The organism is Anaerococcus ihuae (assembly GCF_928368155.1).
Classification (GTDB): Bacteria; Bacillota; Clostridia; order Tissierellales; family Peptoniphilaceae; genus Anaerococcus; species Anaerococcus ihuae.
The window spans coordinates 115,343-173,013 of the sequence record NZ_CAKMRU010000002.1; the positions used below are offsets into that span (position 1 = coordinate 115,343).

General features: G+C 30.5%; 53 protein-coding genes (1 of these 53 cut by a window edge). 38 read left to right on the forward strand and 15 right to left on the reverse strand.

Going from position 1 to position 57,671, the window contains the following annotated elements; translation table 11 throughout:
- Positions 1-456: 456 nt before the first annotated feature.
- From L6653_RS05840 to dnaA, 9 genes are all read right to left on the reverse strand, one after another.
- Complete coding sequence (locus tag L6653_RS05840) at positions 457-1,227, reverse strand: SigB/SigF/SigG family RNA polymerase sigma factor (RefSeq protein WP_058991255.1); 771 nt, start codon at positions 1,225-1,227, stop codon at positions 457-459.
- A gap of 2 nt (positions 1,228-1,229) precedes the next feature.
- A complete protein-coding gene (locus tag L6653_RS05845) occupies positions 1,230-1,562 on the reverse strand; it encodes an ATP-binding protein (protein ID WP_236785930.1) in 333 nt (110 codons plus the stop codon).
- Positions 1,562-1,870, reverse strand: a complete 309-nt coding sequence (locus L6653_RS05850) for an STAS domain-containing protein (protein WP_049690386.1) — start codon at positions 1,868-1,870, stop codon at positions 1,562-1,564. The genes L6653_RS05845 and L6653_RS05850 overlap by 1 nt, the downstream gene beginning before the upstream one ends.
- Before the next feature lies 1 nt (position 1,871).
- Entirely contained in the window at positions 1,872-4,313 is a 2,442-nt protein-coding gene (gene gyrA / locus L6653_RS05855) for a DNA gyrase subunit A (RefSeq protein ID WP_236785931.1), read from the reverse strand.
- An 8-nt stretch (positions 4,314-4,321) separates the two neighbouring features.
- Positions 4,322-6,226, reverse strand: a complete 1,905-nt coding sequence (gyrB, locus tag L6653_RS05860; RefSeq protein WP_236785932.1) for a DNA topoisomerase (ATP-hydrolyzing) subunit B — start codon at positions 6,224-6,226, stop codon at positions 4,322-4,324.
- A gap of 14 nt (positions 6,227-6,240) precedes the next feature.
- Positions 6,241-7,314, reverse strand: coding sequence for a DNA replication/repair protein RecF (gene recF / locus L6653_RS05865; protein WP_236785933.1), 1,074 nt, complete (start codon positions 7,312-7,314; stop codon positions 6,241-6,243).
- Positions 7,314-7,523, reverse strand: coding sequence for an RNA-binding S4 domain-containing protein (locus L6653_RS05870; protein ID WP_236785934.1), 210 nt, complete (start codon positions 7,521-7,523; stop codon positions 7,314-7,316). Before L6653_RS05870 ends, recF begins: the two co-directional genes overlap by 1 nt.
- Before the next feature lie 8 nt (positions 7,524-7,531).
- Positions 7,532-8,644, reverse strand: coding sequence for a DNA polymerase III subunit beta (gene dnaN / locus L6653_RS05875; protein WP_236785935.1), 1,113 nt, complete (start codon positions 8,642-8,644; stop codon positions 7,532-7,534).
- 232 nt (positions 8,645-8,876) lie between these two features.
- Positions 8,877-10,253: a chromosomal replication initiator protein DnaA gene (dnaA, locus tag L6653_RS05880; RefSeq protein WP_236785936.1), complete on the reverse strand. Its 1,377-nt coding sequence runs from the start codon at positions 10,251-10,253 to the stop codon at positions 8,877-8,879.
- Positions 10,254-11,015: 762 nt separating this feature from the next.
- Here dnaA and rpmH point away from each other — a divergent pair.
- From rpmH to L6653_RS06015, 27 genes are all read left to right on the forward strand, one after another.
- A complete protein-coding gene (gene rpmH, locus L6653_RS05885; RefSeq protein ID WP_004815746.1) occupies positions 11,016-11,150 on the forward strand; it encodes a 50S ribosomal protein L34 in 135 nt (44 codons plus the stop codon).
- Between the two features lie 56 nt (positions 11,151-11,206).
- Positions 11,207-11,557, forward strand: coding sequence for a ribonuclease P protein component (gene rnpA / locus L6653_RS05890; protein WP_236785937.1), 351 nt, complete (start codon positions 11,207-11,209; stop codon positions 11,555-11,557).
- Entirely contained in the window at positions 11,547-11,759 is a 213-nt protein-coding gene (gene yidD, locus L6653_RS05895; RefSeq protein ID WP_049690378.1) for a membrane protein insertion efficiency factor YidD, read from the forward strand. Before rnpA ends, yidD begins: the two co-directional genes overlap by 11 nt.
- 41 nt (positions 11,760-11,800) lie before the next feature.
- Positions 11,801-12,559: a YidC/Oxa1 family membrane protein insertase gene (locus tag L6653_RS05900; RefSeq protein WP_236785938.1), complete on the forward strand. Its 759-nt coding sequence runs from the start codon at positions 11,801-11,803 to the stop codon at positions 12,557-12,559.
- Positions 12,525-13,415: an RNA-binding cell elongation regulator Jag/EloR gene (jag, locus tag L6653_RS05905; RefSeq protein ID WP_236785939.1), complete on the forward strand. Its 891-nt coding sequence runs from the start codon at positions 12,525-12,527 to the stop codon at positions 13,413-13,415. The genes L6653_RS05900 and jag overlap by 35 nt, the downstream gene beginning before the upstream one ends.
- Positions 13,416-13,524: 109 nt before the next feature.
- A complete protein-coding gene (mnmE, locus tag L6653_RS05910) occupies positions 13,525-14,889 on the forward strand; it encodes a tRNA uridine-5-carboxymethylaminomethyl(34) synthesis GTPase MnmE (protein ID WP_236785940.1) in 1,365 nt (454 codons plus the stop codon).
- Positions 14,879-16,789, forward strand: coding sequence for a tRNA uridine-5-carboxymethylaminomethyl(34) synthesis enzyme MnmG (gene mnmG / locus L6653_RS05915; protein WP_236785941.1), 1,911 nt, complete (start codon positions 14,879-14,881; stop codon positions 16,787-16,789). Before mnmE ends, mnmG begins: the two co-directional genes overlap by 11 nt.
- Positions 16,782-17,411, forward strand: a complete 630-nt coding sequence (gene rsmG, locus L6653_RS05920) for a 16S rRNA (guanine(527)-N(7))-methyltransferase RsmG (RefSeq protein ID WP_236785942.1) — start codon at positions 16,782-16,784, stop codon at positions 17,409-17,411. Before mnmG ends, rsmG begins: the two co-directional genes overlap by 8 nt.
- 74 nt (positions 17,412-17,485) lie before the next feature.
- Positions 17,486-18,700, forward strand: a complete 1,215-nt coding sequence (locus tag L6653_RS05925) for a CinA family nicotinamide mononucleotide deamidase-related protein (protein ID WP_236785943.1) — start codon at positions 17,486-17,488, stop codon at positions 18,698-18,700.
- Positions 18,678-19,691 carry a ParA family protein gene (locus tag L6653_RS05930; protein WP_236785944.1) on the forward strand — a complete coding sequence of 338 codons (1,014 nt, stop codon included), beginning with the start codon at positions 18,678-18,680 and terminating at the stop codon, positions 19,689-19,691. The genes L6653_RS05925 and L6653_RS05930 overlap by 23 nt, the downstream gene beginning before the upstream one ends.
- A gap of 2 nt (positions 19,692-19,693) precedes the next feature.
- Entirely contained in the window at positions 19,694-20,533 is an 840-nt protein-coding gene (locus L6653_RS05935) for a ParB/RepB/Spo0J family partition protein (protein WP_236785945.1), read from the forward strand.
- Positions 20,520-21,125, forward strand: coding sequence for a cyclodeaminase/cyclohydrolase family protein (locus tag L6653_RS05940; RefSeq protein ID WP_236785946.1), 606 nt, complete (start codon positions 20,520-20,522; stop codon positions 21,123-21,125). Before L6653_RS05935 ends, L6653_RS05940 begins: the two co-directional genes overlap by 14 nt.
- A complete protein-coding gene (locus L6653_RS05945; RefSeq protein ID WP_236785947.1) occupies positions 21,113-21,583 on the forward strand; it encodes a DUF4446 family protein in 471 nt (156 codons plus the stop codon). Before L6653_RS05940 ends, L6653_RS05945 begins: the two co-directional genes overlap by 13 nt.
- A 65-nt stretch (positions 21,584-21,648) precedes the next feature.
- Positions 21,649-22,635: a phosphate acetyltransferase gene (gene pta / locus L6653_RS05950; RefSeq protein WP_236785948.1), complete on the forward strand. Its 987-nt coding sequence runs from the start codon at positions 21,649-21,651 to the stop codon at positions 22,633-22,635.
- A gap of 96 nt (positions 22,636-22,731) precedes the next feature.
- Positions 22,732-24,126, forward strand: a complete 1,395-nt coding sequence (locus L6653_RS05955; protein ID WP_236785949.1) for a DUF1538 domain-containing protein — start codon at positions 22,732-22,734, stop codon at positions 24,124-24,126.
- Positions 24,126-24,722 carry a P-II family nitrogen regulator gene (locus L6653_RS05960; protein ID WP_236785950.1) on the forward strand — a complete coding sequence of 199 codons (597 nt, stop codon included), beginning with the start codon at positions 24,126-24,128 and terminating at the stop codon, positions 24,720-24,722. The genes L6653_RS05955 and L6653_RS05960 overlap by 1 nt, the downstream gene beginning before the upstream one ends.
- A gap of 36 nt (positions 24,723-24,758) precedes the next feature.
- Positions 24,759-25,067: a thioredoxin family protein gene (locus L6653_RS05965; RefSeq protein ID WP_236785951.1), complete on the forward strand. Its 309-nt coding sequence runs from the start codon at positions 24,759-24,761 to the stop codon at positions 25,065-25,067.
- Complete coding sequence (locus L6653_RS05970; RefSeq protein ID WP_236785952.1) at positions 25,067-25,918, forward strand: NAD(P)/FAD-dependent oxidoreductase; 852 nt, start codon at positions 25,067-25,069, stop codon at positions 25,916-25,918. The genes L6653_RS05965 and L6653_RS05970 overlap by 1 nt, the downstream gene beginning before the upstream one ends.
- 239 nt (positions 25,919-26,157) lie before the next feature.
- On the forward strand, positions 26,158-26,628 hold the full coding sequence (locus L6653_RS05975; protein WP_058991232.1) for a MarR family winged helix-turn-helix transcriptional regulator: 471 nt from the start codon (positions 26,158-26,160) through the stop codon (positions 26,626-26,628).
- The gene (gene ftsH, locus L6653_RS05980) at positions 26,629-28,716 is read left to right on the forward strand and encodes an ATP-dependent zinc metalloprotease FtsH (protein ID WP_236785953.1); all 2,088 of its coding nucleotides are present in this window, start codon (positions 26,629-26,631) and stop codon (positions 28,714-28,716) included. It begins immediately after the preceding gene.
- Positions 28,717-28,758: 42 nt separating this feature from the next.
- The gene (locus tag L6653_RS05985; RefSeq protein WP_236785954.1) at positions 28,759-29,067 is read left to right on the forward strand and encodes a hypothetical protein; all 309 of its coding nucleotides are present in this window, start codon (positions 28,759-28,761) and stop codon (positions 29,065-29,067) included.
- Between the two features lie 314 nt (positions 29,068-29,381).
- Positions 29,382-30,383 (forward strand): signal peptide peptidase SppA, encoded by a 1,002-nt coding sequence (gene sppA, locus L6653_RS05990; protein WP_236785955.1) that lies wholly within the window; start codon positions 29,382-29,384, stop codon positions 30,381-30,383.
- An 8-nt stretch (positions 30,384-30,391) separates the two neighbouring features.
- On the forward strand, positions 30,392-30,886 hold the full coding sequence (locus L6653_RS05995; protein ID WP_236785956.1) for an RDD family protein: 495 nt from the start codon (positions 30,392-30,394) through the stop codon (positions 30,884-30,886).
- 492 nt (positions 30,887-31,378) lie between these two features.
- A complete protein-coding gene (locus tag L6653_RS06000; protein WP_236785957.1) occupies positions 31,379-33,907 on the forward strand; it encodes a ribonucleoside-diphosphate reductase subunit alpha in 2,529 nt (842 codons plus the stop codon).
- A gap of 639 nt (positions 33,908-34,546) precedes the next feature.
- Positions 34,547-35,605, forward strand: coding sequence for a ribonucleotide-diphosphate reductase subunit beta (locus L6653_RS06005; RefSeq protein ID WP_236785958.1), 1,059 nt, complete (start codon positions 34,547-34,549; stop codon positions 35,603-35,605).
- Positions 35,606-36,497: 892 nt separating this feature from the next.
- Positions 36,498-40,802 (forward strand): FMN-binding protein, encoded by a 4,305-nt coding sequence (locus L6653_RS06010; protein WP_236785959.1) that lies wholly within the window; start codon positions 36,498-36,500, stop codon positions 40,800-40,802.
- Between the two features lie 27 nt (positions 40,803-40,829).
- The gene (locus tag L6653_RS06015) at positions 40,830-41,516 is read left to right on the forward strand and encodes a ferric reductase-like transmembrane domain-containing protein (RefSeq protein WP_070605852.1); all 687 of its coding nucleotides are present in this window, start codon (positions 40,830-40,832) and stop codon (positions 41,514-41,516) included.
- A 57-nt stretch (positions 41,517-41,573) separates the two neighbouring features.
- Here the strand turns inward: L6653_RS06015 and L6653_RS06020 are convergent, their stop codons facing one another.
- From L6653_RS06020 to L6653_RS06045, 6 genes are all read right to left on the reverse strand, one after another.
- Positions 41,574-42,563 carry a hypothetical protein gene (locus L6653_RS06020; RefSeq protein WP_236785960.1) on the reverse strand — a complete coding sequence of 330 codons (990 nt, stop codon included), beginning with the start codon at positions 42,561-42,563 and terminating at the stop codon, positions 41,574-41,576.
- Positions 42,560-43,066 (reverse strand): sigma-70 family RNA polymerase sigma factor, encoded by a 507-nt coding sequence (locus L6653_RS06025; protein WP_236785961.1) that lies wholly within the window; start codon positions 43,064-43,066, stop codon positions 42,560-42,562. The genes L6653_RS06020 and L6653_RS06025 overlap by 4 nt, the downstream gene beginning before the upstream one ends.
- 127 nt (positions 43,067-43,193) lie before the next feature.
- Positions 43,194-44,192: an ABC transporter substrate-binding protein gene (locus tag L6653_RS06030; RefSeq protein WP_236785962.1), complete on the reverse strand. Its 999-nt coding sequence runs from the start codon at positions 44,190-44,192 to the stop codon at positions 43,194-43,196.
- Positions 44,182-44,868 (reverse strand): ABC transporter ATP-binding protein, encoded by a 687-nt coding sequence (locus L6653_RS06035; RefSeq protein ID WP_236785963.1) that lies wholly within the window; start codon positions 44,866-44,868, stop codon positions 44,182-44,184. Before L6653_RS06035 ends, L6653_RS06030 begins: the two co-directional genes overlap by 11 nt.
- A complete protein-coding gene (locus L6653_RS06040; RefSeq protein WP_236785964.1) occupies positions 44,846-45,631 on the reverse strand; it encodes an ABC transporter permease in 786 nt (261 codons plus the stop codon). Before L6653_RS06040 ends, L6653_RS06035 begins: the two co-directional genes overlap by 23 nt.
- 312 nt (positions 45,632-45,943) lie before the next feature.
- Complete coding sequence (locus L6653_RS06045) at positions 45,944-47,164, reverse strand: hypothetical protein (protein WP_236785965.1); 1,221 nt, start codon at positions 47,162-47,164, stop codon at positions 45,944-45,946.
- A 186-nt stretch (positions 47,165-47,350) separates the two neighbouring features.
- Here L6653_RS06045 and glpX point away from each other — a divergent pair, with 186 nt between their 5' ends.
- The 11 genes from glpX to L6653_RS06100 form a co-directional block, all read left to right on the forward strand.
- Positions 47,351-48,313: a class II fructose-bisphosphatase gene (gene glpX, locus L6653_RS06050; RefSeq protein WP_236785966.1), complete on the forward strand. Its 963-nt coding sequence runs from the start codon at positions 47,351-47,353 to the stop codon at positions 48,311-48,313.
- Between the two features lie 594 nt (positions 48,314-48,907).
- Positions 48,908-49,231 (forward strand): V-type ATP synthase subunit H, encoded by a 324-nt coding sequence (locus L6653_RS06055; RefSeq protein ID WP_236785967.1) that lies wholly within the window; start codon positions 48,908-48,910, stop codon positions 49,229-49,231.
- A complete protein-coding gene (locus tag L6653_RS06060; protein WP_236785968.1) occupies positions 49,218-51,158 on the forward strand; it encodes a V-type ATP synthase subunit I in 1,941 nt (646 codons plus the stop codon). The genes L6653_RS06055 and L6653_RS06060 overlap by 14 nt, the downstream gene beginning before the upstream one ends.
- The gene (locus L6653_RS06065) at positions 51,151-51,618 is read left to right on the forward strand and encodes a V-type ATP synthase subunit K (RefSeq protein ID WP_236785969.1); all 468 of its coding nucleotides are present in this window, start codon (positions 51,151-51,153) and stop codon (positions 51,616-51,618) included. The genes L6653_RS06060 and L6653_RS06065 overlap by 8 nt, the downstream gene beginning before the upstream one ends.
- Before the next feature lie 9 nt (positions 51,619-51,627).
- A complete protein-coding gene (locus L6653_RS06070; RefSeq protein ID WP_236785970.1) occupies positions 51,628-52,179 on the forward strand; it encodes a V-type ATP synthase subunit E in 552 nt (183 codons plus the stop codon).
- Between the two features lie 10 nt (positions 52,180-52,189).
- Positions 52,190-53,185, forward strand: a complete 996-nt coding sequence (locus tag L6653_RS06075) for a V-type ATP synthase subunit C (RefSeq protein ID WP_236785971.1) — start codon at positions 52,190-52,192, stop codon at positions 53,183-53,185.
- Entirely contained in the window at positions 53,178-53,489 is a 312-nt protein-coding gene (locus L6653_RS06080) for a V-type ATP synthase subunit F (RefSeq protein WP_049690341.1), read from the forward strand. The genes L6653_RS06075 and L6653_RS06080 overlap by 8 nt, the downstream gene beginning before the upstream one ends.
- 13 nt (positions 53,490-53,502) lie before the next feature.
- A complete protein-coding gene (locus L6653_RS06085; RefSeq protein WP_236785972.1) occupies positions 53,503-55,266 on the forward strand; it encodes a V-type ATP synthase subunit A in 1,764 nt (587 codons plus the stop codon).
- Positions 55,266-56,657 carry a V-type ATP synthase subunit B gene (locus tag L6653_RS06090; RefSeq protein WP_019118813.1) on the forward strand — a complete coding sequence of 464 codons (1,392 nt, stop codon included), beginning with the start codon at positions 55,266-55,268 and terminating at the stop codon, positions 56,655-56,657. Before L6653_RS06085 ends, L6653_RS06090 begins: the two co-directional genes overlap by 1 nt.
- Positions 56,658-56,660: 3 nt before the next feature.
- Positions 56,661-57,305 carry a V-type ATP synthase subunit D gene (locus L6653_RS06095; RefSeq protein WP_236785973.1) on the forward strand — a complete coding sequence of 215 codons (645 nt, stop codon included), beginning with the start codon at positions 56,661-56,663 and terminating at the stop codon, positions 57,303-57,305.
- Positions 57,306-57,398: 93 nt separating this feature from the next.
- Positions 57,399-57,671 carry the 5' end (the start) of a hemolysin family protein gene (locus L6653_RS06100; RefSeq protein ID WP_236785974.1) on the forward strand. Its footprint extends 1,095 nt past the window's final position, so the window shows 273 of its 1,368 coding nt (coding positions 1-273); the start codon lies at positions 57,399-57,401; its stop codon lies off the right edge, out of view.

Sequence of the window (57,671 nt, forward strand, 5' to 3'; positions counted from 1 at the left end):
AAGTTTGATTTTTTAACATTTTTAATTTATTTAATTTATTATAATATTTAATCAGTCAAATGTTATTATTTTTGTAAATTTTTAGCTTAGAAATCTCATAAATTTACTTAATTATAATCAAATCTAATAAATGAAATCTCTCGACAAGATTAAGATGGGCTTTTTGAGCTTAGTTTTTAGATAAAGTTTAAAGTTTTTATTAATTATTTTAGCTATTAAATTGTTTATCAGATTTATTTGCAATAAAAAAACTAGCAGAAAACCTGCTAGTTCAGAGCGTATACAAAGTCTAATTATTAAGAATTATTAGTAATTTAGAATTTAACCCATCTCGACTAAGTGAGTGAAACGAACGCACGGAGAGATCTCATGAGATTTCTCCGCTCGTTGCACTCGGTCGAAATGAGCGAATTTTTAGTTTGTCTACAGCCTGACTAGCAGAAAACCTGCTAGTTTTTATTGCATTTTTTGCATTTCTATTGTAAATTTTTGTAGAATTTTTTTCTCTATTCTTGATACTGTCATTTGGGATATGGATAGTTTATTTGCTATGTCTACTTGGGTTCTTCCCTCATAGTATCTTAATTCTAGGATTTGTTTTTCTAGATCATTTAGTCTTTCGGTTGACTTATCTATCAAATCTTTTAATTCTACTGAATCAAAATTTTTGTCGTCTTCTCCTATCATGTCGGATAAATCTACGGAATTTTCTCCTTTTTGGACTTGGTATTTCATATCCAAACTTTGAGGAGTATAGACCTTGCTTGCTTCGATTGTTTCAAGAATAGTTTCTTCATCTTCTCCAAGATAGGCTGCAATATCCTTTATGGTTGGGGTTCTTTGAAGTTCTTGGGGAAGAATTTTTTTGGCTACATTTATTTTTTTGTAGAGATTTTGTATTCTTCTTGGAACTCTTATAACCCAGCCCTTGTCCCTGAAATATCTTTTTAGCTCTCCCATTATTGTTGGGGTTGCAAAGGATGAAAATTCGTATCCTTTTGATGGATCATACCTATCAATGGCATAGATTAGGCCAAGAGATGCCACTTGATAAAGGTCATCTTTTTCGATTCCCTTTCCTACGTATTTGTTGGAAAGTATGTCGACTATATACATATGATCTTCAATAAGTTCATTTCTTAAGTCCTTGTCCCTTGTTTTATAAAATTGTTCAAATTTTTCTTTGATCTCTTTTTTTCTTTCAAGAGAAGCTTTTGTGTCTGCCATAATTATTTCTCTTTTGTTAGTATAATCTTATCTTCAACAACCTCTACCTTGTCTGCTAATTGTTCAAGGATGATTTGTTTGATTTTTAGATTTTCCTCTTCAATTTCCCTATCTTTTCCTATAACTTCTACTTTCATTAAATTTTCTTTTATATAGAAATTTATTTTTATGTCCCTATCGCTCATTTTATAATTTATTGCTTCTGATACAACAACTCTTATATCTTCGACTTCTTCAATATCAAAGCCCATGTCGCTTGCAAGACTTGCTGCCAAAAGCCTCATTGATTTTAGATAGATAGTTTTTGGTGGAATTGTTAAACTTATGGTATCCATTATTCCTCCATCTCAAATAAATCACTTATATCGGTAATTTTAAATAATTTTTTTATGTTTTCTTTTGGATTAATTATTTTTACACTTTTATCTTTTTCTTTTTGGTCCTTGTAAATATTTATAAACATACCAAGGCCTGTTGAATCTATATAATCTAATTTTTCAAGGTCAATTATAAAATCTGTATTAGTATTTTTTAAAGATTCTTCGCAAAATTTTGAAAAATCTTCTTTTGAATAAACATCCAAATCTCCAACAAGCCCTACCAATATGTGATCATTTTTTTCTTCAATATTTGCCTTAAACATTTTAGTCCTCGCTGTTTTCTTCATAATACTTGGTTACAGAAACAATAAAGTCTTCAGTGTTTTCTAAATTCTTTAATTTTACACCAAGGGTATTTCTTCCTGTAGTTGAAATATCTCTTGCTGATATCCTAATCATATCACCTTTTAAGGAAACCATCATTATGTCATCGTCTAAATTAGCAGGAAGGGTCGCTACCAAATCTCCAGTTTTTTCTGTAATTTTGTGACATCTTACTCCCTTTCCTCCCCTATTTTGATTGTTGAAATTATTGAAGGATGTTTTTTTACCAAAACCATTTGCAGTTACAACTACCAAATATACTTCATCTTCAACTATATTCATTGACACAACCTTGTCATCTTTAGAAAGCCTAATTGCCCTTACTCCACGAGCATTTCTTCCCATAGATCTGATGTCTGATGAGGCAAATTTTATTGCCATTCCTTTTTTGGTTGTAACAATTATATCACAAGGATGATCTATTTGCCTAATTGAAACAAGCCTATCATCATCTTCAAGTGAAATTGCTATAATTCCATTTCTTTGAATATTTGTAAATAATTCTGCGTCAGTTTTTTTGATTTTTCCATTTTCTGTTTGGAAAACCAATTGGCTATTTTCATTTAATTCTGACAATTCCATAATATCTGTTATTTTTTCATCGCTTGCAAGAGAAATTAAATTTATTATGGCCTGTCCTCTTGATTGCCTGCTTGCTTCTGGAATTTCGTAGCATTTAAGTGAATAAACCCTACCAAAATTTGTAAAGCAAAGGAGAGATTCGTGGGTATTGGTTGTAAGAATTTTTTGAATAAAGTCATTTTCTTTTGTATTTCCAGCAGAAATTCCCTTTCCTCCCCTATTTTGAACCTTGTAGGTGTTTATAGGTAGTCTTTTTATATAACCATCATGAGTTAAGGAAATTAATACATCTTCTTTTTCAATTAATTCCTCAATATCAAATTCTCCCTCATCTGGAACAATTTTTGTTCTCCTATCATCGGCAAATTTTTCTTTTATTTCTAAAATTTCTTCTTCAATTACGCCAATTAATTTTTCTTCATCATTTAAAATTGATGTGAAATATTCAATTTTTTCAGCTAGTTCCTTATCTTCAGCTTGCAATTTTTCAATTTCAAGACCTGATAGTCTTTTTAATTGCATATCAAGGATAGCTTGAGATTGAGGATCTGTTAGGCCAAATCTTTCATTAAATATTTTTTTGATTTGATCATTATCATAGGATGATCTGATGATTTTTATAATTTCATCGATATTATCAATGGCAATAATCAAACCTTCAACTATGTGTTTTCTCTTTTGTGCCTTGTCAAGATCAAAGATTGTCCTTCTTCTTACTACATCTTTTTGGTGTTTTACATAATATTTTATAAGTTCTTTTAAATCAAGAATTTTTGGAACACCGTCAACAAGGGCAAGATTTATAATTCCGAAAGTTGTTTCAAGTTGAGTTTGTTTGTAGAGATTATTTAGGACTATATTTGCATTTGCATCCCTTTTTACCTCAATTACAATCCTCATTCCTTTTCTGTCGGATTCGTCCCTAATATCTGAAATTCCTTCGAGTTTTTTATCTTTAACATATTCAGCAATTTTTTTAATTAAATTTGCCTTGTTTACTTGGTAAGGAATTTCTGTAACAATTATTCTTTCCCTATTTTTTTTGAAAGGTTCAATTCTTGCAACTGCACGAAGTTTTAATTTTCCACGTCCAGTTTTGTAGGCTTTTTTGATTCCAGCTTTTCCTAGAATTTGTGCTCCTGTAGGAAAATCTGGTCCTTTTAATATATCTGCCAATTCTTTTACAGTAATTTCTGGATTATTCATGTAAGCAATACAAGCGTCAATTGAATCTCCCAAATTATGAGGAGCCATATTTGTTGCCATTCCTACTGCTATACCATTTGATCCGTTTACCAAAAGATTTGGAAATCTTGATGGAAGAACTGTTGGTTCTTTTTCTTCTTCATCAAAGTTTGGCATAAAATCAACTGTATCTTTGTTGATATCTCTAAGCATTTCCTTAGCAATCTTACTCATTTTAACTTCTGTATAACGCATAGCAGCTGCGTCATCTCCATCAACAGAACCAAAGTTTCCTTGGCCGTTTGCCAAAGGATATCTGGTTGAAAAATCTTGGGCAAGTCTTACAAGGGCATCGTAGATTGCTGAGTCTCCATGAGGGTGAAATTTACCCATAACCTCACCGACAACTCTGGCAGATTTTCTGGTTGGTTTATTTGGATCAAGTCCAAGTCCTTCCATTCCGTATAAAATTCTTCTATGAACTGGTTTTAATCCATCACGTACATCAGGTAGGGCTCTTGAAACAATTACCGACATGGAATATTCCAAGTAGGCACTTTTCATTTGATTTTCAAGATCTACCTCTATGACGTTTCTATAGCTTTCTTCTGTCATTTATCCTCCTAGACATCTAAGTTTTCAACATATTGGGCGTTTTCTTCTATAAATTCTCTTCTAGGTTCTACCTTCTCACCCATTAGCATTGAAAATGTTGCGTCTGTTGACATTTGTGAATCTTCTTTTTCATATACTTGAAGCAAAACCCTATTTTCTGGATCCATGGTTGTCTCCCACAATTGTTCTGCGTTCATCTCACCAAGACCCTTATATCTAGAAATTTTATAATTGTCAGTTTCCCATGATTTTATAATTTCATCTAATTCTTTATCTGTATAACAATATCTTTCTTTTTTACCGCTTGATAATTTATAAAGTGGTGGTTGAGCTATATAAATATGACCATTATCTACGAGTGGTTTCATATACCTGTAGAAAAATGTTAAAAGCAAGGTTCTAATATGAGCTCCGTCGACATCGGCATCGGTCATGATTATTATTTTTCCATAGCGAAGTTTGCTAATATCAAATTCTTGACCAATTCCTGTACCAAAGGCTGTAATCATTGATTTTATTTCTTCATAATTTAAAATCCTATCAAGATTTGCCTTTTCTACATTCATTATTTTTCCTCTCAAAGGAAGAATTGCTTGAATCCTATTATCACGTCCGCCTTTTGCAGATCCACCAGCTGAATTACCCTCGACTATAAAAATTTCATTTTCTCCTATATCTTGGGATTGGCAATCAGCAAGTTTTCCAGGAAGAGTTGTTGAATCAAGAATTGATCTTTTTCTTGTTAAATCTCTTGCCTTTCTTGCAGCCTCTCTTGCCCTTCTAGATGCTAGGGCTTTTTGGATTATAGTTTTGGCGATTTTAGGATTTTCTTCCAAGAAATTTCCCATATGTTCTGAGAAAAATGCATCTACCGCTCCTCTTACCTCGCTATTTCCAAGTTTTCCCTTTGTTTGTCCTTCAAATTGAGGATTTGAAATTTTTACTGAAATAATTGCAGTAATTCCTTCTCTGGCATCATCACCTTGGAGGTTATCTTCGTTTTCTTTTAATAAATTATATTTTCTTGCATAATCATTTACACTTCTGGTTAAGGCTGACCTAAATCCTGAAAGATGGGTTCCTCCTTCTACTGTGTAAATATTATTTGCAAATGTTAGGATATTTTCGCTGTAAGAATCTGTGTATTGGAAAGAAACTTCAACTTCTGTAGATTCTTGACGGCCTTCAAAATATGGAATTTCTTTAAATAATGGACTTTTATTTCTATTTAAATATTTTACAAATTCTTTTATTCCACCATCATATTTAAATTCAACTTCTGACCCATCTCTTTTATCTTCAAAAATAAGTCTTACGCCCTTATTTAAAAAGGCCATTTCCCTAAACCTATTTTCCAAAGTGTGTTTATCATAAACTGTCACATCAAAAATTTCAGGATCTGCCTTAAAAATAATCTTTGTTCCAGTTTCATTGGTATCTCCAATAATTTCAAGATTTGTTGTAGGTTTTCCTCTTTCAAAGGTCATTCTGTGAATATGACCTTCTCTTTTTACTTCTGCAATCAAATATTCACTAAGGGCGTTTACAACTGAAACTCCTACTCCGTGAAGACCTCCTGAAACCTTGTAGGCCTTATCGTCAAATTTTCCCCCAGCATGCAAAACAGTAAGAACTGTCTCTAAAGTTGATTTTCCTGTTTGGGGATGTTTTTCAATAGGGATTCCAGACCCATCATCTTCTACTGTTACTATATTATTTTCATCTATACTTATTTTTATGTAGTCACAACGACCTGCAAGAGCCTCATCTACTGAGTTATCTACAACTTCGTAAACTAGGTGGTGAAGTCCCCTTTCGCTTGTTGATCCTATATACATACCAGGTCTAAGTCTTACTGGTTCTAGTCCTTTTAAGACCCTAATGTTCGATGCATTATATTGTGTATTTGCCATAAGCTTCCTTTCTATTATTTAATGTGACCATCTTTTATTTTTCTAATCTTACTCCTACTAACCTTATCCAAACTTTTTGTATTGGTTGCAGTTATAATTGTTTGAAATTTTCCTAAATTTTCCAACAAAAAATTAGATCTTTTTTCATCAAGTTCTGAAAAAACATCGTCAAATAAGATTATAGCCTTATCTTGGCTGGTATTTTCAATTAAATTTACATTGGCAAGTTTTATATTTAAAATAGCAGATCTTTGTTGACCTTGAGATCCAAATTTTTTTGTATCCTTGCCATTTATTATTATATCAATTTCATCTCTTTGGCTGCCTGATGTAGTCCTAAAATATTTTAAATCATCAAAAATATTTTCAGAAAATTTTTCCCCATATTCTTCCATAGAATTTGCTTTTATATTTGGTTTATAGATTATAGTTAAATTTTCCTTATTTTCTGTAAGATTTAAATGATTTTTTTTGGCATAGGTATTTATTAGGGAAATATATTTTTCCCTAAACCTATAAATTTTGTAATTTAGCCTAATTATTTGCTGGTCAAAGGCCATTAGTTCAGTTTTAAAGTATTTTGACTTTTGATTTTTTAATAATTTATTTCTTTGACTAAGAATTTTTTCAAAATCTTTTTTCAAAGACTTGTAGCTAAAATTAACACTAATTATTATATCATCAATTAAGTCTCTCCTAAAATTTGGCCCATCTTTTATTATATTTAAATCTTCCGGTGTAAATAGAACCAACTTAAAAAGAGATTTTAAGTCCTTATTCTTGTCATATTTTATTTCATTTACAAAGATATCTTTTTTATTTTCATTTACATTTATTTGGACATTTTTGAAAGATTCTCCCTTTCTAATAGTACCTTCAAGAGACATTTCTTTTTCATTAAACATGATAAGGTCCTTGTCCCTAAAAGATTTAAAACTTTTTGCATTTGCCAAATAATATATACTTTCAAGTAAATTTGTTTTTCCCTGGGCATTATCCCCCAAAAATATATTTATATTTTTATTAAATTCTATATTTTGAAAAAGATAATTCCTAAACTTATTAAGTTTTAAATTTTGAATCCACATTATACAAGACTAATCAAAAACCTATGGTCAAATTCTACCTTATCGCCCCTATAAAGTTTTTTGCCTGCTTGGAAAAATTCTTCCCCATTTACCAAAATTCCATATTCTTTTATAAGATGTTTGGCTTCTCCTCCACTTTGGGCTATATCTGTTGCTTTTAGAAGATCTTTGGCTAAAATCATTTCACATTCAAATTCTATTTTTTCCATAAAAACTCCTATTCTGCAAGTCTAACTGGAAGGGCAAGATAAGTAAATTCTTCATCTTCATATTTTGATTCATTTGGATAAATTAGGCATGGATTTAGGGATGATTTTAAATTCATTCTTATAGTTTGCGTATCACAAGCCTTGACCCCTTCTATTAAATATCTTGCATTAAAGGCAATTTTTACATCATCGCCTTCTTTTTTAATTTGTAAAACTTCTTTCAAATCTCCAATTTCAGAATTTGATTCAATTATGCACTTATCATCTTCTATATTTATTTTTATAAGATTTGCCCTTTGAGTGTTGTTTAATAATTGGGCTCTTTCCAAAGAATTTATAAGCTCTTGCCTATCAACAAAAAGACTTGTTGTAGAAATATCTGAAATTATATTTGTGTAATCTATATAATTTTTATCAATTACCTTGCAATACATGGTAGTATCTCCAGATTCAAAAATTATATCCTTGTCGTCCTTATAAATTTTTGTAATTTTTTCATCATCAATTATTCTTGTCCATTCAGAAATAGATTTTCTAGGAATAATAAGTCTAGCCTTATCCATAGATGTTGGATATGACAATTTCAATTTTTTAAGGGCAACCCTGTAACCATCAAGAGCTACAAAATTTAAATATCCATCTTTTAATTCAAACAAAATTCCTGTAAGGGCAAGTTTTGTTTCATCTAAACTTGTTGCAAATTCTGTTTGAGAGATTGATCTTTTTAATTTATCATTTTGAATTTCTAAATAATCAACACTTGGTATCTTCAAATTTTTCTTTTCATAATAATCAAAAGCTAGGATATTAAAGTTTGACCCATTGCATTTTATTTTTATTTTTGAATCACAAAGCTCAATTTTTATCATCTCATCTGGAAGTTTTCTTACAATATTTGCAATTATATTTGCATTTATTGCCATTTCACCTTCTTCTATAACTTTACAAGCTGATTTTGTTACAATAGATATTTCTCCATCAGATGATGTAAGAGTTAATATATCATTTTTTACTTCAAAGTATATTAATTCATGAATTTGTATATTGGTTTTTCTCGAAACAGCTTTCATAGCTATGGAGATTTTATTTGATAAATCTTTTTGTTGAATTTCTATTTTCATGTTTGCTCCTAAAATATTATATAAACTTAGTAGTATTAGTAATAGGTAGTGTATATATGTGGATAAGTCTTATAAAGCTTTATTTATAAAGCATAAACTTAAATAATAAGTTTTGGATAAGTTTTTATAAGTAATCCACTTTTCCACACAATCCACAGACCCAAATTTTATTTTTTTAAAGTTAAGCTTATAAACAAGCTTATCCTCAGACTTATACACAATTTGTGGATAACTAGGATTTTATTTCCTTAATTATATCTTCAATTTCTTGTCTAAAATCTTGGTCTTCTTCCATCATATCTTTTATTTTATCATGGCCGTGCATAATTGTTGTATGGTCCCTGTTAAATTCATTGGCAAGACTTACCAAAGAAATTGACAAGAGATCTCTACAAAGATACATGGCGATTTGTCTTGGCATTACAATTTCTTTTTTTCTAGATTTTCCCCTAAGATCAGACAATTTAACATGGTATCTTTCAGCAACTTTTTTTTGTATATCTTCTGCATCTATTTTTTTGCTATCCTTGTGAACTCTTGAACTAACTCCAAGTCTTGCATCATCAAGGCTTACATAAGACCTATTATTTGATTTTGCACAGGCAATTGAAGTTGCCAAAGCTCCCTCAAGATCTCTAATATTTGTTTCGATATTTTCTGCAATATATTCCAAAATTTTATAATCTACAACAGCTCCAAGCTCATCTTGTTTTTTTTGTAAAATTGCAACCCTAGTTTCAAAATCAGGCTTTGAAATATCAACAATAATACCCCAACCAAATCGTGAAACAAGCCTATCTTCCAGGTGTTTAATTTCCTTTGGAGGCCTATCAGAAGAAATTACAATTTGTTTTCCTTGATTGTAAAGGTCCTCGAAAGTGTGGAAAAACTCCTCTTGGGTTCCGGTTTTATTGGCAATAAATTGAATATCATCAATCAAAAGCATATCAACCGAACGGTATTTTTTCCTAAATTCTTCATTTGTATTATTCCTAACAGCAGAAATCATTTCATTTGTAAATTTCTCGCTAGAAAGATACATCACATAGCAATCATCTCTTTTTTCAAGAATTTCATGGGCCATTGCCTGCATAAGGTGGGTTTTTCCAAGTCCACTTGCTCCATATATAAAAAGAGGATTATAAACTCTCGAAACCTTATAATTAGCCAAATTCTCAGCAACTGATTGACTTGCTGCAAGGGCTAGTTGGTTGGATTTTCCCTGAACAAAATTTTCAAAAACATTATTTTTTTCAAGAAGTGGTTTTGGATATTTGTTTACATTATTAAGCCTAAGCTGGCCGTTTTCATCAACATTTTTGCCAAGACTTAAAATCTCATCATAATTTGGTCCGTCTTTTGCAATAATTTCAAGCTTATAAGCCTTGTTTTCTCTTTTATTAATATCATTTAATATAGATTGCAGTTGAGGAACCCAAATTTGGTCAAAAATAAATTTTGTATCATTTTTAGGAATTTCCAAATAAATAGTATCTTCATACTTATTTAAGGGTTTTAAAATTCCAATCCAAGTTTCATATTGTTGAAGATCTGGAACATTCATTTTCATTTTTTCTTTTAATTCATTAGTTATGTATTCTAGATTCATCGTACAAGCTCTCTTTCATAAAATATTATCCACATAAAACAAAGTTTCAAATTTAAATGAGTTAAGTATATTTTTTGATTTATCCACAAATTTTGGATAAGTTGTGGATAAGTTTGATGTGGATAAGATAAATCCCTATTTTTACAAATAATACTAGAGTAAAAATTTTTAAATAATAGATTTATAGAAATTTATCCACAAAAAAAATCTATAAATCAATAAAAAATTGAATTATCATCATCTTTTACACAAGAGATTATACACTAATATAGCCGTTTTGTAAAGTTATCCACAAATTGTTGATAAGTTTTGGATAAGATAAAAAAAATTAAATTTAGGAATATTAAAACTATGTGGATATTGTGGATATCTTGATAAAATATGTAAATTTGTAAATACTTTTATGTATAAATCATTATTTTAATTGATTTGTAAAAAATTTTTTTCAAAAAAGTAAAAATTTATGCATATAAAAACCTATAAAAAGTCATTGTGGATAAAATATAATTAAAAATACTTATCCACAAAGAAATAAAAATTTAAATTTGGTGGATATTTGTATAAGTTTGTTTTTTATTTTTATAATTAATCAATTGATGATTTTAGAAAATTTAGAAAATCTTACTTGTTTATTTTTTGATTTTTCTTTATTTCTGATAGTAAAATCTTATTTTAAATTTTGCATTTTTTCTTTAAAACCTTGACTTTATACCATTATTTAAATATAATAAAAGACAGCGTAAAATAATAGGAGGTGATAATATGAAGAGAACTTATCAACCAAATAGAAGAAAAAGAAAAAAAGACCATGGCTTTAGAAAAAGAATGTCAACTCCCGCTGGAAGAAGAGTATTAAAATCCAGAAGACAAAAGGGAAGAAAGAAATTATCTGCATAATAAAAAAGCTGCGGCTTTTTTATATTGTAGGTAGATAAAAGTTAGGTTTTATTCTAATGGAAAAACAATTTAGTTTAAGAAAGAATGTAGACTTTGAAAGAGTTTATAAAAAATCTAAGCACTACTACAATAGAGATTTTACCGTTTTTATTAAAAATAACGGTGTAAATAGTCCAAGGTTTGGCTTTTCTATTTCTAAAAAAATAGGTAAGGCCAACCAAAGAAACAAACTTAAAAGAAGACTTAGGTCAATAGTTTATGAAAATTATAGGAATATTAATAATGTTGATATAATTATTATTCCAAAAAGACACACTACAGATTTTACTTATCAAAAACTTAAATCTTCTTTAGGACATGTACTTAATAAAGCCTTTAAGGATAAGAAAATTAGATATGTTAAATAAACTTTTTCTAATATTAATTAGATTTTATCAATTGTTTATTTCTCCACTATTAGGCTCTGGAAAATGTAAATATTATCCTACTTGTAGCCAATATGCCATTGACTGTTTTAAAAAGTATAATTTTTTAAAAGCCTTTTTTAAGGCTTGTTGGAGAATTCTAAGGTGCAATCCTTTTTCTAAAGGAGGATACGATCCAGCCTAGCAATTGATTTTTTATATTTACACTAGAGATTAGGAGAGATAATGTTAAGTTTTATAGCACAAATTTTGGGTAGCCTAATGAAACTTATTTATGATTCTTTGGTAAACAATTTTACTGAGCCATCTAATATGAGTTTTTATGCTATCTCAATTATTTTAATGACAGTTTTGGTATCATTAATTACAATACCAATGACTATGAACCAACAAAAACAAGCGGCAAAAAGTGGAGAAATTCAACCAAAAGTTGAAGAAATAAAGAAAAAATATGCCTATGACCCTCAAATAATGCAACAAAAAATGCAACAATTATATAAAGAAGAAGGAGTAGGACCTGGAATTTCTTCTTGCTTGGTTATGATTTTCCAACTTTTAATACTTTTATCCTTATATAGGGTAATTCAAAATCCTGATAAATTTGTTTTTGCTGGAAATATGCATGCAATCAGAGATGATTTTTTGTGGGTACCAACCCTTTCTAAGGCAGATCCCTTATTTTATGGTTTGCCACTTTTGACAAGTATAAGCCAATTAGGTGTTCAAATATTTACAATGAAAACTTCACCTCAAGGTCAAGTTCAAAATACTCCAGGAATGGGTTCTATGAACAATATGCTCTTGGCTATGCCAGTTGTTTATTATTTTGTTTTTAGAAATCTTCCTGCAGGTTTGCCACTATATTGGACAACAAGTTCACTTGCAAGACTTATAATCCTTGGAGGACAATATTTGATTGGCCTTAAAAAAAGAGATAAAGAGGAAGAAGATGAAAAGATCAATAGTAAAAACAGCCAAAACTAAAGATGAAGCTATTAATTTAGCTTTAAAAGAAATTAATAAAAATATTGATGAAGTTGATGTTGAAGTTATAGAAGAAGAATCAAGTGGATTTTTGGGTTTAATTGGTCAAAAAAATGCTGTTGTAAGAATTTCTTATGAAGAAGATATTCAAGAAGGAATTGATTCTTTAATGAAAGAAATTGAAGAAGATAGCAAAAAAGAACTTGAAGAAGAATTTAATCTTGAAGAATTATCAGAAAAAATTGAAGAAGAAAATTCTTTTGAAGTTGACCATGATGAAGACGAAAAAAATTCAAATGAAGATTTAGATATAGAAGAAATAAATGAATCTTTTGATCAAAATATTAAAGAAGAATCAGTAGATGAAACAGAAGATGATGATCAAAAAGAAGATGAAGTTAGCCTTTACTATAAGGCAAAAGATTTGTTAGAAGAAATTCTAAAACAAATGCACTTTGAAGATATTAAAGTTATTGGAAATCTTGAAGATAATATTATTAAGCTTGATGCAAAAATTGATCCAAAAGATACCGGTATTGTTATAGGTAAAAACGGAAGGACTCTTGATGCAATTGAAACTGTAATAAGAAAAATTATCAAGGCTAGATCAAATAAAGTTAAGCTTAATATTGATATAAATAACTACAAGAAAAGACGCGATGAAAAAATCGTAATGCTAGCTGATAATGCTTGTAAAAAAGTTTTAAAAACTAGAAAAAGTTGGAATTTAAAATATATGAATTCCTATGAAAGAAGACTTGCTCACGAGCAAATTTCAAAATATGACAAGCTTGACTCTCACTCAGAAGGAGTTGAGCCAAAAAGATTTGTTGTAGTTGATTATAAATTAGATTAATCGAAAGGATGTTTCACGTGAAACATCTTTTTTTATTGGTAAAATTAATGTATAATATGGAAAGAATGTTTATGTCAAAGGTAAGCAGTCATTTTAGAAAGGATGAATTATGAGTGAATCTACAATAGCAGCAATTTCTACACCACAAGGAAGTGGTGGTATATCTATAGTTCGTATGAGTGGCGATAAATCTTTTGACATTATTAAAAAGATTTTTAAACCAATAAATAATAGACCTTTAGATAGAGAAAAAGATAATAGAATGATGAGATATGGCCATATAGAAAAAAATGGGCGTATTTTTGATGAAGTTATGGTCAATTTTATGAAAGGACCAAATACCTATACTAGAGAAGATATTTGTGAGATAAATTGTCACGGATCTATGATTTCTGTAAGAGATATTTTAAATTTGCTTTTGGATTTAGGTTGTGAACTTGCAGATAGGGGAGAATTTACCAAAAGAGCATTCCTTAATGGAAGAATAGATTTATCCCAAGCTGAGGCAGTTTTAGATATTATAAACTCAACAAATGAGCTTTCTCAAGAGCAAGGATTAAAACAATTATCTGGATTATTGAGAGAAAAAATTGAAGAAATTAGAAAAATTGAGCTTGAAGCCCTATCAAGAATTGAATATTCTATAAATTTCACAGAAGATGGGGAAGACTTGCCTTTGGATAATATTGTTGAATATATGGATATGGCCTATGATGAAATAAAAAAACTTCTATCAACGGCAAACAAAGGAAAGCTTGTAAAAGATGGAATTGAAACAACAATAATTGGAAAGCCAAATGTTGGAAAATCTTCTCTATTAAATGTTTTATTAAATGAAAACAGAGCGATTGTTACAGATATTCCTGGAACAACTAGAGATTCTATAACAGAATATATAAATCTTGGAAATTTGACCTTAAAAATAAATGATACGGCAGGAATCAGAGAAACCCACGATGAAGTTGAAAAAATTGGGGTTCAAAGATCAAAAGACTTGGCAAAAGATTCTGATCTTATAATAGCAATTTTCGATAAATCTAGAAAACTTGACGATGAAGATAAGATAATTTTAGATTTATTAAAGGGAAAAAACTCCATAATAATTTTAAATAAGACAGATTTAGATGGAAAAATTTCAAAAGATGATTTTGATAAGTCATTAAAAATTATAGAAACATCTATGATTTCACGTGATGGAATCGACAAGTTAGAAGGGGCAATTTTTGAAATTTTTGATTCAAAAGAATTAAATAAGGAATCTTTGATGATTACAAATCTTAGACACGAAAGATTATTAAATTCTTCAATGGAAAATTTGAAATCATCATTAAATGATATAAAAGCATATGTTCCAATAGATTGTGTAGAAGTTGATTTAAGAGCTTCTTATGATGATTTGGGCCTTATAATTGGAGAAACTGTTTCAGATGAGATAATGGATAAAGTATTTAGGGAGTTTTGTGTTGGAAAATAATAAGTTAGAAAATAAGAAATATATTGACGAGTCCTACGATATTGTAGTTGTAGGTGCAGGTCATGCAGGTTGTGAAGCTGCTCTTGCATCAGCAAGGCTTGGTTTTAAAACTTTGGTTCTTACTACAAGCATGGAATCTGTGGCAGATATGCCTTGTAATCCAAATATTGGAGGAACTGGAAAGGGACATATTGTAAGAGAAATTGATGCTTTGGGTGGAGAGATGGCAATAAATATTGATAAGACCTTCATCCAATCAAGAATGTTAAATACTTCAAAGGGACCTGCAGTTCACTCTCTTAGAGTTCAAGCTGATAAGATCAAATATCATCAAGAGATGAAAAAAACTCTCGAAAATCAAGAAAATCTTGATCTATTTGAACAAGAAGTAGACAAAATAAATATAGAAGATGGAAAAATAAAAAGTGTTGAAACAATCCAAGGGGCAATTTTCCCAACAAAAGCTTGTGTAATTTGTACAGGAACATATTTAAATGGAAAGATTTTGATGGGAGATTTTCAAAAAACATCAGGTCCTCACGGACTTTCTGCAGCAACCCATCTATCAGATAGTCTAGAAGATTTAGGTTTTTCATTAAGACGTTTTAAAACTGGAACTCCAGCAAGAGTTGACAAAAAAAGTATTGATTTATCAAAAACTGAAATCCAAAAAGGTGATGAAAATATAGTTGCTTTTTCATTTTTAAATGAAGAAAAAGATTTTTCTGATAAAAAACAAGAATCTTGCTATTTAACCTACACAACAGAAAAAACTAAAGAAATAATTATGGAAAATTTGGAAAGATCACCTATGTATGGGGGACTTGTAAAAGGAATTGGACCAAGATATTGCCCATCAATTGAAGATAAAATGGTAAGATTTCCAGATAGGGACATCCATCAAGTTTTTATAGAACCAGAAAGCTTATCAACAGATGAAATGTATATTCAAGGAGTTTCATCAACTCTTCCTCAAGAAGTTCAAAAAGAATTTTATAAAACCATAGAAGGACTAGAAAATTGTAAAATAATTAGACCTGCCTATGGAATTGAATATGATTGTTTGGATTCTACAAATTTAAAAAGGAGCTTAGAGTCAAAAGAAATTGAAAATCTATTTTTTGCAGGTCAAATAAATGGATCAAGTGGCTATGAAGAGGCAGCAGGACAAGGTCTTATTGCAGGAATTAATGCAGCTTTGAAATTAAGAGGAGAAAAACCTCTCATCTTAGATAGGTCAGATGCATATATTGGAGTTTTGATTGATGATTTGGTTACCAAGGGAACAAATGAACCTTACAGAATGATGACTTCAAGGTGTGAATATAGACTTACCATGAGACAAGATAATGCTGATTTTAGACTAACTGAAAAGGGTCATGAAATTGGTCTTGTAACAGATGAACGTTATGAAAAAATGCTAAGAAAAAGAGAGAATATTGACAAAGAGATAGATAGGCTAAAAAATATAATGATAAGTCCAAACAAGGAAAATAATGAAATTTTGGAAAAAATTGGATCTAGTCCACTAAAAACAGGATACACCTTATTCGATTTAATAAAAAGACCAGAACTAACTTATAAAAAACTTGGAATTTTGGATCCGGATAGGCCATCTCTTCCAAAATTCCAACAAATTCAAGTCCAAACTGAAATAAAATACCAAGGCTATATCAAAAAACAAATGGCAGATATAGGAAAATTCAAAAAACTTGAAAATAAAAAATTAGACCATGATTTAGATTACAGCAAAATAAAGGGACTTAAAAAAGAATCAGCAGAAAAATTAAACAAAATAAAACCAGATTCAATAGGTCAAGCCTCAAGAATTTCTGGTGTATCTCCTGCTGATATAAATGTTTTGCTAATTAGATTAAAAGCAGGTGAGTTGAATGGATAAATTTATCAAATATCAAGAAATGTTGATTGAAACAAACAAAAAATTTAATCTAACAAGCATTGATGATCCAGATCAAATAAAAATAAAACATTTCGAGGATTCCCTTACCATAAAAAATTATATTAATAAGGGAATGAAAGTTTTAGATATTGGATCAGGGGCTGGTTTTCCTGGAATTCCCTTAAGAATAGAAAAAGATTTCGACTTAACCTTGATTGATTCAGTAAATAAAAAAGTAAACTTTATGAATGAAGTAATAGAAGAGTTAAAACTAGATAACACAAGGGCAATTCACGTAAGAGCAGAAGATTATGCAAAAGAACACAGGGAAGAATTCGATTTAGTAATTTCAAGAGCTGTTGCGAATCTATCAACACTATTGGAGTACTCCCTACCATTTTTAAAAGTTGGTGGGATTTTTATAGCTATGAAGGGTCCAAAAGCAGAAGAAGAATATAAAGATGCTCAAAATGCCTTAAAAATATTGGGTGGAGAGCTTATTAATATAGATACCATCGACTTACATGGAAATACTAGAAAAAATATTTTGATAAAAAAGGTAAGGTCAACAAAAAAGAAATATCCTAGAGGAAAAAATCAAGCGAAAAAAAATCCATTATAATAAAAAGAAAAAATGTTTCACGTGAAACATTTTTTTATTGATTTATGTTATACTATTATAAGAAAAGAGGTTTTATGAAAGCACAAATTTTTTCAGTTGGTACGGAAATATTGTTAGGAAATATTACCGACACCAATTCGCAATTTATAGCAAGAAAACTTACAGAATTTGGTATAGACGTATATAAAATGGCAACTGTTGGAGATAATTTCGAAAGATTATATAAGGCTTTGAAAGATGCTTTGGGAAAAGTTGACTATATTTTTGTAACAGGAGGCCTTGGACCTACTGAAGATGATATTAGCAAGGAAGTTGCTATAAAAGTATTGGGAAAAGAAAAACAAGTAGTAGTTGATGAAAGATCTAAAAAAAGGCTTGAAGATTATTTTTATAAAAAGAAAAAAGCCATGAATGTAAATTTAAAGCAAGCAAAATTTCCAAAAGATGCAATAATTTTAGATAATGATCGAGGGACTGCTCCAGGATGCATAATGGGGGATGAAACAAAAATAATTTTACTACCAGGACCTCCGAGAGAAATGGAATATATGTTTGAAAATAAACTTACTACTTATTTAAAAAAAGATGCTGTAATAAAATCTAAAAATTTGAGGATTGGACTTTTGGGAGAATGGGATATGGCAAATAGGATAGATTTGTCATCGGCTAATCCAACAATTTCTCCTTATTTTGATAATGAAGGTGGATTTTTAAGAATTACTGTCAAGGCTGAAAGCGATAAAGAAGCTCAAAAACTATTAGATGAAAAAGAAAAAGAAGTGAAAAAAGTCTTTAAAAATCTTTTGATATCTGACGATGGTCTTAAAAAAGAAGAGACTTTGATAAATTTACTTAGAAAAAGAAGTGAAAAAGTTTCAACAACAGAATCTGTGACAGGAGGATTAATTGCTTCATCAATAATTGATATTAGTGGTGCAAGCGATGTGATAGAAGAATCTTACATTACTTATTCTGATAGAATTAAGGAAAAGATTTTGAATGTTTCACGTGAAACACTTAATAAATATAGTGCAGTAAGCTTTGAGTGCGCAGATGAGATGGTTGAAGGCTTGTATAAAAAGACAAATTCTGATCTTTGTATAGCTACAACAGGATATGCTCATAAAGGACTTGTTTTTTTGGCTATAAAATATAAGGATCAAAAAATGATAAAAAAATTTCAATTTGCATCCGATAGGAACAAGGCAAGACTTTTTGCAAAAAATAGGGCTTTGGACCTTACTATTTTAATGATGAGAGGTGAATATGAAGACAATATCGATATTTAATCAAAAAGGTGGAGTGGGAAAAACTACAAGTGTTGTAAATCTTTCTGTAGCTCTAGCAAAATTTGGGAAAAAAGTTTTGGTTATAGATTTTGACCCTCAAGCAAATACAACTACAGGGCTTGGTTTTGATAAAAACAATCAAGAAAAATCTGTTTATAAGATGTTTTATGATGAGGATGGTAATTATAAGGATTACATAGTAAAAAGTGAAGATGGGCCATATTTAATTCCTAGTGAAAATTCACTTTCGGGATTAGAAGTTGAGCTTGTTAGCCTTGATCAAGTAGAAAGGCTTCAAATGCTAGATCAAATAATAAAAGAAATAAAAAAAGATTTTGATTTAATTTTAATTGATTGTCCACCATCACTTGGTCTTTTATCATTAAATGCCCTTGTTGCTAGCGATTCTATAATAATTCCTATTCAAACTGAATACTATGCCCTCGAAGGGGTAAGTGAATTGTTAAAAACTTATGATACTATTAAAAACTCTATAAAAGAAGATTTGGAAATTGAGGGAGTACTTCTTTGTATGTTCGATAAAGAAACAAATCTTTCATATGAAGTGGCAGAAGAAGTAAAAACATTTTTCAAAGAAAAAGTCTTTAGAACTATGATTCCAAGAAATATAAAACTTGCAGAAGCTCCTTCATTTGGAAAATCTGTAATACTTTATGATGAAAAATCAAAAGGTGCAAGGGCTTATATGGCTTTGGCTAAAGAAATTATAGAAAATATTTTTAGGAAAAATGATTTAGAAAAAGACTCAAATGATGATAAAACAGAAGATAAAAAAGAGACTGAAGAAGTATTTGAAAATCCTGATGAAAATAAAGAAAAAAACAATAAAAATTCAGCTGATGATAAATTAGATGAAGAAAAAGAAATAATTGATAAAAAAGATGATAAAAAGTTTGAAGATGGGATAGTAAAGAAAAATAAATTTTCTTTTGACCAAAATAAGCTTGTAAATAATGAAAAGAGGGATTAACTATGACAAATAAATCTTTGGGAAGGGGACTTGGATCTCTTATTCCAGAAAACAATAAAAAAAACAAGACCATAGTTAGAATTCCTATGGAAAAAATTTATCCTAGAGAAGATCAACCAAGAAAAAATTTCGATGACAAATCTCTTGAAGGTTTAAGTCAATCTATCGAAAAATATGGTTTGTTAAATCCTATAGTTCTTAGAAAAAATGGGATAAGATATGAAATAATTGCGGGTGAACGTAGGTTTAGAGCAAGCAAATTATTGGGACTTAAAGAAATTGAAGCTATAATAAAAAATGTTGATAATAAGGATATAGATATTCTTTCAATAGTAGAAAATGTTCAAAGAGAAGACTTATCTGGTCTTGAAGAAGCTAACGCTTACAATGAACTTTCAAAAAATTATGGTATGACCCAAGATGAGATAGCAAAAACTGTAGGAAAGTCTAGATCTTATATAGGAAATACCCTAAGGCTTTTAAAACTTGATGAAAATTCAAAAAAAGAACTTGAAGATGGAAATATCTCACCTTCCCAAGCAAGAACTCTTCTTTCTATCAAAGATGAAGATGAAAGAAAAAAAAGTCTTAATGATTTCAAAAATAAAAAAACTAATATAAGAAAAGTAGAAAAAATTTCTGCAAATAAAAAAACAAAAACTGATAAAGAAGATAAGTTAGATAGGATTTTATTTGAAGATTTTGAGGAGAAATTTATTGACCTTTTAAATTCAAAAGTTGAAATTAAAAAAAATAAGGGAAATTACAAGGTGAGTATAGATTGCGTTTCTATTGATGATATAGAAAATTTGTATTGGAGAATAAAAAATGGAAAAGAATAAAATGGTTAATTTTTCTGTGGATGAGCTTATTGATAACACCAGAAAAAAAACAGCCAATCCTGGAGGAGGAGCGGTAACAAGTCTTGTAGGAAATCTAGGTTTAAATTTAATTTTAATGATGGCAAAAAAAGATTATGGTGATGAAAGATTAAACAAAAAATCACAAAAACTTGAGAAAAAATTTAAAAAATATGCCGATGAATTAAAAGATTTGATGCAAGAAGATATTGATAAGGTAAATGTTTTGATTAAAGCCTATAAGGATGATCATATTAATGACTATGACAAGTATATAATTGATGCAAACAAGGCTCCAAAAAGAACAATCGAGCTTATGATTATTGTTTTGCAAGATTGTGATTTTATTTTAAAACATGGTAATATCGCTGCAATCAGTGATGGGGAAATAGGTCTTAGGCTTGTAAAAGAAGCAATCCATTCTTCCTTTATTAATCTTATTATGAACGAAGAATGTATTAGTGATAAAAACCATAAAAAAACAAATTACAAATCTATTATAAATTTCTGTGATAAATTGTATAAGGATAATATGAAAATCATCAAAGAGAGGGAAAAGAAATGGGACAAATAATAGCTATAGTAGTCTTGTTTATTTTGGTTATACTAGAATATTCTATGATTAAGGCCAATAATAACAAATTAAAAAGACAAAAAAGAAGGTATGACCACTTACTTAGGGGTAAAGATCCTGATATAAATTTAGAAGAATTAATTTTGCAATTAAATGATCAAATAGAAGAATCAAATAGAGAAATTAAATCTCTTGACCAAAGGTCTTCTGATACAAAAAACTCTACAATGGGAGCTGTTAGCAAGATGGCTGTTGTCCATTATGATGCCTTTGATAGCCAAAGAGGAAGAAATTCTTTTTCTCTAACACTTTTGGATTCTTACCACAATGGAATAATTTTAACAAATCTTTATTCTCAAGATGGATCTAACACCTACCTTAAAGAAATAACAAATGGTGAAAGTGAAATTGAACTTTCTGATAGAGAAAAAGAATGTTTAAAAAAAGCAAAATTATAGAAGATAAATTAATTAATTAGGGTATAATATATATGCTAATATCGATTTATGATTAGGAGGTAATTATGGCACACGATGGAGTTATGGAGCTTGCTACTGAAAATATTAGGGGTAAAAATCGCAGAATAGTATTTCCAGAAGGCAATGACTCAAGAGTCCTAAGAGCAGCTATTAGACATCATAATGATGGACTTATAGTTCCAATACTTTTGGGAGATAAAGAAGAAATTCAAAAAGTAGCAGATGATGAAGGGGTTAAATTAGGTGATATTCAAATAATAAACCCAAGAGAAAGCGAACTTCTTGATGAATTAGTTGATAAATACGTTGAACTTAGAAAAGGTAAAAACACCAGAGAAGATGGTGAATATATACTAAAGAAAGATAATAACTACTTCGGTACAATGTTAGTTCAAACAGGAAAAGCAGACGGAATGGTTTCAGGAGCATCAAATCCTACTGGTGATACAGTAAGACCAGCCCTACAACTTATTAAAACAAGAAAAGGTGTAAATAGGGTTTCTGGAGTTATGATTATGCTAGGACCTAACGGAGAAAAATTATTATTTGCAGATACAGCAATAAATATTACTCTTCAATCAAATGAACTTGCAGAAGTGGCAGTAGAAGCAGCAAAAACTGCTGAAGAATTTGGAATTGATCCAATAGTTGCTATGCTATCATTCTCAACAAAAGGATCTGCAAAACATGAACTTGCAAGAAAAGTAGAAGAAGCTACAAAGCTTGCAAAAGAAATGGACCCAGACCTTCAAGTTGATGGAGAAATGCAATTTGATGCTGCAATTTCACCACAAGTTGCAAGAAAGAAAATTCCTAATTCAGATGTAGCAGGAAGAGCAAAAGTATTTATTTTCCCAGACCTACAAGCTGCAAATATTGGATATAAAATTGGACAAAGACTTGGTGGCTATGAAGCTTTAGGCCCAATACTACAAGGATTAAACAAACCAGTAAATGACCTTTCAAGAGGATGTAACGAAGAAGACGTATATAAACTTACAATTTTAACTGCTAACCAAGTTAGAGATTAATAAAATCAAGCAAAAGAGACAGTCTGATGATTGGCTCTTTTGTTATACCAAAAATTTAGTTGTTAAATATACAAACAATAAAAAACAATAAAAGAGGTGGTATATATATTTAAGGAAGAAATAAAGCAAAATTCAAAGGCGGTTTTGCCTATAGCTGTTTTGGTTTTAATTTTAAATTTATTTAGACCTGTTGACAATAAATTAATTATAAAATTTTTATTTGGCTGTGCAGGGGTTATACTTGGTTTATCTATATTTTTAATGGGAGTAGATCTTTCAATTTCAAAAATTGGATCTTATATGGGGGATTTTATAGCAAAATCTGAAAATATAATTAAGGTTGTACTTTTTGGAATTTTTATAGGATTTGTAATTTCTATAGCTGAGCCTGACCTTTTGATTTTGGCAAACCAAGTAACAAGTGTCCTTGGAATAAAATCTTTTCTGATTGTAGCAATAATTTCAATTGGAGTAGGTATTATGATTGCTCTTGGACTTTATAGGATTTTTAAGGAAATAAAATTATCAACTTTGATGATAGGAATTTATGGAATTATTTTTATTCTTATGTTTATTTCAAACGATTTGGGCCATGCAATTGCATTTGATTCATCAGGAGCAACAACAGGGGCCATGACAACTCCGTTTATTATTGCCCTAGGTCTTGGAGTAAGTAAATTAAAGGGAGAGACCAAGGGGGAAGAGAACTCTTTTGGTCTAGTAGGAATAGCATCTGCAGGACCAATTCTTGCAGGACTTATTATGTCTATGTCAATTGACTCTACAAATATTTTGTTAGAAGAAGCAGCCCACCAGTCGGCTCTAATGTCAGGATTAAAGTCCTCAACTTTTGCAATTTTACCCATAAGTATAGTATTTTTTGTTATGGACAAGCTAGTTTTTAAAATTAAAAATAAAAAGACTTTAAATTTGGGCCTTATTTACACTTATCTAGGTTTGATTATGTTTTTAACAAGTGTTGAAGGTGGATTTATGGAGCTTGCAAGGGTTATGGGAGAAAATTATTCTGACTTTAAATTTGTCCCAGTAATTGGATTTATTTTGGGACTTTTAGTTGTTTTGGCAGAACCTGCAGTTTTTGTATTATCTGAACAAGTCGAAGAAGTTACAGGAGGATCAATCCATAAGTCATCAATTATGAAGGCCCTATCAATTGGAGTAGCCTTTGCTGTAATGCTTGCTATGCTTAGGATAAAAATTGATGGATTTAAATTGTGGATGGTAATAGTACCAGGATTTTTGCTTGCCCTAATTTTATCAAGAAATGTTACTCAACTTTTTGTAGGTATAGCCTTTGACTCAGGAGGAGTTGCATCAGGACCAATGACAGCTACCTTTATTTTAGGATTTTGTCAGGGAGTTGCTGGAAATATTTCTGATGGATTTGGAGTTATAGCCTTTGTTGCTCTAATGCCAGTAATTACTATAATGATAATGGGTTCTTTTTATAAGGAGGCTATTGAAGGATAATGAAATATTTAAGAATAATAACACCAAGATCTAATGGATCAAAAATTATGAAACAATTGAGTGAAAATGGAGCTAAATCCATAAATTGTCTTTTGGCAGAAGGATCAGCCAATGACCATATACTTGAAGTTTTGGGAATTGAAAAGCAAAAAAAAGAAATAGTTTCAGCCCTAGTTAACGATAATTTAATAGATGATTTGTTGGATTTTTTGAAAGATAAATTTGATAAAAAAAATACGTCAATAATGTTTACAACACCGGTAGATTATAAAGGAGAAGTTAATATGGAATATGAGGCTTTGTATGTCATAGTTGATAAGGCTAATGCGGACAAGGTAATAGAAATTTCCCAAAAAGAAGGGGCAAAAGGAGCAACTGTTGTTCACGGAAGAGGATCTGGAATTCAAAAAAAATCAGTCTTTTTAAATATGACAATTGAACCTGAAAAAGACATTGTCCTTATGCTTATAAAAAAAGAAATATCTGAAAGGATAAAATCAGCAATTTATGAGGCTATGAACTTGGATGAAAATTCAAAGGGAATCATGTTTTCTCTCCCAGTTTCAGACGTTCGTGGACTTGTTGACCAAAATTAAGACGGTATAATTATTAACATATAAATGGAGGATATTATGAAAGAAATAAATACAAGTGAATTTGATACACACGTTTTAGAAAATGAAGGAATAGTTTTAGTAGACTTTTCAGCAACTTGGTGCGGACCATGCAAAATGCAAAAACCAGTTTTAGAAGAGATGGAAAGTGAAGTTGATTTTGATATATATTCAGTTGATGTAGACGAAAGTCCAGAGCTTGCAGGCAGATATAATGTAAATGCAGTTCCATCTATGATGCTTTTTAAAGGTGGAGTTTTAAAAAATACCCTAGTAGGTTTTCAAGCAAAAGAAGTTATACTTTCTGAAGTAGAAAAACTTAAATAATGGACTACGATATAATTATAGTTGGATTTGGACCTGCAGGAATTTCTGCAAGTCTTAATGCCAGTATAAGAGGAAAAAAAGTTTTAATAATAGGAAAAAAATCCAAGGCTTTGGAAAAAAGTCCATCAATAAAAAATTATTTGGGTTTTAATGATATAAAAGGATCTGATTTATACAAAAATTTTACCGATCATATAAAAAACTATCCTGTTGAAATTTTGGATAAGAAAATAAAGGCTGTTTATGCTATGGGAGAGTATTTTTCAGTTGATTTGGGAGAAAAAATGCTAAGATCAAAATCTTGCATAATAGCAGCAGGAGTTGACATGGGAAAATCTATTGAAGGAGAAGATAAATTTTTTTCCAAGGGAATTTCTTATTGTGCAACCTGCGATGCTAGCCTTTATAAAGGAAAAAAAGTTGTCTTAGTTGGAATGAATGATGAAGCAATCGAAGAAGCTAATTTCATTAATAAAATGGCAAGTCAAACTATTTTTGTAAATCCAAATAAAAAAGATGTAAAACTTGATGAAGGTATAGAAATAATAAACAAAAAACCAGAAAAATTTACAGGAAAGTTAAAGGCAGAAAGTTTAATTTTGGAAGACGGGCAAGAATTAAAGGCTGATGGATTTTTTATAATAAAAAACTCATCAAAACCAGAAAGTCTTGTTCCATCAATAGAAATTGAAGATGGACACATAAAAGTAAATTATGATATGAGTACAAATATAAAGGGACTTTTTGCTTGTGGAGATATTACGGGAAGGCCATATCAAATTAACAAGGCAGCCGGCCAAGGACAAATTGCAGGATTAAATGCAGCAAGTTTTATTAGCAAAAACAAATAAATGTTTCACGTGAAACAAAAAATGTCATACCGTTTGGTATGGCATTAATTTTTTGAAATTAAAATTTTATCAAATAATTTGAAAAGATAATTTGCAAAGAACACAATTAATACATAATTAAAATTAATTATCAAAAACATTCTTTCTTTTTACTTGAAAATTATCATATTATATGTAGAATAATATTTAAGTAGATTTTTCTATTTAGATTACAGTCTATAAATTGTAAGGAGGTTTATATGACAAAAAGACACATAGATTTTTTTGAATTTAATAACTCTATTTTTTCTATGATTAGAGAAATATCACATAAGATAGATTTGCTTTTACAAGAAACAGCTCAAGAGTTGGGTGTAACAACCCTTCAACTTAAGATGATTATGACCTTGTCAGCAGCTGATGAATCAGTTTCTATAGGAAATCTTGGTAAGTCAATTGGAGTAAATGGCGGAAATATTTCTAATATATGTAAAAAATTGGAAAAACAAGGATTTGTTGATAGAAATAGATCGGATGAAGACGAGAGGGTTGTTAATGTAAAATTAACAGAAAAAGGCTTTGATGCTGCTGAAAAAGTAAGCAAATATTTCGATAAAATTAAGCCAGAAGTTGAAGAAAAATCCATTAATTCTAATTTAAAAACTATAATTAATGAACTAGATTCACTTGATAATTTATTAGATGATTATATTGTTAGGAGTGGTTTATAGATGCCATCAATAAAAAAAGGCAAAAGACCTCTGGTCTATTACTGGATTATTGCCATAGTAGCCTTTTTGGTTATACAACAAGTATTACAACCAATTAGGGCAGAAGGAAAACCAAAGGAAATAACTTATTCACAGTTTGTTTCAATGATAGACAATGGGCAAGTTAGAGAGGTAACAAAAGACGATTACAATTATACTTTTACAGCTGTAGTTGATGGTGACAAACAAAATTTCATTACAGGTTTGTGGCCAGATACAGACCTTACTGAAAGACTTCTTGAGGCTAGCAAAAAGCACAAAAATCTAACCTTTACTAAAGAAGTTGAAACAAAGATGAGCCCATGGCTTACTTTATTTGTAACAAGTATTTTGCCTTTGTTATTTTTGCTTTTGATTTTTTACATGGCTAACAGGTCCCTATCAAAGACTATGGGAGGCCGTGGAGGCGGAGACTTTATGAATTTTGGCAAGTCAAATGCCAAAATTTATATGGAAAACAAAACCGGAAAGACTTTTGCTGATGTTGCAGGTCAAGAAGAAGCAAAAGATAGTTTAAATGAGGTTGTAGACTTTTTACATGGACCTCAAAAATATAAGGAAATTGGTGCAGTTTTACCAAAGGGAGTTTTACTTGTAGGACCTCCAGGAACAGGAAAAACTTTACTTGCAAAAGCGGTAGCCGGTGAAGCTAATGTTCCATTTTTCTCAATTTCAGGTTCTGAATTTGTAGAAATGTTTGTAGGAATGGGAGCAAGCAAGGTCCGTGATCTTTTCAAACAAGCAAAGGAGAAGGCTCCTTGTATAGTATTTATTGATGAGATAGATGCAATTGGTAAAAAACGTGATGTTTCTGGATATTCTGGAAATGATGAACGTGAACAAACCTTAAACCAATTGTTAAACGAAATGGATGGATTTGATGCTACAGAGGGAGTAGTATTATTATCTGCAACCAACAGACCAGAAATCCTAGATCCAGCTCTTACAAGGCCTGGACGTTTTGATAGAAGGGTTCAAGTAGAACTACCAGATTTAAAGGGACGTGAAGATATACTAAAAGTTCATGCCAAAAAAATTAAGCGTGAAGATGAAATTGATTATGAAGAAATAGCAAAAAGAACGGCAGGAACTTCTGGTGCTGACCTTGCAAATATTGTAAACGAAGGAGCTCTTCGTGCTGTTAGGGAAGGACGTAAAAAACTAACTCAAACAGACCTCGAAGAATCAATCGAAACAGTAATAGCGGGTGCACAAAAGAAAAATGCAGTTATTTCAGATGATCAAAAGAAAATTATTGCTTATCACGAGGTAGGACATGCTCTTGTTGCAGCAATTCAAACACAAAAAACCCCAGTAACCAAAATCACAATAGTTCCAAGAACTGGTGGGGCTTTGGGTTATACAATGACTGTCGATAAGGACGAGAAATTTATCATGACTAAACAAGAATTGTTTGATGAAATTGTGACCTTGGCAGGAGGAAGAAGTTCAGAAGAATTAATTTTTAATGCCAAAACTACTGGAGCAAGCAATGATATAGAAAAAGCCACAGCCATAGCAAGAAATATGGTAACAATCTATGGTATGGATGATGACTTTGACTTTATGCAACTTGAACAAATCCAAGGAAGATATCTTGGAGGTCAAAGATCAATGATAGTTTCAAGCGGAACTGGAGATAAGATTGACGAAAAAGTTGGACAAATTATTCCAAAAGCCCACATGAGAGCCATAGAAATTCTTAAAGATAATCTTGAAAAACTTCACGAAATTTCAGATTTCCTTTTAAAAGAAGAAACAATTACAGGCGAACAATTTATGGAAATATTAAATAAGAAACCTGTAGAAATCGAAGAAAATACTAAAGAAGAACCTTCAAATGAAAATACATTAGAAGAAAAAGTAATCAAAGATGATATAAAAACATCAGATGACAAAAAAGAAAATTCTAGCGAAATTTCAAATGAAGATTTGAAAAAGGAATTAGAAGAAACTTTGAAAGAAAATGAAGAAAAATCTTCAGATAAAGATTTAGATGATACAATAGCCCTAGGCTCAAGTGAACAATCAAATCAAGAAGATGAATAATAAAAGAGCCTAATTGGCTCTTTTTATAATTGGGAGTTTTATATGATTGAATTTTTTAGAAATTTATACCAAAATTATAGGATGGTATTTTTGATTTTGGAAGTTTTTGTGGTGCTTTTGATTACTTTGGTTTTTCAAGTTGTTATTATTGAAAAATTTACAAATTTTAAGAAAAACCAACCTTATTTATCAAATTTAGTATGGGTTTTTATTCCAATTTTACTTGTAATTTTGATTAATCATTTTATTATTGGAAAAGTTTCTAAGAGTTTTTTTTGGGTATTTATAGCTCTTATACTTATGAATTTGAATGAAACGAGAAAAAATCTAGGTATTAAAAATAAGAAATAAAAATATAAAAATTTAAAGCAAGAGATTTTTTAAATTAAGTAAAATTAATTTTTAAAATCTCTTGTTTTTTTAAAAAAAATTTATACAAAAAATGGATTTTCACCTTCCCATTTAAGCTTTTTGGTAAAAATCCTTTATGTAAATAGCCTCAATTAAGAGACTATACAAAAACAATTTCTCTAGTGTTAACGATAATTGTCTTGCTTTTTCATTGTACTCAATTGTTAAAAAAAAGCAAAACTTATTTTTCCCTTGAATCTTTAAATTTAAAATAATATAGTATGAATATAAATATATTTATCAAAGGAGTTAATATGAAAAAAAATAATGGCAAAAGATGGATAGCAGTTGCTATAGCCTTACTTTTGTTTGTAGCGTCAACTCTTGTATCAAATAAGAGTGAAAAAATAGAAAATAAACAAGCTGATAAATTGAAAAATGAATATTTAAATCAATTTAATCCATTTTCTGCGACTGCAAATAAAAATGTTTTGGAAGAAGGGGACAAGAAAAATAAGATTGCCGTTCTTTCTTATGAGGGAGCAATTGGAGATGGTGATGTTTATGATTCTTTTATGGAACAACTTGATGATATATATGAGGATGATTCTGTAAAAGGGGTTATTATGCAAGTAAATTCTCCAGGTGGAGCTGTTTATAATTCTGAGCAAATTGCAAATAAGATAAAAGAAATTCAAAGTGAGAAAAAAATCCCTGTATTTACAGTTATGAAAACCATGGCAGCAAGCGGTGGATATTATATTTCTGCACCAACTGATAAAATTTACGCTTCAAATGAAACTCTTACAGGTTCAATTGGTGTAATTATGTCATCAAGATCTTTCCAAGGTTTGTTTGAAAAATATGGAATTAAAGAACAAAATATCACAACAGGAAAGATGAAAGACGCAGGCTCTATTGGAAAAGATATGACAGATGAGCAAAAAAAATATTTCCAAGAACTTATAAATTCTTCTTTTGATAGGTTTATTAAAGTTGTTTCTCAAGGAAGGTCTATGAAAGAAGACGAAGTCAAAAAACTTGCTGATGGTAGGGTTTATGATGGGGCTCAAGCAAAAAACAATGGACTTGTAGATAAAATTGGAAATCTTGATAATGCAATTGAAGATATGAAAAAAGATTATAAATTAGATAATCCTGAAGTTTTTGAGTATGAAGGATATGATTATCCATTTACAAAATTCTTTTCAAAGGCTCAAAATATTGTGGATAAGAACTCATCATCTGATCTTGCAATTTTAAAAGAATTAATGGAAAAAGATTCTCCGTTACCAATGTATTATTATGGAAAATAGGTGAGATTATGGAAAATATGGAAGTAATTGAAAATAACTCTTTGAACAATCAAAAAACAATATCCATACCCAAATTTGCCTATGCTGGTTTTTTCCTAAGACTTGTAGCCTTTGCTATAGACTCTATAGTTGCTTATTCATTTTCAAATATAGTTATAAATATTTTTCAAATAAAAACGGATTTAACAATTATGAATATAGAAATAAATCCTTTGATTGAAACTGGGATTTGTTTATTATATTTTTTCATCCTAACTTATTTGAATAATGGCCAAACTTTAGGGAAAATGGCTGTAGGAATTAGGGTTATTTCTTTAAAAGATGAAAGATTATCATTTTTTGACTGTTTGGTAAGGGAAATTTTTGCAAGATATATTCAAAATTTTATAAAAATTTTGTATTTGATTGTAGGATTTAGTCCAAACAAGCAATCTTTGGCAGATATGTTGGTTGATACTGTAGTTATAAAAGATGATGTTGTAGATTATCTTTTTGAAAATTAAATAAAAATATAAAGATATATTTTAGACTGTTGACAAACTAAATTTTCACCCATTTCGAGCGAACGTAGTGAGTCGAGAAATCTCATGAGATCTCTCCATGCGTTCGTTTCACTCTCACTAAAACACCTTTGCTTTGCAAACTTCTTCGTGCTTTCGCACTTAGTTTTAGGGATTATTGTGCCAAATTAAGGCACAATAATATAGTCGAGATGGGTTTTAGCGTGATTTTATTTTTTAATTATTAATGAATTACTAAACTGAATTTGTCTACATTCTGAAATATAAAGATATATTTTGAATTTTCAAGATATATCTTTTTTTGTGGAAATTTTTTGGAAATATTTTTTAAAATATTATTATATTTTCAAAAATTATAAGTGTTTTATACTTTTTAAAATTTCTATATTATGGTATGATTGTTAGGTAGAAATTTTGGAGTAACCACTATATATAGTGGATTAGATATAAAAATAACAATATTTAGGGGTGAATATGGAAGTTAAAAAAAGAGACGGGAAAATTGTTGACTTTGAAAGAGAGAAGATTAATCGTGCAATCTTTAAATCTTTTAGGTCTGTGGATTCTCTTATTAGTGATGAAAATTTGGATAAAATTTCTCTTAATATAGAAAACACAATCAAGGAAAGATATCCCAAAGATCATGTAGTTACTGTTGAAGAAATTCAAGATTTGGTTGAGCTTGAGCTTATTGAAAATAACTATTATAAAGAAGTCAAATCCTACATTCTTTATAGGGCAAAACACAATATGGATAGGAAAGTCCTAACTGATTTTGAAGCTTTTATTGATGATGAATATACTCTTTCTATAATCAAAGATATTAATGATGAGTATGACAACCAAAGATATCCTATCGAGTCTTTGTATTTAAAATTTGAATCTTTTACCAAGAAAAATATGACCAAGGAAGCCTTGTTAAACGCCCTTATCAAGGCCGCAAGTGAGCTTACAAGCAAGGAAGCTCCTGATTGGGAATTTATTGCTGCAAGGTTTATGATTCATTTGATTAATTTGAAAATTAGCCTTAGCGAAGAAAAATATGGGATTGTTGATTTTAGGTCAAAAGTTCAATACCTAACTTCAGCCGGTCTTTACGGAAAATATATTTTAGAATCCTACACAAATAAGGACTTGGAAGAGTTGGGAGCCTATTTAAAAGAAGAGAGGAATAAATTATTTACCTATTCAGGTTTGGACTTGGTTGCAAAAAGATATTTGATTAAAACTTTTGAGGGCGAATATATTGAAAGCGTCCAAGAAATGTTTATGGGAATTTCAATGCACCTTGCCATTGGCGAAAAAGATCAGGTTTCTTTTGCAAAAAAATTATATGATATTTTATCACAACTAAAAGCAACTATGGCAACTCCAACAATGACTAATGCGAGAAAGCCTTTCAACCAACTTTCCTCATGTTTTATAGACACAGTTCCAGATACTTTAAAAGGAATCTACCGTTCAATTACAAACTTCGCCCAAGTTTCTAAACACGGCGGTGGAATGGGACTTTATTTTGGAAAAGTTAGGGCTCAAGGTTCTGATATTAGAGGAATAAAAAACGTAGCAGGTGGAGTTATAAGATGGATAAAACTTGCAAATGACACTGCAGTTGCCGTTGATCAACTTGGAGTTAGACAGGGGGCTGTAGCTTGTTATTTGGATATTTGGCACAAGGATATACCAGAATTTTTATCTCTAAGAACAAACAATGGTGATGACAGGATGAAGGCTCACGATATTTTTCCAGCAGTATGTGTGCCAGATCTTTTCTGGAAAGAATGTAGGGACAATATTGGTGGAGATTGGTATATGTTTGATCCTCATGAAGTTTTGGTAAAATATGGCAAATCAATCGAAGACACTTATGGGGAAGAATTTGAAGAATTTTACCATAAGCTTGTAAATGACAAGGAAATTTCAAAAAGAGTTATTGCAATAAAAGATTTGATTAGACTTTTGATAAAATCATGGACAGAAACAGGAACACCTTTTGTATTTAATAGAGATGCAGTAAACAGGGCAAATCCAAATAAACACAAGGGAATTATCTATTCATCAAATCTTTGTACAGAAATCGCCCAAAACATGAGCCCATCTGAAACAGTTAGCGAAGAGATTAAAACTGTTGATGGGGAAACTGTAATTGTAAATACAACCAAACCTGGAGATTTTGTAGAATGTAATCTCGCAAGTCTTACACTTGGAAACATTGATGTCAACGACAAAGAAGAATTAGAAGAAGTAGTTTCTACAATAGTAAGGGCTCTTGATAATGTAATAGATTTAAATTATTACCCAACTCCTTATGCAAAAGTAACCAACAAAAAATACAGGGCAATCGGTCTTGGAACAAGTGGTTACCATCATATGTTGGTAAAAAATGATATAAAATGGTCAGAAGAAGAGGCTCATCTTGATTTTGTTGACAAGATTTATGAAGATATAAATTATTTTGCAATCAAGGCATCAAATGAGATTGCCAAGGAAAAGGGATCATATTCTTGTTTTGAGGGAAGTGATTGGGATAATGGAGATTATTTCAAACAAAGAGGATATGAAAGCGAAAGATGGGAAAAATTAAAAGAAGATGTTCACCAAAATGGACTTAGAAATGGATATTTATTGGCAGTAGCTCCAACAGGATCAACCTCAATAATTTCAGGAACATCAGCAGGAGTTGACCCAATAATGAACAAATATTTCCTAGAAGAAAAAAAGGGAGCAATAGTACCAAGAGTTGCCCCAGGACTAAACACAAAAACCTTCTGGCTTTACGAAAACGCCTACAATATTGATCAAAATATTTCTATGAGAGCATGTGGAGTAAGACAAAGACACATAGACCAAGCCCAATCAGTAAATGTTTATATAACAACAGAATACACAATGAGACAAATTTTAAATATTTACCTAACAGCATGGGAAGCTGGAGTAAAATCCCTATATTATGTAAGAGGAAAATCTCTTGAAGTTGAAGATTGTGATTCATGTGCGTCATAAATTTATTTTTAAGTAAATATAATTCAAACTTAATTATTAGAATTTAGATAAACCCTCAAGCACGAATATAGGACTCCAAAAATTGTTGATTTCTAAATTTAAAAATCCTAAAATCGCAAACTCGCTTACGCGATGACAGATAAATAGCTTAAAATTGTGCCAGTGGCACGATTTTAATATTTATCCCTCGGAATAAAACGAAGAATTAAAATCTAATTGAATTTAATTTATTTAAAAAAATATCATTGCTTTAAATTTTAGAGTGCGATTTTATACGGATTTTTGAATTTGAAATCAAGTCAATTTTTTCCGTATGATATTCTTAGCATGAGGATTTATCACTTTTATAAAAATTTTGAAAGAAGCGAAGCTTCTACAAATTTAGCCCGCGCAGCGGTCGTTTGCAGGGGGTGAAAAGTGGGGTTGTTAGGGGAGGAAAAGGGGAGAATTCGAAACTCCCCATTTCCTCCGCCCTAACTTAACGAAGTATTGTATTAATTTAGATAAAATATTTAGCTAAGAAAAATTATGTTTTAATTCTTTAAAGTTAAAAGCATTAGTTCAATATTCAAAATAGGGTATAAAAGTAAAAATGTTAGTTTTAAAAAAATTATTTCCCATAAGATAGGAGGCAATAACATGGAAAAAAAATATAAGGAAGAAGTTTCTAAAAGAGGAATTTTTAATGAAGATGGGGATATTGATCTTTCTAAAAGAAGAATTATCAATGGAAATACAACCAACCTTAATGATTTTAACAATGTAAAATATACATGGACAAGCGATTGGTATCGCCAAGCTATGAATAACTTTTGGATTCCTGAAGAAATTAATTTAAACCAAGATATTAAAGATTATAGAAATTTATCCAAGGCTGAGAAAAAGGCTTATGATAGGATTTTGTCATTTTTGACTTATCTTGATTCAATTCAAACTGCAAATTTGCCAAATCTTCAAACCTATATAACAGCAAATGAGATAAATCTTTGCCTTGCTATTCAAACCTACCAAGAGGCAATCCACTCCCAATCATATTCCTACATACTTGATACAATTTGCTCTCCTGATGAGAGAACTAGAATTTTGTATTTGTGGAAGGAAGATGATCATCTTTTAAAAAGAAATAAATTTATCGGCGACCAATACAATGAATTTATCAAAGATGATAGCGAATTTAATTTGATGAGAGTTTTGATTGCAAATTATATACTTGAAGGAATTTATTTCTATTCAGGCTTTTCATTTTTCTACAATCTTGGAAGAAATGGAAAAATGCCAGGAACTGTACAAGAAATCAGATATATCAACAGGGATGAAAACACCCACTTGTGGCTATTTAGGTCAATGATAAATGATTTGAAAGAAGAAAGACCAGATTTATTTACTGACGAATTAAAAAAATTCTACTTATCACTATTAAAAGAAGGAGTAGAACAAGAAATTGCCTGGGGAAAATATGCTATTGGAGATGAAATCCAAGGATTAAATTCACAAATGATTGAAGATTATATAAAATATTTGGGAAATTTAAGGGCAAAAGGCCTAGGACTTGGAAAAATTTATGAAGGATATGAAGACGAACCTCAATCAATGAAATGGGTAAGCGAATATTCAGATCCAAACCAAGTAAAAACAGATTTCTTTGAAGGAAAAGTTTCAGCATATTCAAAATCTTCAGTTATTGAGGATGACTTATAAAATAAATTTTATAAACTGTTGTAGAATAGATATTTCTATTTTACAGCAGTTTTTTATTTGCAAAAAATCTAAGAAAATCAGATTTTTGTATTATAAAAAATTTTTGTAAAAATAGAAGATATTTAAAAATAATCCAAAGTGTCAATTAATTTAAAGGAAATGGCGTTTGATTTGAAATCTTTGAATTTTTTTACATGAATTTAATATATTATACTTAGCCTTATTTAATTTATAGTAAAAATATTTTAAAGACTTGGATTTTGTTGGTTTTTTAGTTTTTTAAAAATTTTTATATTTAACAAAAAATAAATTGAAATATTGTGTTTTTTTCTACAATTTTGTATAATGGAACAGATAGTGATTATCACTATTAGAACTAATGGGTTTTTAAATAAAAAAACTTGTAAGAAGTTATAAATTTTTAGAAAGGGGGAAAAGTGAAAAAATAAAAATTGATATTGAAAAAATATAGCTAGATTATAAAGCGAATAAAGTAATCATATAAAGGTTTTAATTATAAAAATTTATAAGGATTTAGATTTGTATTTATTCGGCAAAATATTTGATTAGATAAAAATATTATGGAAAACTTTACTAAGAATATCAAATAAAAATTAGTTATTTTTAAAAATACTATAAAAATGAGAAAAGCAAAGTTATTTTTACCAATATCAAGACTTATAAACCGAATATTTTAGATAGAAATTAAAATTGATTTAAACATTTTGAAAAATATCTAAAAATTCATCCTTGCAAAATAGATTATTTAATTTATTTGCAATTTGGAGTTTATACTCCACAACTCAATAATTTTTAAGATTTTTATGTAAATGAAAATCAAAAAGGTTTAGGTTACCTTTAATAACCTAAATATATTTTGTAAAGAGGAAAGATGAAAAATACATTTTTAAAGAAAGTATTGACCTTTATTATTGTAGGATTAGCGTCTATGGCTATGATAAAATCTTCTATGTTTGTCTTAGAAAAAAATAAGCTTGCGGCTGAAAAAAAAGACAAAATAGTAAGCGATAGTGCTCGTCTTGCAACAGATTTAAAAGATGGTCAATACGAAGCAAGTTCTGAAGGTTATGGTGGTTTGTTGACTGTTAGAATAACTGTTAAAAATGGAAAATTAACAGACATCAAGATTTTATCCCATAATGAAACTGAGGAATATTTTAAAAAGGCTTCAGCGATAATAAAAGAAATTTTAAGAACAGGAAAAGTAGATGTAGATTCTGTTACAGGAGCAACCATATCATCAAATGCTATAAAGGATGCTGTTTTAAAAGCACTCCAAAAAGCTGGTTCGAAAGAAAAAATAAAAGAAAAAGCTAAAAAAGAAGATAAAAAACCAGTAGAAGGTTTAAAAGATGGAGAGTATTTTGGTAGCGCAAATGGATATGGTGGAAATTTAACCGTAAAAGTAATCATAAAAAATGGAAAAATAAGTGGAATAGAAGTTGTTTCACAAAATGAAACACCAGAATATTTTAATAGAGCTTATGCTGTAATAAATAAAATTTTAAGTAGTGGAAGTGTAAATGTAGATTCAGTAACAGGAGCTACAGTATCATCAAATGCTATAAAAATGGCAGTAGCTGATGCCCTTCACAAAGCTGGCTCTAAGGAAAATGCAAAAGTACAAGCTGTAAATAAAGCATCAAGCAATAATAAAAGAGCAAATGCTAAAGGGACAGTAGCAATTGGAAATAAAGACCTTAAAGATGGAGTTTACACAGGCTCAGGTCAAGGATTTAATGGGCCAATAAGAGTTAGAGTAACCATATCAAAAGGCTCAATAACAAATGTAGAAATACTTTCACACAGCGATGACAATCCATATTTTGGTCGAGCAAGATCAGTTATATCAAAAATTTTAGGAAAAGCTGACAAAAGTGTTGATACAGTTTCTGGTGCAACATATTCAAGCAGAGGAATACTTGATGCAGTAAGAAATGCTCTATCAAAAGCAGGTGGAAGCAAAAATGTTGATAATAAAAATAAAAAACCATCAAATACAGGTCAAGCAAAAAAACCAAATAAAAAACCAGAAAAACCAAGTAAAGATAATAAGATTTACAAACAATACAAAGATGGTGTCTACGAAGGAGTAGCAGAAGGCTTTAATGGTCCAATAAAAGTAAAAGTAACCATAGCAAAAGGTTCAATAACAAAAGTAGAAATCCTTTCACACAAAGAAGATGATCCTTATTTTAGCAAATCAAAAGGAGTAATCTCAAAAATGCTTGGTAAGCCTGGCAAAAATGTGGATACAGTATCAGGAGCAACATTCTCAAGCAAAGGAATAATAGATGCTATAAATAATGCTGTATCAAAAGCTGGAATTGAAAATAGTCCATCAAAACCTGACAAAAAGCCAGACCAACAAAAACCAGAAGAAGATAAGAAACCAGAAAAACCAAGCGAAGAAAAAATAGATGATGCCCTTAAAAAATATTATAACGATCAACCATTAAAAGACGGCGAATATACAGGATGGGGCATTGGATATATTAATACAAGAAAAATCAGAACATATATAAAAGTCGAAAATGGAGAAATTTCTGAAATAAGAGTAGGAGAAAATTCAGAATACGGCGATGATATGGGACCATTTAGACAAAAAGCAGAAAAAGTTTTATCCTTTATAAAAGGAAAAGATGGAAGACTAAATCTTGCAAAAATGGGATTATACAGAGAGTATTTTGAAACAATAAGAAAAAGTAGTAACCCAAAAGCAAAAGCATTAGAACTTTTTGGTGCAGAATATGCAAATAATCTTAACGGATATAGAAATGATAATTCAGAATCAGATTTAACACTAATTTCAAGAACAGTAAAAGCTTATATGTCCAAAAAATATAAGTCAAAAGAATTATTTGATAGCGTGACAGGTGCGACAGTTAGTGCTAGTGGAATATCATCAGCAGCAAGAGAGGCGACAAAAAAATCATCAAATGATTACATTACAAATTCAGATGTAAAAGAAATCACAATAACAGCTCCAAAAAATAAAAACATAGAAGTAAACAAAGGCGATGGAGTTGATTTTACAGAAATGAAAGTAAACTTAATCAAAAAAGATGGAAGCCAAAAAGAAGTAGAATGGAAAGATTTCAAAGAAAATGGAATTAGCATTACAGACGAAAATGGAAAAACAATAGAAAACGGAAGCGACTTAAAAAATTATGCTAACAAAAAAATTATAAAAGCAAAAGTAATGCACCAAAAATCACTATCCTATGATGACTTTAGAATTTTAATCGGAAAATATAGTAAAGATTATATAATCGGATTAGAATACAGCGCAGATGGAAATAAGTGGTACAAAGTCGATAAAGTTGAAATGGATTACGTAGATAAAAGAAATATTTCCGACCATCAAGTTATCGATGCACCAACATCATTTGAATTTGAAAAAGTAAAACTTAGAGCAGTATCAAAAAATGGTAATCGTTATGAGTACACAGGCGATAAATTGCCAGTAAATAGACAAGTAAAATATACATTGCTCAAAGAAGAAAATCCAAATACACCAAAGACAATATATGTAAACTTCCAATTATCAGGAGAAGAATCCGATAAAAATTTAGTAGAAGAAAAAGAAAAAGAAGAAAAGCCAAAACCACAAGAAGAAGAAATAGAAGTAGACCAAAAAGTAATAGACACAAGTCTAATGGAATCAAACGGTCAACAGTGGATAGAAGGCAAAGAAATAAGACCAGCAACAGTAACAAGTTTAGATAAAGACGCAGAAATATTAAAAGAAATAGATGGATTACCAAAAGGCTTAATCTTTGATGGAAAAACAATAACAGGAATCCCAGAACCAAGCAATGAAGGTTGGCCAGAAGACGGCAGTGGATTTAAAACAATAACATTAAAATTCAAAGCAAAGAAAAAAGGCAAACTCTTAGTAAGAAAAATCACATATTGGTTGTACAGAGACAAAGATAGAGATGGCATATCCGATGACGAAGATAAAGATCACGGCGAAAAATTCACGCCACAAAGAAGCTCAAGCAAACCAATAATAGTAGAAGGGAAAGCCCCAAGTCTAGAAGAATACAAAGAAAGATTTTCAAACATACCAAAAGACGGTTCAGTAGAAGTAAGCTTTAAAAACAAACCAGACTACAGCAAAGTAAGCGAAGTCCCACAAAGAGTGTACCTACAATTCAAAAGCAAAGGAACAAAAGAAGTAGGCGAAGCTTACGTAATGGTAATAGTGAAAAAAGCCGTTGAAAAAGAAGAAAAGCCAAAACCACAAGAAGAAGAAATAGAAGTAGACCAAAAAGTAATAGACACAAGTCTAATGGAATCAAACGGTCAACAGTGGATAGAAGGCAAAGAAATAAGACCAGCAACAGTAACAAGTTTAGATAAAGACGCAGAAATATTAAAAGAAATAGATGGATTACCAAAAGGCTTAATCTTTGATGGAAAAACAATAACAGGAATCCCAGAACCAAGCAATGAAGGTTGGCCAGAAGACGGCAGTGGATTTAAAACAATAACATTAAAATTCAAAGCAAAGAAAAAAGGCAAACTCTTAGTAAGAAAAATCACATATTGGTTGTACAGAGACAAAGATAGAGATGGCATATCCGATGACGAAGATAAAGATCACGGCGAAAAATTCACGCCACAAAGAAGCTCAAGCAAACCAATAATAGTAGAAGGGAAAGCCCCAAGTCTAGAAGAATACAAAGAAAGATTTTCAAACATACCAAAAGACGGTTCAGTAGAAGTAAGCTTTAAAAACAAACCAGACTACAGCAAAGTAAGCGAAGTCCCACAAAGAGTGTACCTACAATTCAAAAGCAAAGGAACAAAAGAAGTAGGCGAAGCTTACGTGATGGTAATAGTGAAAAAGGCTGTTAAAAAAGAAAATAGTCAAGATAAACCTTCTAGCAAAAAGGCTATAAAGAAAAAGGAAAATTCTAAAAATAAAATAGAGGAAAAACCGTCTTTAAAACCTTCTGTAAATGAGAAAAAATATCCTGATAAAAATGAATCGAATAAAGATTCTGGTAATAAAGAGTTAGAAAAAACTGAAAAAGAAAATACTGAAAATGAAAAAGATTCTCTCAAAATTCAAAGCACAAAAAACTCTCAATTGCCCCCTTTAGAAAAAAATAAAGAGGAAATTATCATTGATGAAAGTAAAAATCCTATACAAAAGGAACAATAAGCTTATGAAAATAGAAAGGAGAATAAGATGACTTTAATTACTGGAATTTTGTTTACTATAATTTTTTATAGTTTAACTAAGGATTTGATTAAAAAATATCCTGTCATATTTTATCTAGGAATATATGCTTGGACAGGATTTGTAGTTTATTATTATAATATGGGCTTTGATAGAAATTTCCCTACTTGGTTTAATGAATATTTTATGAAGATATTTTCAAGGGGGATATTTGCTACAGCTTCATTTATGATAGTAATGTTTTTAGGAACTATTACAAAACATAATGATTTTTCAAAAAAATTGATGGCAATTCGTGGAGAAATGTCTATAATGGCAAGCTTATTAGTTTTTAGCCACAATATAATATTTGGTTTGCGTTATTTCCCAATTCTTTTTACAAATCCTAGCTCTATGCCTCAAAGACAATTAATAGCATCAATAATAACAATATTTTTATTGTTGATGCTGATTCCTCTTTTTGTAACTTCTTTTAAGACAGTTCGTCGCAAAATGAAAGCTAAAAGTTGGAAAAATTTGCAAAAAATGGCATATCCATTTTTCATAGGAATATATGTCCACGTTATGGTGTTATATTCTTCGAATTGGAAAGAAAATATGGTAGGAGTGGTTATATATACGCTTATATATTTGGCTTATATAATCCTAAGATTAAGAAAAAGAAATATAAAAATGCAAAAATCATTGGCAAAATAAAAATAAAAAATCCTCAAAATGAATTTAATTTCATTTGAGGATTTTTTTGTCCTTATTTTATTTGGCACTTAATGAAAATTCTGCAAATTTTTCAAAGTTTCCATCACTTTCTTTGCCAGAATTTTCATTCATTTTTGAACGGCTTAGGGTAAAATTAAATTTTCTTCCATCTTTTATTTCATCTAGGCTTAAGTCTGAGAAATAATTGTTGAAAATAAAAGTTGTTGAATTTTCATCTGCGATTCTTTCATCTAGAGAAATTTCATTTCCTTTTTCGTCAACTCCTTTTAATTCATAAACATAGGCTTGATCAAGATTTTTTATTGTTGCTGTAAGGGTCATTGGATTTATTTTCATTAATGAGATTGTGGCGTTTGTTCCTTTTATTTTTAAATTTTCAGCGAAAATTTTGTTGTCTTCGTTTATTGTATTCATTGGAGATTCTATTGAAATTATTTGGCTTTTATTTGTGTCTGCAAAATATAAATCTACGCTCGCCTTATCTTTTTTTGGAAAAGATTTGTCAAAATTTATCATAAGATTTTCTGATGATGTTTTTTTATCTTCTAACAAACCTTCGCTTCCTGATGAGCCAATAGCTTTATAAGTTTTCCCATCAACTACCACCTTATACAAATGTGAATTGTTTTTTGTATTTTCTTTAAAATTTTCTCCATTTCTTAGGGTGTTTATAAAGATTTTATTATCTTCAAAGGCTATATTTCCGATTACAAATGAATCTTCTCCAACTGTTACTGGTTTATTAATTTCTGCAATATATTTGTAGGAATCAGGACTTGCACCAAAGGCTTCCATCATTGTTACTTTTATGTCTGTTGTAAATTTTGAAACTTCGGCTTTTACAATTGGAATATTAAGTCCAGCTACTAGGATTAATGCAGCTGCTATTGGTAAAAATTTTTTTGATTTTTTATTTTTTTTGTAGGATTTTGCAGTTTTTATTAATTTTTCTTTTTCAAAGTCGTTTAATTCGATTTTTTCAATTTCAAAATCCATATCATTTATTTTGTCATAGATATTTTTCATAATTTGCTCCTTAAAGTTTTTTTGGCACGGCTTACTTTGTTGTAGAGCCTGTCTTTTGGAATTTTTGTGATTTTTTCTAAATCATCGTAGGAATATCCTTCTATAAATAATTTTTTAAAAATCTCCCTGTCTTTTTTTGACAACATTTCAAGAATTTTTTCACTTTCATCAAAATTTTCCAAATTTTTATCATAAATAAAACCGGAAACATCATCAAGGTCAAGGCAGTCGTGTTTTGCTTCTTTTCTAATTGCATCAATTGCCTTGTATTTGGCAACTCCTGCACACCAATTTTTAAAAGATGACCTAGTAGGATCATAAGAATTTATATTATCCCAAATTCCAAGGAGAGCATCATTTAAAATTTCGTCTAAAATATTTCTCCTATTTCCTATAGTTTTTACAATAACTCCTTTTAATATAGGCCCATAAAGGTTAATGAATTCAATCAAATATTTTTCATCTTTGTTTTTAATTCCTTTTATTAAATTTTTATCATCCATTATTTCCTCCTTTACCTATATATTCGTATAAAGTTGAGCAAATCTATCCTTATTTTAAATTATATATTTAATTTTTTATAAAAAAACCACCTCGTTATTTTCGAGATGGTTTGTAAGTCTTAAAATTTTATTCAAATAAAAGATTAATATCAAAATCTTTTTCTATCATTTTATTATCTAACATAAATTTCTTAGTTCTTTCGAATCCTTCTTTGTCTTTATCTGTGATTTTTGTTGAAAAATCATACATTGGGAACATATAATCGTAGGCCTTATCGTCAAGATCTAGTTCTTTTTTTACTATTTCTTTTGTTTGGTCTTTGTTATCTTCCATAAATTCTGAGATTTCAGCTTGAGCATCGTCAAGGGCCTTGATTACATCAGGATGGTCTTTGGCAAATTTTTCTGAACTTGCTACACAAATTATTGCATCTATCAAATCTTCACCGTTTGTAATTTCATACAAACCTGCTTCTTTTGCTTTATAAGCTGCAGGTCCTCCCAAAAGTGCCACGTCCAAATTTCCTGAATCTAGGGCAGCTGCTGCGTCTGGGATTTGCATATTTGAAAATTCTACGTCTTTTTCGCTCATTTTTTCTTTTTCTAAGTATGCCAAAAGTTCTTGGTGGAGGTTGGTTCCTGCAGGTCCTCCGATTTTTTTACCTTTTAAATCTTTAGGATTTTTGATTGAATCATCTTTAGAAAAAAGTGAGAATGCCTTTGGAGCTCTTGAATACATATTTAAAACTTTGATGTCTTGACCGTTTGCCTTGGCAAGAATTGCAGAAGATCCTCCCAAAGCATAAAGAATATCAACGTCTCCGCTTGCAAGGGCCGCTGTTTGATCTGCGCCACTTGTGATTTCCTTGTAATTAATTTTTACACCTGGTAGGTGTTTTTTGAAAATTTCCTTATTTTTTTCAATTATTGATGGAACATTTAAGGGTGATGTTACATAAGTTATGTTTAGTTCATCGACAGATAATTTTTCTTCACTTTGGGAAGCTTCGTTTGACATAGCATTTGACATATCGTTTGAATTTTCTTTATTTTCCTTGTTTGAGCAAGCTGTGATTGCAAAAACTAGGGAAAAAATTGATAAAATTTTTAATAATTTATTTTTCATTTCCTTCTCCTATTATTTTTTTAAATTTATCTCTTAAAATTTCCTTGGAGATTTTTTCATCTTCAAGGTTGAAATCGGAGACTATTTTTCCTTTTTTCATTATTATAAGCTTTTGGCCCAAATTGAGGGCTTCTTCTAGGTCGTGGCTTACAAATAAAAATCCGGAATTTTTAATTTTCATATATGAAAGTAACTCCATTTCTAGTCTTTCCTTGCTTATTTCATCTAAAGATGCAAAGGGTTCATCCAAAAGCATGAAATTATTTGGGAAAATAAGAGCACGGGCAAGGGAAACTCTCGCCTTCATCCCACCAGAAAGCTGGGAAGGGTAGGCTTTTTCAAAACCCTCAAGGCCCATTATTTTTATCCGTTTTTGGCAAAGTTCTTGATTTGGATTTGAAAACATTATATTTTCTTCAAGGTTTAACCAGGGCAAAAGTCTTGGATTTTGAAAAACAAGGGAAGTTTTAATGCCATTATTTAAAATTTTCCCAGAATCTATTTCCAAAAGTCCACCAAGAGCTTTGAGCAGGGTGGATTTTCCACACCCCGAAGGGCCTATAAGTACATTTCTTTTTTGAGGATCTAATTTCAAGTTTATTTTATCAAGTGCCTTAATTTCTTTATCTTCAATTTTATAAGTTTTACAAAGATCAATTAGACTTATACCATTCATTTTTAAGATCTCCCTTCAAAAATAAGCTTGCAAATTTTACGAAAATTTTATCAGAAATCATTCCTATAAAACCAATCATAAAAATTCCCACAAGAACCTTGTCAGTCCTTGACATTAGCCTTGAAAAATTAATCAAATAACCAAGTCCCTTCGATGCTGCAAGCATTTCCGCAGCAATAATTGACCTATAAGCATAGCCAAGTCCAATTCTTGCACCGACAAAAATATCCACAAGGCTTGAAGGAAGGATGATTTTTCTAAAAATTTCCCCGTCCTTGTAGGAAAAAGAGCGTGCCATTTCAATCAAATCTGAATCTGTCACCATAAATCCTTTTTGGATATTTAAAAATATTGGGAAAAATGATGCCATAAAAACTATGGTGATTTTACTAACTTCCCCAATCCCAAGCCATAAAATCAAAAGAGGAATAAGGCCAAGGGGTGGAATATTTTTCAAAAAATCCAAAAGATTGGAAAAATATGGGTAGGTTTTTGGTTTCAAATAAAAGAAAAGTGCCAAGAAAAATCCCACAATAAGCGCCAGAAAATAACCGATAAAAACCCTATATAAACTTGCCAAAAGATTGGTAAAAATTGTCCCATCAAAAACCATATCACAAAAAGTTTCAAAAACTTTGACAGGTCCAGGCAAATAAATAGGCGAAAAAATCCCGATTTTATAGATTATTTGCCAAATTAGTAAAATTATAAAAAATACCAATAGATTTTTCTTTGTCTTAGAAATAAAGTTATTTTTTTTCATAAAAACCCCCTAACATTTTACCAGAAATTGAGAAAGTTTATCAAAAAAATTATAAAATTTTTGAGAATTAAAAATTAAAAGGATGAATTTGTTTTAAATTAGGAAAAAATAGGAAATCTCAATGATTATATTTGTGTTTTAATTAAAATAAACACGAGAGATCTCTCGACAAGCTCGAGATGGGTTATCATTTTATTTAATTACTTCTGAAGGAGAAATTATAAATAAATCTTATTAATATATTGATTTCAAATAAAAAAAGACAGGAAGAAAACTCACTGTCTTTAGATTTATATTTGTTTTTTCAAACTATTATTCAAATTTCAAAGAATTAACAATATTTTCATTCAAAATTTGTGTTTTATTAGTATTTTTTAATGGACCAGTAAGAATCATATTTACAAAATAATCATCAGTTTCAAAGGCTATTTTTTCACCTTCTAGGGAGAATTGTTCAGTGTAGATTCTCACCTTCGATTTCATAAATAACTTATCGTTGACCATTTCTTCCTTAACAATTCCCATTGGAGATATAAAAGCTGGTGGGATTTGAGTGCCTTGGCTTTGGTTGAAAGATTTTTTGAGGTCCATATCGTCGTCTTTTTTTATTTTTGAAATCAAAATTTGATTTATGGTTTTTCCGGAAAATTGGTTTTCAAAAACAGTCAAGGACTCGCTATCTTGGATTTTCTTCATATTTTCTGGAATATTGAAGGAAAAACCATCCATATCAATTTTTTCTGTTGCATAAAGGTCGATTTTTTTATCAAAAGACTTGAAAGATTTTGCCACCATGTTAAAATCTTCACTTTCAGGATAGGTAGTTGACAATAAATCTGCCATTATATAAGGAGAAAATTGAGATTTTTCCTTGTCTTCTACAATTTGAAATTTTAAAACATTTGTAGGTGTCGCCATAAAAATATTGGTATAGGAAAATTTATTGTTTTCAATTATTGAATAAGTAGATTTTTTGTCCTCACTTTCAAGAACAATTGGTTTTTGGACTACATTGGCATTTTCAATACCTGAATTATAAGTTTCCTTGTCAGAAAATTTATAAAGGTCGGTCTTTATTTCAACTTCGGATTTTTCTCCATCTTTAAATAATTTTTTTATATTAATAGATAAGTCGTAAAAATCAGATTTTGGAAAATCAACAACATATTGGCCATCTTTTGAATAAAGCTTGCACCTATCAGGAATTCTTATATTAAGGGCTGATAAGTAAATATTTTTGTTATAATCTAGATTTTTAAGTTCATCAGCATTGTAAGGCTCATCAGAGTCGCTAGAAAGATTATCTGGATAATCTCCCAGCATCCTATCAATAAATATAGAATTATCTCTTTTATATCCTTCAATATTATCGTGCTTATATTCTAATCTTTTCTTTTCTTTCTTTTCATTTGATGATGATTCAGAAGAAATGCTTTGATTTTTTAAATTGCTATCATTAGATTTATTTATATTTTCGTTTTTTCCACAAGAAGAAAAAATTAATATAAATAGAAATATCAAAATTTTTTTCATAAATACTCCAAATTTCTTTTATTCATTGATTATATCATAAATTCTTAAAAATTAAATTAATTAATTTTTTTATAGGCTTTAAAAAATATAAAAAAGTCTTTAAAAAAATTTCACTTCTTGGTATCATTAAATATAGGAAATGGTTTATTTCCGACAAACTTTAAGAAGAAATCTAAAGGAGAAAAAATGAATAGAGACTTAGGTATCAACTTATGTAGAGTAACCGAAGCAGCAGCCCTTGCAAGCGCAAAATACTTGGGCAAGGGAAAGAAAAACGATTCTGATAATATCGCAGTAGACCAAATGAGGGCTATGTTTAATTATTTGGGCATAAACGGAAGAGTTGTAATAGGGGAAGGCGAAATCGACGAAGCTCCTATGTTATACATAGGTGAAGAAATTGGAGATATGAGCCAAGATGACGTTGTAGATATAGCCGTTGACCCAATCGACGGAACAGCATCTCTTGCAAACGGAACAAGCAATTCGATTTCAGTTATTGCAGTAGCACCAGAAGGATGCCTATTAAATGCTCCAGATGTATATATGAATAAAATTGCCACAGGCAGTAAAGCAAAGGGCGTTATAGACATAAATAAATCTACAAAAGAAAATATAGAAAATGTAGCAAAGGCTTTAAACAAAAAAGTTTCAGATATAACAGTTTCTGTTTTGCACAGACCAAGACACGAAAAATTGGTTGAGGAAATAAGAGAAGCTGGAGCAAGAATTTCCATGGTAGAAGACGGCGATGTTTTAACAGCCATAGCCACAGAATTATCAGGTGGAAAAATTGACCTTATAATGGGAATAGGCGGAGCTCCAGAAGGAGTAATAGCGGCTGCAGCCCTAAAATGTTTGGGAGGAGATTTCCAAGGAGTATTTGCCCCATCAGACTCTAAACAAGTTAAAAGATGCCTAAAAATGGGAGTAGATTTTGACAAAGTTTATACAATAGACGATTTGGTAAAAGGAGAGGACGTTTTATTTGCAGCAACAGGAATAACTGATGGCACATTTTTAAAAGGCGTATCCTATACTAAAAACAATATGGCAGAAACCCAATCACTATTATTGAGACTTCCATCAGGAACAATAAGATATATCGACTCAATTCATAAACTCGATCAAAAATTAGACCAAAAATAAGGACAAAAAAGAAAGGCCTATAAATATAAAAAGAATGGCTTGTAATATAAAATGAGATTTTTTGGGGATTATGTAAGCTTTACTTAAATAATATAAAGAAATAATCCCCAAAAAAATAGAAAAAATTTTAGATAAGAAAAAATTTCTTACAAAAATATGATTAAGAGCTGTTAGAAAATATGTAAGAATAAATAGGGATAAGTAGAAAACTTGTCTTTTATTTTTGTTTTATTAAAAATTTTATTTGATAAATTAAACATAAAAATTTCCTTTCAGATAACGATAACTATTATCAATTCTATTATATAAAATGAGAAATTTTTGTCAACAGAATACATAATTATAATAAAATTTTAAAATAGAATACAAAAATAGTAGGAAAATTTTAAAATAGAACATAAAAATAGTAAGAAGATTCTAAAATAAAATACAAAGATTGTAGGAGTACTTTAAAAATAAAGTCAATAAAAGAGAAAATCTTTGAAAAAGAAATTCTAATATTTTAAAATTCCTATAAATATTATTCAAATTGGGTAATATATATTTATATGGTCAATATGCTATAATAATACTGTATATAGTAGGAGGTGAAGGATGGCAAGCGATGTAATTAACCAAGTTAAAGATGCAGAAATTGCTGCTGACAAACTTGTAGACGATGCCAAAATAAAAGCCAAGGAAATAATTGAATCTTCAAAAATCGAGGCTAGCAATTCTTACAAAGAAAAAATCGAAAAGGCAAAAAAAGATGCTAATGATTTAATCGAAAAAGCAAAGGAAGAAGCAAGCGAGGAAAAGATTCCACTTATTGACAAGGCAAAAGAAGAAAGCAAGGATATTTTAAACCAAGATGGGGGAAAAATTGATGGGCTTTTAGATCTTTTAACAGAAAGGATTGTAAATAATGGCAATAGTTAAAATGGATAAGTTTAATCTTTTCTCTTTTGAAAATAATAGATCAAACCTTCTAGATATTTTACAAAAGTTTAACTATGTTCATTTTAACGATCTTGCGGTCGATGAAAAAGAAGATTACCTAAAAAAGGTATCTAACCAAGAAAATCTTACAAGAATTGACGAAGAAAGGTCAAAACTTGAATATGCAATTAATTCTATAGAGAAATATTTGGATAAGGAAGAATTATCTTCAATACAAAGAAAGGACATGAGCCTTGATCTTCTCTACAAAGAAGGTGAAAATTTCAAGTTTGACGAAATTTATCCAAAACTAAAAGAGTACTTAGATATAAGGGATAAAAGTCAAGAAAAAATCAAAAATTTAAAGGCTTCAAACGAAGAACTTAAAGTTTTCAAAGATGTGGATTTAGACATAAAATCCATTGAAGACGCTCACAGATTTTACGTAGAAATAGGCTCAATCGCAGATCAGTTTTACAAAGATTTTGACCAAGATTTGGTGAAAAAAGATTTTAAAACTGCTATGGTTTTGGATATATCCAAAAAGGAAAGCCTAAATTATGTAATAGCCTTATCAAATCTTGATGAAGCAAAAGATTTTAAAGAATTTTTGAGAGATCACGGCTTTTCAAAAGCCAATATCAAGACCAAAAAGAAAGTTAGTGAAAAAATAGCTTTAAACCTAGAAGAGATAGAAAATTTAGAAGAAAAGTTAGAAAAAAGTGAAGAAGAAATAAAGGAGATGAAAAAGTACCTCCCAGACTTCTACCTTTACCAAACTTATCTAGAAAATTTAAGAAAAAAAGAAGCAAGTAGTGAATATTTCCTAAAAACAAAAAGAGTAGATCTTATAGAAGGCTACATTCCACACAAGCTAAACGATAAGTTTAGAAAAGACTTGAAGGAAGTTTTGGGAGAAAATTTTGTACTTGATATAAAAATTGCAGATAAAGATGATCCGAATGTTCCAATAATTCTTGATAATAACAAGCTTATAGAACCTTACGAATCAGTCGTAGAAACCTACTCTCTACCAAAATATAACGAAGTTGATCCAACCCTTTTGGTTTCAATTTTCTATACAATATTTACAGGATTTATGCTTGGAGATTTGGGTTATGGATTAATACTCTTTATCGGAACAATTTTACTTAGAAAATACAAAGATTTACCAGAGTCAACTGACAAAATGGTAAGACTTTTTACAAGAGTTGGACTTTCAGGATGTGTATTTGGATTAATATTTGGTTCATTTTTTGGAGGAATAATTCCTCTTCCAGGACTAATTGATACACAAAAAGATTTCAACACCCTAATGGTTATCTCACTTATAATCGGTGGAATATCATTATTTACAGCTCTTGGTGTAAAAGGATATATGCTAATTCGAGATGGAGATCCACTCGGAGCCTTGTTTGATGCTGTCTTATGGTATATGGCAGTAGGAGGAGCAATAGCCCTTTACTTACTTGATGGTTCAGGTAAAAATATAGCCAAAATAATAATGATAATAGGTATGATAGGCATAGTCCTTACAGGAGGACGTGAAAACAAATCAATTGGAGGAAAGGCCGCAGGAGGTTTATATTCTCTATACGGAATGAGTTCTTGGATTGGAGATTTCGTATCATTTTTAAGACTTATGGCCCTTGTTCTTTCAGGAGGATTTGTTGCTTATTCAGTAAACTTGATTGTAGGAATGTTATGGCCTGCAGGAATTTTAGGCAAGATAGGAGCTATCATAGTTTTTGTAATTTTCCAATTATTTAACCTATTCCTATCAACCTTATCAGCATACGTTCACTCCCTAAGGCTTGTTTATGTAGAAATGTTTAACAAGTTCTATGAAGGTGGCGGAAAGAAATTTAGACAAATGATAGAAAACAGTAAATTTATAAATATAATCACAGGAGGATACAATGGTTGATTTTTTAGTTGAAAACGGTGGAAACATAATGGGAGCAGTAGCTGTTGCTATAGCAGTATTCCTATCAGGAATGGGATCTGCAAAAGGAACAGGAATGACAGGAGAAGCAGCTGCAGGTTTAACTGTAGAAGAACCACAAAAATTTGGTAAAGCACTTGTACTACAACTTTTACCAGGTACACAAGGACTTTACGGCTTTGTAATCGGATTTATGATTTTAGGAAAATTAGGTGGAGGCCTTAACTTCCAAGAAGGACTTTATTATATATTTGCAGCACTTCCAATTGGAGTAGTTGGATATTTCTCAGCAGTAGCCCAAGCAAAAGTAGCAGTATCAGGTATGAATATACTTGCAAAAAACGAAGATAATTTCGTACAAGGTATAGTTTACGCAGTAATGGTTGAGTTATATGCAATCTTAGGATTTGTAATTTCCCTACTTCTAGTAAACAATATATAAGGCTTTATTATGAACAATCTTGATTTATTATTAGATGGAATAAGAAAAGATGGGCAAAAAGAAGCCGATCATATCCTATCTAATGGTCAAAAAAGAAAAGAAGAAATAATAAAAGAATCAGAAGAAAAAGCCCAAAGACAAGTCTCACAAATAATAGAAAATGCCCAAAAAGAAGCGAAAAGAATAAAAGAAAATTCAAAAGTAACTGCAAATAGACAGGCGAGAGATATAAAAATCGGAGCAAAAAACCAAGTTGTAGAAGAAGTTTTAGAAAAACTAATTAAAAAATTAGAAAAACTAGGACCAAATTCCTACAAAACTTTTGTCCTAAATAGACTAAAAGATTCAGGAATAGAAAAAGGCGAAATTCTTTTACAAAAAGACATGAAATTTCATTTCAAAGAAGAAGATTTTGGTGGACTAAAAATATCAAATGAGAGCGTAGATGGAGGATTTGTAGTAAAGAACGGAAAAATTATTTACGACAATACCTTTAAATCTTTGGTAAATTTTGAAAAAGATTCTTTAGAAAAAATAATAGTTGATGAAATATTTAAGTGAGGTGATTTAGATGGATAGAGAAAAATTTATCCGCCCATCAATTACTACAAGAGTATACGAAAAAAATCTCCTTACTTCAGAAAATTTAAAAAGGCTAATAGATACAGACAATCTTGAAGAAGCTATATCAAGTTTAAATGACACAAAATATGGAGAATATTTACAAAAATTAGATAGACCAGAAGACTACGAAAAAGTTCTATCCCAAGTTCTTTTACAGTCATACAAGGATATGATAAAAATAAGTCCAGATGAAAATTTGGTAAAATACTTGGAAGAAAAATATAATTTCCATAATTTAAAAGTTTTATTAAAAGAGCTAATTCAAGACGAAGATTACAAATCAATCTATATTGACATAGGAAATATTGACCTTGTAAAATTAAAAAGAAATCTAAAAGAAGATTTACTTGATGATAATAAGTACTTATCCTATGCCAAAAAAGCCCTAGACCTTTACGAGGAAAACAAAGATCCTCAAGATATAGACCTATCTTTGGACAAAGATTTTTATGAAAAACTTCTAGAAGATGCAAAAAACCTAGATTATGAAAGTTTGATAAATTTCACCAAAGAAAGAATTGACCTTACAAACTTAAAAGCACTTTTAAGAATAAAAGGTCAAGACCAAAGTGTCGATTTATTGGAAAAAGCCCTAATAGATGGTGGAAACATTGAAAAAAATCTCTTTAGAGATTCATTAAATGCAGAAAAATCATCATACACAAACCTATTTTTCAAAGAAAAAATTTACCCAAAAGTAAAAGATGCTTTGGAAGAAAATGATTTGTATAAGGCTATGCAAAAAATCGAAAAAATAATTGATAACCACTTGATGGACTTTGCAAAAGAGAGCAAAAAAGTAAGCTATGGTCCAGAGGTTATTATGGGATATCTTATAAGTCGTGAAATGGAAATTAAAAATTTAAGAATTATCCTAACAGCCAAATTAAATTCACTTTCTCGTGAATTTATGGAAGAAAGGTTGCGTGATCTATATGTATAGGGTAGCCGTAATAGGAGATAAAGATTCAGTCCTAATGTTTAAAGCGTTGGGAGTTGATGTATATACAGCAGTAGATGGAGAAGATGCAAAAAAACTTGTAAAAAAACTTGCCCAAGAAAATTTTGGCATAATATTTATTACAGAAGATTTTGCAGCAAAAATCCAAGATACTATAGACAAATACAGAGAAGAAATGACTCCAGCAATTATACTTATACCATCCAACAAGGAAGATCTTGGACTTGGAATGGCAGATATAAATAAGAGTGTAGAAAAAGCTGTTGGAGCTAACATTTTGAACTAGAAGGAGACCAAATTTGAATAAAGGTAAAATCACAAGAGTATCAGGTCCACTTGTAGAAGCAAAGGGATTATCTGATGCTAATATCTATGATGTGGTCGAAGTTTCAAAAGATAAGCTCATCGGAGAAATTATAGAGATGAGAGGGGATGTTGCAAATATTCAAGTTTACGAAGAAACAACTGGAATTGGACCTGGAGATGAAGTAGTTTCAACAGGTGCTCCACTATCAGTTGAACTTGGACCAGGACTACTTGAAAGAATGTATGACGGAATCCAAAGACCACTTGAAAAACTTGAATTATTGGCAGGAGAATTTCTAAAAAGAGGAGTTACAGCCCCACCACTAAATAGAGAAAAATTATGGGAATTTAAAGCAGAAAAAGAAGTTGGAGATGAAGTGGTTCCAGGAGATATCCTAGGTACAGTTGATGAAACTTCAGTAATTAACCATAAAATTATGGTTCCAAACGGAATTAAAGGAAAAGTTAAAGAAATAAAGGATGGAGAATATACAGTAGAAGATACAGTTGCTGTAATTGAAACCGAAAATGGCGATAAGAATTTAAATATGATTCAAAAATGGCCAGTAAGATCTCCAAGACCATTTAACAGAAAACTTGACCCAGACACACCACTTATAACAGGACAAAGAGTTATTGATACATTTTTCCCAGTTGCAAAGGGAGGAGCTGCATCAATTCCAGGACCATTTGGATCAGGAAAAACAGTTATCCAACACCAAATTGCAAAATATGCCGACGCTGACGTTGTAATTTATGTAGGTTGTGGAGAACGTGGAAACGAGATGACTGACGTACTTGACGAGTTTCCAGAACTAATCGATCCAAAAACTGGCGAATCAATCATGAAAAGAACTGTACTTATAGCAAACACTTCAAACATGCCAGTAGCAGCCAGAGAGGCAAGTGTTTATACAGGAATTACCATGGCAGAATATTACAGAGATATGGGATATTCTGTAGCTTTGATGGCAGATTCTACATCAAGATGGGCAGAGGCCCTTCGTGAGATGAGTGGACGTTTGGAAGAGATGCCAGGAGACGAAGGATTCCCTGCTTATCTTGCAAGCCGTATAGCAGATTTCTACGAAAGAAGTGGAAAAGTTATAGTAAATGGACAAGTAGAAAAAGAAGGATCACTTTCAGTAATAGGAGCAGTTTCTCCTCCAGGTGGAGACTTATCTGAACCTGTTACCCAAGCAACACTTCGTATAGTAAAAGTATTCTGGGGACTTGATTATGATTTGTCTTACCAAAGACACTTCCCAGCTATAAACTGGCTAAATTCATACTCACTATATCAAGATAAGATGGATTCATATATAGATAAAACTGTTGATGAAAAATTCTCAAAAAACAGAATGAGAGCAATGAGTTTACTTCAACAAGAATCATCCCTACAAGAAATTGTAAGACTAATCGGTCGTGATGGCCTAAGTGATGATGATAAATTAAAACTTGATGTAACAAAATCACTAAGAGAAGATTTCTTGCAACAAAACGCCTTCCATGAAACAGATGCCTTCTGCCCAATGGAAAAACAAGATTTAATGCTTGATACAATCCTATATTTTTACGACAAAAGTCTAGAAGCTTTAGCTGATGGAGCAAATCTTGATAGACTTGAAGAGCTTGAAGTAAAAGAAAAAATCACAAGATTAAAACTTATAAAAGATGAAAACTTGGAAGAATTCGACCAAGTTAAAGAACAAATCGACAAAGAATGCAAAGAAGCTGTAGCAAAGGGGGATGAATAATGCTAAAAGAATATAAAAGCGTATCAGAAGTAGTTGGACCCCTAATGCTTGTCGAAGATGTTAGTGGAGTTGATTATGAAGAGCTAGTTGATATAGAACTTCAAACAGGAGAAAGAAGAAGAGGAAGAGTAATAGAAATTGATGAAAACAATGCTGTTGTTCAACTTTTTGAAGGATCTTCTGGAATTAACTTAAAATCAACATCAGTAAGATTTTTAGGTAGACCACTAGAACTTGGCGTAAGCGAAGATATGATAGGAAGAACTTTTGATGGACTAGGAAGACCAATCGATGATGGCCCATCAATTATTCCTGAAGAAAAAAGAGATGTAAACGGAGTTGCAATAAATCCTGTAAGCCGTGATTATCCATCAGAATTTATCCAAACAGGTGTATCAACAATCGACGGATTAAATACCCTTGTTCGTGGACAAAAACTTCCAATATTTTCAGGATCAGGACTTCCACACAATAAATTTGCAGCCCAAATTGCAAGACAAGCAAAAGTATTAAACGATAGCGAAGACTTCGCCGTTGTTTTTGCAGCTATAGGAATTACATTTGAAGAAGCTCAATTCTTTAGACAAGACTTTGAAAAAACAGGAGCTTTGGATAGGTCAGTAATGTTTATAAACCTTGCAGATGACCCTGCAATCGAGCGTTTATCAACACCAAAAATGGCGCTAACAGCAGCAGAATATTTGGCATTTGAAAAGAATATGCAGGTTTTGGTTATCATGACAGATATGACAAACTACGCAGAAGCTCTTCGTGAAGTTTCAGCAGCAAGAAAAGAAGTTCCAGGCCGTCGTGGTTACCCAGGATATCTTTATACAGACCTTGCAACCCTTTATGAAAGAGCTGGAAAATTAAAAGGAAAACCAGGTACAATTACCCAAATTCCAATTTTAACCATGCCAGAAAATGATATAACCCACCCAATCCCAGATTTGACAGGCTATATCACAGAAGGACAAATTATTTTATCAAATGAGCTTTATAACCAAGGAGTAAACCCACCAGTTTCAATTCTTCCATCCCTATCAAGGCTTAAAGATAAGGGAATTGGAGAAGGAAAAACAAGAGAAGACCACGCGGATACCATGAACCAAATTTATGCAGCTTATGCATCCGGAGTTGACGCAAGAGAGCTTCAAAAAATCCTTGGAGATTCTGCTCTTTCAAAAGCTGACCTTGCTTTTGCAGAATTTGCAAAACAATTTGAAGAAAAATATATAAATCAAGGATTCTACACAAATAGATCCATAGAAGATACCCTAAATCTTGGTTGGGAATTATTAAAAATAATACCAAAATCTGAACTAAAGAGAATCGATGACGAATTAATCGATAAATATTTGGATAAAGACGAAAACAAAAAGGAGTCTTAGGCTATGACAAGGCTTAATGTAACTCCAACCAGGATGAATTTAAATACCCTAAAGAAAAGACTTGCCACATCCAAAAGAGGCTACAAACTTTTAAAAGACAAACAAGATGAGCTGATGAGACAATTTCTTGAAAAAATCAGAGAAAACAAAAGACTTCGTGAAGAAGTTGAAGCTGATTTGAAAGATTCATCAAAGGGATTTTTGATGGCATCATCTTTTATGAGCCCAGAATTTTTGGAAGAAGCAGTAAGTTTTCCTACACAAAAAATTGGGGTAGATATAAAAGTAAAAAATGTCATGAGTGTAAGAATTCCTCAAATGGAATTTAAAATTGACAAGGGAGGAAATGAAAATGCCTCCATGTATCCTTATGGCCTTGCCCAAACATCAGCTGATTTGGACCTTGCCATAAAAGGATTAAACAAGGTTATGGATAAACTTTTAACCTTGGCAGAACTTGAAAAATCAACTCAACTTATGGCAGATGAAATTGAAGGAACAAGAAGAAGGGTAAACGCCCTAGAATATAGGACGATTCCAGATTTGGAAGAAACAATCAAATATATTAGAGCTAAACTAGAAGAAAACGAAAGAGCAACAATCTCAAGATTAATGAAGGTTAAGGATATTATTTCCGAAGAAGCCTAAGTCTTGAAAAGAGAAATTTTCATAGTTTAGTAATAAGGATAAAAGGGACGTGTTAAGCGTCCTTTTAATACATAAATTTTAAAGGAGAAACGAATGGATACGGAAGGACCCTACGCGAATTTGACAATTTTTTTAATAGTTTTGGCGCTGATTTTATTGAATGCCTTAATAAATATGATATTTTCATCCCTTACTTCCCTAAATCATCAAAAATTAAGAGATATGGTGGAAAATGGGGATAGGAAGGCAAAGGAAGTTTTGCTTTTATCGCAAGACCAACAAAGGCTTATGCAAAGTCAAAATTTCCAAGATGCAGTTTTATCAATAATCACAATTGCCTTTCTTTTATTAAATATAAATGATTCT

Excerpts from the sequence above, each read along its gene's own strand:
- ftsH (WP_236785953.1), top strand. The coding sequence starts at position 26,629 with ATGCCATCAATAAAAAAAGGCAAAAGACCTCTGGTCTATTACTGGATT.
- L6653_RS05845 (WP_236785930.1), bottom strand. The coding sequence starts at position 1,562 with ATGGATACCATAAGTTTAACAATTCCACCAAAAACTATCTATCTAAAA.
- L6653_RS06035 (WP_236785963.1), bottom strand. The coding sequence starts at position 44,868 with ATGAATGGTATAAGTCTAATTGATCTTTGTAAAACTTATAAAATTGAA.
- L6653_RS06090 (WP_019118813.1), top strand. The coding sequence starts at position 55,266 with ATGCTAAAAGAATATAAAAGCGTATCAGAAGTAGTTGGACCCCTAATG.
- L6653_RS06010 (WP_236785959.1), top strand. The coding sequence starts at position 36,498 with ATGAAAAATACATTTTTAAAGAAAGTATTGACCTTTATTATTGTAGGA.
- yidD (WP_049690378.1), top strand. The coding sequence starts at position 11,547 with ATGTTAAATAAACTTTTTCTAATATTAATTAGATTTTATCAATTGTTT.
- rnpA (WP_236785937.1), top strand. The coding sequence starts at position 11,207 with ATGGAAAAACAATTTAGTTTAAGAAAGAATGTAGACTTTGAAAGAGTT.
- L6653_RS06045 (WP_236785965.1), bottom strand. The coding sequence starts at position 47,164 with ATGAAAAAAATTTTGATATTTCTATTTATATTAATTTTTTCTTCTTGT.
- L6653_RS05850 (WP_049690386.1), bottom strand. The coding sequence starts at position 1,870 with ATGTTTAAGGCAAATATTGAAGAAAAAAATGATCACATATTGGTAGGG.
- L6653_RS06055 (WP_236785967.1), top strand. The coding sequence starts at position 48,908 with ATGGCAAGCGATGTAATTAACCAAGTTAAAGATGCAGAAATTGCTGCT.
- dnaN (WP_236785935.1), bottom strand. The coding sequence starts at position 8,644 with ATGAAAATAGAAATTCAACAAAAAGATTTATCAAATAAAATCTCCATA.
- L6653_RS06080 (WP_049690341.1), top strand. The coding sequence starts at position 53,178 with ATGTATAGGGTAGCCGTAATAGGAGATAAAGATTCAGTCCTAATGTTT.
- L6653_RS05930 (WP_236785944.1), top strand. The coding sequence starts at position 18,678 with ATGAAGACAATATCGATATTTAATCAAAAAGGTGGAGTGGGAAAAACT.
- L6653_RS05970 (WP_236785952.1), top strand. The coding sequence starts at position 25,067 with ATGGACTACGATATAATTATAGTTGGATTTGGACCTGCAGGAATTTCT.
- L6653_RS06095 (WP_236785973.1), top strand. The coding sequence starts at position 56,661 with ATGACAAGGCTTAATGTAACTCCAACCAGGATGAATTTAAATACCCTA.
- rsmG (WP_236785942.1), top strand. The coding sequence starts at position 16,782 with ATGGATAAATTTATCAAATATCAAGAAATGTTGATTGAAACAAACAAA.
- jag (WP_236785939.1), top strand. The coding sequence starts at position 12,525 with ATGAAAAGATCAATAGTAAAAACAGCCAAAACTAAAGATGAAGCTATT.
- L6653_RS05925 (WP_236785943.1), top strand. The coding sequence starts at position 17,486 with ATGAAAGCACAAATTTTTTCAGTTGGTACGGAAATATTGTTAGGAAAT.
- L6653_RS05870 (WP_236785934.1), bottom strand. The coding sequence starts at position 7,523 with ATGGAAAAAATAGAATTTGAATGTGAAATGATTTTAGCCAAAGATCTT.
- L6653_RS05935 (WP_236785945.1), top strand. The coding sequence starts at position 19,694 with ATGACAAATAAATCTTTGGGAAGGGGACTTGGATCTCTTATTCCAGAA.
- L6653_RS05965 (WP_236785951.1), top strand. The coding sequence starts at position 24,759 with ATGAAAGAAATAAATACAAGTGAATTTGATACACACGTTTTAGAAAAT.
- recF (WP_236785933.1), bottom strand. The coding sequence starts at position 7,314 with ATGTGGATTCAAAATTTAAAACTTAATAAGTTTAGGAATTATCTTTTT.
- L6653_RS05985 (WP_236785954.1), top strand. The coding sequence starts at position 28,759 with ATGATTGAATTTTTTAGAAATTTATACCAAAATTATAGGATGGTATTT.
- L6653_RS06075 (WP_236785971.1), top strand. The coding sequence starts at position 52,190 with ATGGATAGAGAAAAATTTATCCGCCCATCAATTACTACAAGAGTATAC.
- mnmE (WP_236785940.1), top strand. The coding sequence starts at position 13,525 with ATGAGTGAATCTACAATAGCAGCAATTTCTACACCACAAGGAAGTGGT.
- L6653_RS06015 (WP_070605852.1), top strand. The coding sequence starts at position 40,830 with ATGACTTTAATTACTGGAATTTTGTTTACTATAATTTTTTATAGTTTA.
- gyrB (WP_236785932.1), bottom strand. The coding sequence starts at position 6,226 with ATGGCAAATACACAATATAATGCATCGAACATTAGGGTCTTAAAAGGA.
- dnaA (WP_236785936.1), bottom strand. The coding sequence starts at position 10,253 with ATGAATCTAGAATACATAACTAATGAATTAAAAGAAAAAATGAAAATG.
- L6653_RS06060 (WP_236785968.1), top strand. The coding sequence starts at position 49,218 with ATGGCAATAGTTAAAATGGATAAGTTTAATCTTTTCTCTTTTGAAAAT.
- L6653_RS06040 (WP_236785964.1), bottom strand. The coding sequence starts at position 45,631 with ATGAAAAAAAATAACTTTATTTCTAAGACAAAGAAAAATCTATTGGTA.
- L6653_RS06020 (WP_236785960.1), bottom strand. The coding sequence starts at position 42,563 with ATGAAAAATATCTATGACAAAATAAATGATATGGATTTTGAAATTGAA.
- gyrA (WP_236785931.1), bottom strand. The coding sequence starts at position 4,313 with ATGACAGAAGAAAGCTATAGAAACGTCATAGAGGTAGATCTTGAAAAT.
- L6653_RS05945 (WP_236785947.1), top strand. The coding sequence starts at position 21,113 with ATGGGACAAATAATAGCTATAGTAGTCTTGTTTATTTTGGTTATACTA.
- L6653_RS05975 (WP_058991232.1), top strand. The coding sequence starts at position 26,158 with ATGACAAAAAGACACATAGATTTTTTTGAATTTAATAACTCTATTTTT.
- L6653_RS06005 (WP_236785958.1), top strand. The coding sequence starts at position 34,547 with ATGGAAAAAAAATATAAGGAAGAAGTTTCTAAAAGAGGAATTTTTAAT.
- L6653_RS06030 (WP_236785962.1), bottom strand. The coding sequence starts at position 44,192 with ATGAAAAATAAATTATTAAAAATTTTATCAATTTTTTCCCTAGTTTTT.
- sppA (WP_236785955.1), top strand. The coding sequence starts at position 29,382 with ATGAAAAAAAATAATGGCAAAAGATGGATAGCAGTTGCTATAGCCTTA.
- L6653_RS06025 (WP_236785961.1), bottom strand. The coding sequence starts at position 43,066 with ATGGATGATAAAAATTTAATAAAAGGAATTAAAAACAAAGATGAAAAA.
- L6653_RS06065 (WP_236785969.1), top strand. The coding sequence starts at position 51,151 with ATGGTTGATTTTTTAGTTGAAAACGGTGGAAACATAATGGGAGCAGTA.
- L6653_RS05900 (WP_236785938.1), top strand. The coding sequence starts at position 11,801 with ATGTTAAGTTTTATAGCACAAATTTTGGGTAGCCTAATGAAACTTATT.
- L6653_RS05995 (WP_236785956.1), top strand. The coding sequence starts at position 30,392 with ATGGAAAATATGGAAGTAATTGAAAATAACTCTTTGAACAATCAAAAA.
- L6653_RS05960 (WP_236785950.1), top strand. The coding sequence starts at position 24,126 with ATGAAATATTTAAGAATAATAACACCAAGATCTAATGGATCAAAAATT.
- glpX (WP_236785966.1), top strand. The coding sequence starts at position 47,351 with ATGAATAGAGACTTAGGTATCAACTTATGTAGAGTAACCGAAGCAGCA.
- L6653_RS05840 (WP_058991255.1), bottom strand. The coding sequence starts at position 1,227 with ATGGCAGACACAAAAGCTTCTCTTGAAAGAAAAAAAGAGATCAAAGAA.
- rpmH (WP_004815746.1), top strand. The coding sequence starts at position 11,016 with ATGAAGAGAACTTATCAACCAAATAGAAGAAAAAGAAAAAAAGACCAT.
- pta (WP_236785948.1), top strand. The coding sequence starts at position 21,649 with ATGGCACACGATGGAGTTATGGAGCTTGCTACTGAAAATATTAGGGGT.
- L6653_RS05940 (WP_236785946.1), top strand. The coding sequence starts at position 20,520 with ATGGAAAAGAATAAAATGGTTAATTTTTCTGTGGATGAGCTTATTGAT.
- L6653_RS06070 (WP_236785970.1), top strand. The coding sequence starts at position 51,628 with ATGAACAATCTTGATTTATTATTAGATGGAATAAGAAAAGATGGGCAA.
- L6653_RS06000 (WP_236785957.1), top strand. The coding sequence starts at position 31,379 with ATGGAAGTTAAAAAAAGAGACGGGAAAATTGTTGACTTTGAAAGAGAG.